At 58.4% G+C, this 54,342-nt stretch carries 62 protein-coding genes (2 of these 62 cut by a window edge); 30 read left to right on the plus strand and 32 right to left on the minus strand.

Going from position 1 to position 54,342, the window contains the following annotated elements; translation table 11 throughout:
* A protein-coding gene (gene drt4, locus ACM6IM_RS15685) for an antiviral reverse transcriptase Drt4 (protein WP_414865634.1) crosses the window boundary here: on the plus strand, positions 1-1,163 show its 3' portion. 478 nt of this gene lie to the left of the window's left edge; 1,163 of the gene's 1,641 nt are visible here — the last part of the coding sequence; its start codon lies beyond the left edge, outside the window; the stop codon is at positions 1,161-1,163.
* Positions 1,164-1,333: 170 nt separating this feature from the next.
* Here the strand turns inward: drt4 and ACM6IM_RS15690 are convergent, their stop codons facing one another.
* The 5 genes from ACM6IM_RS15690 to ACM6IM_RS15710 all read right to left on the minus strand — a co-directional run bounded on the left by ACM6IM_RS15690 (position 1,334) and on the right by ACM6IM_RS15710 (position 6,359).
* Complete coding sequence (locus ACM6IM_RS15690; protein WP_414865635.1) at positions 1,334-3,253, minus strand: AAA family ATPase; 1,920 nt, start codon at positions 3,251-3,253, stop codon at positions 1,334-1,336.
* Positions 3,240-3,740, minus strand: a complete 501-nt coding sequence (locus ACM6IM_RS15695) for an ABC-three component system middle component 5 (RefSeq protein WP_414865636.1) — start codon at positions 3,738-3,740, stop codon at positions 3,240-3,242. The genes ACM6IM_RS15690 and ACM6IM_RS15695 overlap by 14 nt, the downstream gene beginning before the upstream one ends.
* Positions 3,715-4,299: an ABC-three component system protein gene (locus ACM6IM_RS15700; RefSeq protein ID WP_414865637.1), complete on the minus strand. Its 585-nt coding sequence runs from the start codon at positions 4,297-4,299 to the stop codon at positions 3,715-3,717. Before ACM6IM_RS15700 ends, ACM6IM_RS15695 begins: the two co-directional genes overlap by 26 nt.
* Before the next feature lie 378 nt (positions 4,300-4,677).
* Positions 4,678-5,478, minus strand: a complete 801-nt coding sequence (locus tag ACM6IM_RS15705; RefSeq protein ID WP_414865638.1) for a GNAT family N-acetyltransferase — start codon at positions 5,476-5,478, stop codon at positions 4,678-4,680.
* 167 nt (positions 5,479-5,645) lie between these two features.
* On the minus strand, positions 5,646-6,359 hold the full coding sequence (locus tag ACM6IM_RS15710) for a class I SAM-dependent methyltransferase (RefSeq protein ID WP_414865639.1): 714 nt from the start codon (positions 6,357-6,359) through the stop codon (positions 5,646-5,648).
* A gap of 201 nt (positions 6,360-6,560) precedes the next feature.
* Between ACM6IM_RS15710 and ACM6IM_RS15715 the strand changes: the two genes are divergently transcribed.
* Positions 6,561-7,181 carry a tyrosine-type recombinase/integrase gene (locus ACM6IM_RS15715; protein WP_414865640.1) on the plus strand — a complete coding sequence of 207 codons (621 nt, stop codon included), beginning with the start codon at positions 6,561-6,563 and terminating at the stop codon, positions 7,179-7,181.
* Between the two features lie 55 nt (positions 7,182-7,236).
* Here ACM6IM_RS15715 and ACM6IM_RS15720 read toward each other — a convergent pair whose 3' ends face one another.
* From ACM6IM_RS15720 to ACM6IM_RS15740, 5 genes are all read right to left on the minus strand, one after another.
* The gene (locus ACM6IM_RS15720) at positions 7,237-7,704 is read right to left on the minus strand and encodes a hypothetical protein (RefSeq protein WP_414865641.1); all 468 of its coding nucleotides are present in this window, start codon (positions 7,702-7,704) and stop codon (positions 7,237-7,239) included.
* Between the two features lie 168 nt (positions 7,705-7,872).
* Positions 7,873-8,559 (minus strand): hypothetical protein, encoded by a 687-nt coding sequence (locus ACM6IM_RS15725; protein WP_414865642.1) that lies wholly within the window; start codon positions 8,557-8,559, stop codon positions 7,873-7,875.
* A 152-nt stretch (positions 8,560-8,711) separates the two neighbouring features.
* Positions 8,712-9,080, minus strand: a complete 369-nt coding sequence (locus ACM6IM_RS15730; protein WP_414865643.1) for an SMI1/KNR4 family protein — start codon at positions 9,078-9,080, stop codon at positions 8,712-8,714.
* A gap of 155 nt (positions 9,081-9,235) precedes the next feature.
* Complete coding sequence (locus tag ACM6IM_RS15735; RefSeq protein WP_414865644.1) at positions 9,236-9,553, minus strand: hypothetical protein; 318 nt, start codon at positions 9,551-9,553, stop codon at positions 9,236-9,238.
* A gap of 461 nt (positions 9,554-10,014) precedes the next feature.
* On the minus strand, positions 10,015-10,464 hold the full coding sequence (locus ACM6IM_RS15740; RefSeq protein ID WP_242154687.1) for a hypothetical protein: 450 nt from the start codon (positions 10,462-10,464) through the stop codon (positions 10,015-10,017).
* 259 nt (positions 10,465-10,723) lie between these two features.
* On the opposite strand from ACM6IM_RS15740, the gene ACM6IM_RS15745 reads away from it, so the two are divergent.
* The 3 genes from ACM6IM_RS15745 (at position 10,724) to ACM6IM_RS15755 (ending at position 12,234) form a co-directional block, all read left to right on the plus strand.
* Positions 10,724-10,939 (plus strand): hypothetical protein, encoded by a 216-nt coding sequence (locus tag ACM6IM_RS15745; RefSeq protein ID WP_414865645.1) that lies wholly within the window; start codon positions 10,724-10,726, stop codon positions 10,937-10,939.
* Between the two features lie 181 nt (positions 10,940-11,120).
* The gene (locus ACM6IM_RS15750; protein ID WP_414865646.1) at positions 11,121-11,588 is read left to right on the plus strand and encodes a hypothetical protein; all 468 of its coding nucleotides are present in this window, start codon (positions 11,121-11,123) and stop codon (positions 11,586-11,588) included.
* Positions 11,589-11,784: 196 nt separating this feature from the next.
* Complete coding sequence (locus ACM6IM_RS15755; RefSeq protein WP_201190543.1) at positions 11,785-12,234, plus strand: carboxymuconolactone decarboxylase family protein; 450 nt, start codon at positions 11,785-11,787, stop codon at positions 12,232-12,234.
* 252 nt (positions 12,235-12,486) lie between these two features.
* On the opposite strand, the gene ACM6IM_RS15760 is transcribed toward ACM6IM_RS15755, so the two are convergent.
* On the minus strand, positions 12,487-13,116 hold the full coding sequence (locus ACM6IM_RS15760; protein ID WP_201190544.1) for a TetR/AcrR family transcriptional regulator: 630 nt from the start codon (positions 13,114-13,116) through the stop codon (positions 12,487-12,489).
* Positions 13,117-13,221: 105 nt separating this feature from the next.
* Here ACM6IM_RS15760 and ACM6IM_RS15765 point away from each other — a divergent pair, with 105 nt between their 5' ends.
* From ACM6IM_RS15765 to ACM6IM_RS15790, 6 genes are all read left to right on the plus strand, one after another.
* The gene (locus tag ACM6IM_RS15765; RefSeq protein ID WP_414865647.1) at positions 13,222-14,115 is read left to right on the plus strand and encodes an NAD(P)/FAD-dependent oxidoreductase; all 894 of its coding nucleotides are present in this window, start codon (positions 13,222-13,224) and stop codon (positions 14,113-14,115) included.
* 56 nt (positions 14,116-14,171) lie between these two features.
* Complete coding sequence (locus ACM6IM_RS15770) at positions 14,172-14,549, plus strand: antibiotic biosynthesis monooxygenase family protein (protein ID WP_414865648.1); 378 nt, start codon at positions 14,172-14,174, stop codon at positions 14,547-14,549.
* 167 nt (positions 14,550-14,716) lie between these two features.
* Positions 14,717-15,562: an alpha/beta fold hydrolase gene (locus tag ACM6IM_RS15775; RefSeq protein WP_201190547.1), complete on the plus strand. Its 846-nt coding sequence runs from the start codon at positions 14,717-14,719 to the stop codon at positions 15,560-15,562.
* A gap of 64 nt (positions 15,563-15,626) precedes the next feature.
* Positions 15,627-16,499, plus strand: a complete 873-nt coding sequence (locus ACM6IM_RS15780) for a class I SAM-dependent methyltransferase (RefSeq protein ID WP_414865649.1) — start codon at positions 15,627-15,629, stop codon at positions 16,497-16,499.
* A gap of 192 nt (positions 16,500-16,691) precedes the next feature.
* Positions 16,692-17,105 carry a PaaI family thioesterase gene (locus ACM6IM_RS15785; RefSeq protein WP_201190550.1) on the plus strand — a complete coding sequence of 138 codons (414 nt, stop codon included), beginning with the start codon at positions 16,692-16,694 and terminating at the stop codon, positions 17,103-17,105.
* A gap of 436 nt (positions 17,106-17,541) precedes the next feature.
* Positions 17,542-18,081 carry a YbhB/YbcL family Raf kinase inhibitor-like protein gene (locus ACM6IM_RS15790; protein ID WP_201190552.1) on the plus strand — a complete coding sequence of 180 codons (540 nt, stop codon included), beginning with the start codon at positions 17,542-17,544 and terminating at the stop codon, positions 18,079-18,081.
* Positions 18,082-18,242: 161 nt separating this feature from the next.
* Here the strand turns inward: ACM6IM_RS15790 and ACM6IM_RS15795 are convergent, their stop codons facing one another.
* Together ACM6IM_RS15795 and ACM6IM_RS15800 are read right to left on the minus strand one after the other, a co-directional pair.
* On the minus strand, positions 18,243-19,001 hold the full coding sequence (locus tag ACM6IM_RS15795) for an SDR family NAD(P)-dependent oxidoreductase (protein WP_414865650.1): 759 nt from the start codon (positions 18,999-19,001) through the stop codon (positions 18,243-18,245).
* 141 nt (positions 19,002-19,142) lie between these two features.
* Positions 19,143-19,754 (minus strand): M15 family metallopeptidase, encoded by a 612-nt coding sequence (locus tag ACM6IM_RS15800; protein ID WP_201190556.1) that lies wholly within the window; start codon positions 19,752-19,754, stop codon positions 19,143-19,145.
* A gap of 304 nt (positions 19,755-20,058) precedes the next feature.
* Between ACM6IM_RS15800 and ACM6IM_RS15805 the strand changes: the two genes are divergently transcribed.
* Positions 20,059-20,994, plus strand: a complete 936-nt coding sequence (locus ACM6IM_RS15805) for a LysR family transcriptional regulator (protein WP_201191114.1) — start codon at positions 20,059-20,061, stop codon at positions 20,992-20,994.
* A 20-nt stretch (positions 20,995-21,014) separates the two neighbouring features.
* On the opposite strand, the gene ACM6IM_RS15810 is transcribed toward ACM6IM_RS15805, so the two are convergent.
* A complete protein-coding gene (locus ACM6IM_RS15810; RefSeq protein WP_414865651.1) occupies positions 21,015-21,476 on the minus strand; it encodes a RidA family protein in 462 nt (153 codons plus the stop codon).
* Between the two features lie 226 nt (positions 21,477-21,702).
* Between ACM6IM_RS15810 and ACM6IM_RS15815 the strand changes: the two genes are divergently transcribed.
* On the plus strand, positions 21,703-22,092 hold the full coding sequence (locus ACM6IM_RS15815; RefSeq protein ID WP_414865652.1) for an AraC family transcriptional regulator: 390 nt from the start codon (positions 21,703-21,705) through the stop codon (positions 22,090-22,092).
* Between the two features lie 98 nt (positions 22,093-22,190).
* Here ACM6IM_RS15815 and ACM6IM_RS15820 read toward each other — a convergent pair whose 3' ends face one another.
* Both ACM6IM_RS15820 and ACM6IM_RS15825 read right to left on the minus strand, forming a co-directional pair.
* Complete coding sequence (locus tag ACM6IM_RS15820) at positions 22,191-23,543, minus strand: MFS transporter (protein ID WP_201190560.1); 1,353 nt, start codon at positions 23,541-23,543, stop codon at positions 22,191-22,193.
* A 184-nt stretch (positions 23,544-23,727) separates the two neighbouring features.
* Positions 23,728-24,765, minus strand: coding sequence for a LacI family DNA-binding transcriptional regulator (locus ACM6IM_RS15825; RefSeq protein WP_414865653.1), 1,038 nt, complete (start codon positions 24,763-24,765; stop codon positions 23,728-23,730).
* A 246-nt stretch (positions 24,766-25,011) separates the two neighbouring features.
* Between ACM6IM_RS15825 and ACM6IM_RS15830 the strand changes: the two genes are divergently transcribed.
* From ACM6IM_RS15830 to ACM6IM_RS15840, 3 genes are read left to right on the plus strand one after another with little or no spacing between them, the layout of a single operon-like run.
* A complete protein-coding gene (locus ACM6IM_RS15830; RefSeq protein ID WP_192304030.1) occupies positions 25,012-26,796 on the plus strand; it encodes an IlvD/Edd family dehydratase in 1,785 nt (594 codons plus the stop codon).
* Between the two features lie 27 nt (positions 26,797-26,823).
* Entirely contained in the window at positions 26,824-28,041 is a 1,218-nt protein-coding gene (locus ACM6IM_RS15835) for a fumarylacetoacetate hydrolase family protein (protein WP_414865654.1), read from the plus strand.
* Positions 28,042-28,058: 17 nt separating this feature from the next.
* On the plus strand, positions 28,059-29,645 hold the full coding sequence (locus ACM6IM_RS15840) for an aldehyde dehydrogenase (NADP(+)) (RefSeq protein WP_414865655.1): 1,587 nt from the start codon (positions 28,059-28,061) through the stop codon (positions 29,643-29,645).
* 59 nt (positions 29,646-29,704) lie between these two features.
* Here the strand turns inward: ACM6IM_RS15840 and ACM6IM_RS15845 are convergent, their stop codons facing one another.
* The 3 genes from ACM6IM_RS15845 to ACM6IM_RS15855 form a co-directional block, all read right to left on the minus strand.
* Entirely contained in the window at positions 29,705-30,019 is a 315-nt protein-coding gene (locus ACM6IM_RS15845) for an antibiotic biosynthesis monooxygenase family protein (RefSeq protein ID WP_201190564.1), read from the minus strand.
* A 42-nt stretch (positions 30,020-30,061) separates the two neighbouring features.
* Positions 30,062-31,036, minus strand: a complete 975-nt coding sequence (locus ACM6IM_RS15850) for a zinc-dependent alcohol dehydrogenase family protein (RefSeq protein ID WP_201190565.1) — start codon at positions 31,034-31,036, stop codon at positions 30,062-30,064.
* Positions 31,037-31,100: 64 nt separating this feature from the next.
* The gene (locus ACM6IM_RS15855) at positions 31,101-31,403 is read right to left on the minus strand and encodes an ArsR/SmtB family transcription factor (protein ID WP_192304040.1); all 303 of its coding nucleotides are present in this window, start codon (positions 31,401-31,403) and stop codon (positions 31,101-31,103) included.
* Positions 31,404-31,540: 137 nt separating this feature from the next.
* Between ACM6IM_RS15855 and msrA the strand changes: the two genes are divergently transcribed.
* From msrA to ACM6IM_RS15875, 4 genes are all read left to right on the plus strand, one after another.
* Complete coding sequence (msrA, locus tag ACM6IM_RS15860) at positions 31,541-32,047, plus strand: peptide-methionine (S)-S-oxide reductase MsrA (protein ID WP_192304042.1); 507 nt, start codon at positions 31,541-31,543, stop codon at positions 32,045-32,047.
* 240 nt (positions 32,048-32,287) lie between these two features.
* On the plus strand, positions 32,288-32,854 hold the full coding sequence (locus ACM6IM_RS15865; protein ID WP_414865656.1) for a TetR/AcrR family transcriptional regulator: 567 nt from the start codon (positions 32,288-32,290) through the stop codon (positions 32,852-32,854).
* A gap of 53 nt (positions 32,855-32,907) precedes the next feature.
* The gene (locus ACM6IM_RS15870; RefSeq protein WP_414865657.1) at positions 32,908-33,891 is read left to right on the plus strand and encodes a quinone oxidoreductase family protein; all 984 of its coding nucleotides are present in this window, start codon (positions 32,908-32,910) and stop codon (positions 33,889-33,891) included.
* Between the two features lie 151 nt (positions 33,892-34,042).
* The gene (locus tag ACM6IM_RS15875) at positions 34,043-34,291 is read left to right on the plus strand and encodes a hypothetical protein (RefSeq protein WP_414865658.1); all 249 of its coding nucleotides are present in this window, start codon (positions 34,043-34,045) and stop codon (positions 34,289-34,291) included.
* 71 nt (positions 34,292-34,362) lie between these two features.
* Here the strand turns inward: ACM6IM_RS15875 and ACM6IM_RS15880 are convergent, their stop codons facing one another.
* Positions 34,363-35,583, minus strand: a complete 1,221-nt coding sequence (locus ACM6IM_RS15880) for an MFS transporter (RefSeq protein ID WP_414865659.1) — start codon at positions 35,581-35,583, stop codon at positions 34,363-34,365.
* A 103-nt stretch (positions 35,584-35,686) separates the two neighbouring features.
* Positions 35,687-36,274, minus strand: a complete 588-nt coding sequence (locus ACM6IM_RS15885) for a TetR family transcriptional regulator (RefSeq protein ID WP_414865916.1) — start codon at positions 36,272-36,274, stop codon at positions 35,687-35,689.
* Positions 36,275-36,451: 177 nt separating this feature from the next.
* Between ACM6IM_RS15885 and ACM6IM_RS15890 the strand changes: the two genes are divergently transcribed.
* The 3 genes from ACM6IM_RS15890 to ACM6IM_RS15900 all read left to right on the plus strand — a co-directional run bounded on the left by ACM6IM_RS15890 (position 36,452) and on the right by ACM6IM_RS15900 (position 39,101).
* Positions 36,452-37,240, plus strand: a complete 789-nt coding sequence (locus tag ACM6IM_RS15890; protein WP_414865660.1) for an SDR family NAD(P)-dependent oxidoreductase — start codon at positions 36,452-36,454, stop codon at positions 37,238-37,240.
* A 156-nt stretch (positions 37,241-37,396) separates the two neighbouring features.
* Complete coding sequence (locus ACM6IM_RS15895) at positions 37,397-38,395, plus strand: NADP-dependent oxidoreductase (RefSeq protein ID WP_414865661.1); 999 nt, start codon at positions 37,397-37,399, stop codon at positions 38,393-38,395.
* A gap of 280 nt (positions 38,396-38,675) precedes the next feature.
* A complete protein-coding gene (locus tag ACM6IM_RS15900) occupies positions 38,676-39,101 on the plus strand; it encodes a glycine zipper 2TM domain-containing protein (RefSeq protein WP_414865917.1) in 426 nt (141 codons plus the stop codon).
* Here the strand turns inward: ACM6IM_RS15900 and ACM6IM_RS15905 are convergent.
* Positions 39,098-39,376, minus strand: coding sequence for a hypothetical protein (locus ACM6IM_RS15905; protein ID WP_414865662.1), 279 nt, complete (start codon positions 39,374-39,376; stop codon positions 39,098-39,100). The two genes, ACM6IM_RS15900 and ACM6IM_RS15905, sit on opposite strands and share 4 nt — an antisense overlap.
* A 294-nt stretch (positions 39,377-39,670) precedes the next feature.
* On the opposite strand from ACM6IM_RS15905, the gene ACM6IM_RS15910 reads away from it, so the two are divergent.
* The 5 genes from ACM6IM_RS15910 to ACM6IM_RS15930 all read left to right on the plus strand — a co-directional run bounded on the left by ACM6IM_RS15910 (position 39,671) and on the right by ACM6IM_RS15930 (position 43,605).
* Positions 39,671-39,907: a hypothetical protein gene (locus ACM6IM_RS15910; protein ID WP_242525441.1), complete on the plus strand. Its 237-nt coding sequence runs from the start codon at positions 39,671-39,673 to the stop codon at positions 39,905-39,907.
* Positions 39,908-39,996: 89 nt separating this feature from the next.
* Positions 39,997-41,532, plus strand: coding sequence for a multicopper oxidase family protein (locus tag ACM6IM_RS15915; protein WP_414865663.1), 1,536 nt, complete (start codon positions 39,997-39,999; stop codon positions 41,530-41,532).
* Positions 41,533-41,544: 12 nt separating this feature from the next.
* Entirely contained in the window at positions 41,545-42,681 is a 1,137-nt protein-coding gene (locus tag ACM6IM_RS15920) for a hypothetical protein (protein ID WP_414865664.1), read from the plus strand.
* A gap of 3 nt (positions 42,682-42,684) precedes the next feature.
* Positions 42,685-43,242: an SCO family protein gene (locus tag ACM6IM_RS15925; protein ID WP_414865665.1), complete on the plus strand. Its 558-nt coding sequence runs from the start codon at positions 42,685-42,687 to the stop codon at positions 43,240-43,242.
* A gap of 27 nt (positions 43,243-43,269) precedes the next feature.
* Positions 43,270-43,605, plus strand: coding sequence for a hypothetical protein (locus ACM6IM_RS15930; RefSeq protein WP_201190589.1), 336 nt, complete (start codon positions 43,270-43,272; stop codon positions 43,603-43,605).
* Between the two features lie 85 nt (positions 43,606-43,690).
* Here the strand turns inward: ACM6IM_RS15930 and ACM6IM_RS15935 are convergent, their stop codons facing one another.
* Entirely contained in the window at positions 43,691-44,647 is a 957-nt protein-coding gene (locus ACM6IM_RS15935; protein ID WP_414865666.1) for a threonine dehydratase, read from the minus strand.
* Positions 44,648-44,743: 96 nt separating this feature from the next.
* On the opposite strand from ACM6IM_RS15935, the gene ACM6IM_RS15940 reads away from it, so the two are divergent.
* Positions 44,744-45,559 carry a helix-turn-helix domain-containing protein gene (locus ACM6IM_RS15940; protein WP_414865667.1) on the plus strand — a complete coding sequence of 272 codons (816 nt, stop codon included), beginning with the start codon at positions 44,744-44,746 and terminating at the stop codon, positions 45,557-45,559.
* On the opposite strand, the gene map is transcribed toward ACM6IM_RS15940, so the two are convergent.
* From map to ACM6IM_RS15985, 9 genes are all read right to left on the minus strand, one after another.
* On the minus strand, positions 45,552-46,340 hold the full coding sequence (gene map, locus ACM6IM_RS15945) for a type I methionyl aminopeptidase (protein WP_414865668.1): 789 nt from the start codon (positions 46,338-46,340) through the stop codon (positions 45,552-45,554). The genes ACM6IM_RS15940 and map overlap by 8 nt on opposite strands.
* Positions 46,337-46,603 (minus strand): ParD-like family protein, encoded by a 267-nt coding sequence (locus ACM6IM_RS15950; protein WP_414865669.1) that lies wholly within the window; start codon positions 46,601-46,603, stop codon positions 46,337-46,339. Before ACM6IM_RS15950 ends, map begins: the two co-directional genes overlap by 4 nt.
* Positions 46,604-46,682: 79 nt before the next feature.
* On the minus strand, positions 46,683-47,921 hold the full coding sequence (locus ACM6IM_RS15955; protein ID WP_414865670.1) for a Zn-dependent hydrolase: 1,239 nt from the start codon (positions 47,919-47,921) through the stop codon (positions 46,683-46,685).
* Positions 47,918-48,421, minus strand: coding sequence for an L-2-amino-thiazoline-4-carboxylic acid hydrolase (locus ACM6IM_RS15960; RefSeq protein ID WP_414865671.1), 504 nt, complete (start codon positions 48,419-48,421; stop codon positions 47,918-47,920). The genes ACM6IM_RS15955 and ACM6IM_RS15960 overlap by 4 nt, the downstream gene beginning before the upstream one ends.
* A gap of 63 nt (positions 48,422-48,484) precedes the next feature.
* Complete coding sequence (locus ACM6IM_RS15965; RefSeq protein WP_414865672.1) at positions 48,485-49,636, minus strand: branched-chain amino acid ABC transporter substrate-binding protein; 1,152 nt, start codon at positions 49,634-49,636, stop codon at positions 48,485-48,487.
* A gap of 83 nt (positions 49,637-49,719) precedes the next feature.
* On the minus strand, positions 49,720-50,436 hold the full coding sequence (locus ACM6IM_RS15970; protein WP_192304074.1) for an ABC transporter ATP-binding protein: 717 nt from the start codon (positions 50,434-50,436) through the stop codon (positions 49,720-49,722).
* Complete coding sequence (locus ACM6IM_RS15975; RefSeq protein WP_192304076.1) at positions 50,429-51,202, minus strand: ABC transporter ATP-binding protein; 774 nt, start codon at positions 51,200-51,202, stop codon at positions 50,429-50,431. The genes ACM6IM_RS15970 and ACM6IM_RS15975 overlap by 8 nt, the downstream gene beginning before the upstream one ends.
* On the minus strand, positions 51,199-52,302 hold the full coding sequence (locus tag ACM6IM_RS15980; RefSeq protein ID WP_192304078.1) for a branched-chain amino acid ABC transporter permease: 1,104 nt from the start codon (positions 52,300-52,302) through the stop codon (positions 51,199-51,201). Before ACM6IM_RS15980 ends, ACM6IM_RS15975 begins: the two co-directional genes overlap by 4 nt.
* Positions 52,299-53,246 (minus strand): branched-chain amino acid ABC transporter permease, encoded by a 948-nt coding sequence (locus tag ACM6IM_RS15985; RefSeq protein WP_414865673.1) that lies wholly within the window; start codon positions 53,244-53,246, stop codon positions 52,299-52,301. Before ACM6IM_RS15985 ends, ACM6IM_RS15980 begins: the two co-directional genes overlap by 4 nt.
* A gap of 205 nt (positions 53,247-53,451) precedes the next feature.
* On the opposite strand from ACM6IM_RS15985, the gene ACM6IM_RS15990 reads away from it, so the two are divergent.
* Positions 53,452-54,342, plus strand: partial view of a LysR substrate-binding domain-containing protein gene (locus tag ACM6IM_RS15990; RefSeq protein WP_192304082.1) — the 5' portion only. It continues 9 nt past the right edge of the window; 891 of the gene's 900 nt are visible here — the first part of the coding sequence; it begins with the start codon at positions 53,452-53,454; its stop codon lies off the right edge, out of view.

Raw genomic sequence — 54,342 nt, forward strand, 5'->3', positions numbered from 1 at the left:
TTGCAAGCTGCTTCAACTCTGTCTATACGCATGCTATTGAGTGGGCTGGAATGGGTGAAGAAGAAGCTAAGAGACAGCTTGGGGTAAAAGATAACAGCAACAAGCACTGGTCTACAGACTTGGATAAGTGGCAGAGGAATACACGGCGCCTTGAAACTCAGGGCATTACGATCGGGCCGGCCACATCGACGGTCATCGTAGAACTCATACTAGGTGTAGTAGACGAGAGGTTACGTGTAGCAGGATATGATTTTGTCCGGTATGTTGATGACTACGTTTGTTATTGCGCAGACTCATCGGAAGCTGAACACTTTCTGCAAAAACTTGCCAGCGAATTGAAAAAATTCAAATTCTCATTAAATTTATCTAAAACCAAAGTCGAACAACTGCCCGCTGCAATTCAAACGGACTGGGTGGCAAAGCTTCATGCCGCGCTCCCTCAAAAAGTTGGCGAAAAAATGAAGTACGATTCAGATGACACGATTCACTTTTTAGAATACGCAATCTCACTAAACAATCAAACGCCGGATGGAAGCGTATTAAAATACGCCATGCAGCAACTAATCCATCTGCTTAATGATGACTGGATTAGAGTTATCACTGACTATGTAACAAACTTGAGCTGGCATTATCCGCTACTACTTCCATACTTGGGGATAATTTTCGAAAAATATGAAATCCAACACTCTGATTACGAAGAAAGGCTAAACCAAATCATAATCGAAAATTCCAAAAATGGACGTTCGGATGGAATGAGTTGGCCTCTATATTTTATCGGCAAGCATGGACTGACCCTCAGCAACTTAGCAGAAGCGGCGGTTATCAACTCTAAAGACTGCTTGTCAATGTGTATATTGATGGAAATTACCGGTTGGACAGAGAACCTACAACAAGTATCCGAAAGCCTAAGCGAACTTGATGTTTATCAAAAAGATCGGCAGTGGGTTTTTCTTTATCAAGCTTTTATCAAGGGATATATACCCAACCCTTACAAGTCGCCCGTATTCGAAATCATGAAAAATTTGGAGGTTGACTTCATGCCAACGGAGGGAAATGAAAGCAAAGCTGAATCGTATTGTACTCATCTGGAATTCGCAGATTTGTTTGAGCCAGAACATGGCCCATATACATTCGAAGAGTTCTTACAACGGAGTAAGCCCTGAAATCATCCGTTTATGTGAAGGCGCGAAAGATTAAAATTGGCAGCTTCAGGCACTGGATGATCGCCAGCTTTTGGTCGAAACCCGAAGAGGGTATCGTTTCCGACCAAAAGCTTTCACTCTAAAATTGCACACGGCAAAACTTCTGACCGAGGTGCCATCTGACTAATAGCTCACTTGAAATTCTGCTTGATTTCTAGAGAACGGTTCTGAGGATTAAAGAAGCGAGACACAACCATGCCACTAGACTCGAAATCAGGGTGAATTTCAGATGTGGCGAATATCACCTGGTAATCTTTTGTGTATTTACTACATTCTCTAACTATTAAACTCTGCAAATTATGACTCCTGTTTTGTTCCATCCCGCCGTCGTCGATACCGTCTAACATCATGAAGCGAGGGACCCGCATAAATTCCAATTCAATGCTCGTTGTTAGTAGAGCCAGATGAAAAATATGCCGTAGAACCACAGTGGAACTCTCTGAAAAATTTCCTGAGTCGTTTACATAAACTGAGTTTTCTTCGAAGTCGTAACGAACTTTGTTGGCATTTATAAACTCTGGCTGTAGCGGAAGATCTTCTTTCAACAATCTGATCATGTGTTTTTCAATCGTTTTGGAAACCTCAATCTTCCTACTCGCCTGAGCGGCCTCCAGGGATTCAACGTCATTTTCCAGCTTGGCGAGTTCACTTGCTAAAATATCTCGCTGCTGTTGAAGTTCTTGTATCACTGCGAAAAGCTTCTGCTTTTCATAGGCCTGCTGAATTTCTTGATCTAGCACTCCTAAATCGCGGCCTCCCTTTTCCAAAACTGCTTCGATATCGGAAGACCAAGTCATGGCGGAGAGCTTATACTCTTTCTCCAGCTTTCTAATTTCTTGGGTTGCGAGCGGGATATCTTTTCTCAGCTGAGCTGCTTCCTCTTCTCTTAATTCTAAGAGCAATTTTGACTCTTTGATCTGAATGCTGAGCTCGTTTCTCATTCTCAACAGTTGTGAATCCCCAGTATCGTCAATCTTTGACTTGCAAAGCTGACATGAATGATCATTCATATCAGGCTTAATCTCAGAAAGACATCCAGGACAAAATTGAAATGAAATCGCCCCCAAGTACTGTCTTGTCACTTTCGACTCATCGAGACTTTCTAACCTAGACTCTAGCTCCCTTATAAACACCCTCGAATCAGCCACTTCCAAATCTAATGCAACAAGTGCGTCTTTCAATGTTGTTTCATAACGTTTAGCACTATTTAGTCGAGTCCGTAGACCATCACTCAACTTAGATATGTCTTTTGACTCTTTCGTAGTCAAAGATCTATCAGTTTTTACCTTGTTGATATATTCAATTAAAGCTTCTCTTTTCGATTCCAGTTCTGAAATCCCATTTTGAGACGCTTCTATGTCCGGAGTCTGCCCTGACTGACCAAGAACCTTAAATATCCCACGCAGCTCTGCAACTTTTTTATCAAGAGACTTATTTATCTCTCTAATTCTCAGCTGCGCAGTATAAAGCTGGTCGTTATATACCCCACATAAATATCCGCCGACTGTGTCCCGCGTTAGCGCACTATCAAAATTATCCATGCGAAATATAGGACTATGCACCGAAGGCTGATCAGCATATAGAACACGCAACAACTGGTGCATTGTTAGATTTGCAGCTCCATGCCCCTGAGCTTGCGGTAGGTCCAAAGCTGCAAAAATTGCTTGAGAAAAACTAATTTTAAGCTCTGATCGCTTGAAAGGGTAGCGTTCCCAAAGATCTGGTCCAGCTTTAACAGCATCTTCCACAGTACCCCAGAAAATGGAGATTGGTCGCTGAGGCTCGATACTAACTTCACGTAAAAGGGTGACCGGTTCTCCATTCAAATGGAGCTCGACCATAACTGAAGAGCATTCAAGCGCGTGAGGTTTCCAGCGGATATTTTCTGCACCCATTGAATAAGCCAGCATATCCATAATGGTAGTCTTACCTGAGGTATTGCGCCCTCGGATAATATTTATTCCAGAATGGAAAGCGCAATCGAAAGCGCGATGTCCGCCCTGAAGGACGATCAATCGGGTAATTTTAATCGTGGGCTTAAGGAAGGTCATATCGGTGCTCTAATAGCTCAGAACGATGCTTCAGACCATTGATTCCACGTAGAGGAATGGCTGAAAGCTCATTTGTTAAAAAATCTATTAACTCTGCGTGTTCTAAAATATAATTTTCAATATTATCTTTCAGAGTACTGGGCATATCACGCTCGTCGGCGCGTTGTAGAATTCCTTGCTCATAGGATTTTACATCTACAATTCCAAGCGCAGCGATACTTCTCAGCGCTGCATGTTGTATTTGAGCCATGTCACGGAAGGCTGCTTTGGGATTGAGCGGATTACGATAGGCGTTAGTGAGAGCCTTGGCTAAACGTCGGCCATTGGACCCACTTGGAAGCCGGATCTCGCCTATGGCAGAAGGAAAAACTTGGTAAAAATCTAACAATCTCGCCTTATCTATTTCCAATTCAGGAATGGACTCAATGAGTGCGAGCATTCTAAATACGCAGTGATATGCATCAAACGCCGGGTGATAGATCAGCATCCTTATCCCACCTTATATGGCAATTCCCTGCCAGAAAGAATAGCAGCCCGAGTAAATCTTTCACCGTAAACTCCATGAAATTTTCACCAAGCATGGACTTTATTGCCTGAAGCGCCCGATTAATACTCATATCAACGGCTTGACGGTCGCCCCCTCCTTCAATAACGGGAGTGACAGTTAGAACGTAAATCGTATGAAGCTCATCAAGAAGTATTGTGTATACCCGCTGCGCAGTTTTTGAAGATTGAAACTTTAAGATAAGCTTAAATGCTGTTTCTTTTTCTTTCAACGCGAATCGCAGCATGTCTAATCGATTGCTTTCCCGAAGTTTTTCTTCAAGACCACGCACATCCCCGTCAGTCGGAGTGGCCATGTAGTGTTGAAGCTTGCGTGAAAAAGTATTATCAGAAGGATCTCCTATACCGTCAACTTTCATCCTTTCATAAAGAATCGCCAATTCTTCAATAGATTCATGATTTATTATTTTAATTTCGGTATTGTTAATATCCCGCCCGGCCATACTGCCGCCGACCTGATTTGATGACTGATTAGAAAACACTTTCAGTCACGCTTTGTTGTTTTTATGAATATCACCACCAGCCATGTCTCCCCCAACGCTATTGTTCCGTTGAGTAGTGGTTGTTTTTCTTGAATTGTTCGTTGACCGATTGGAAATTACTACCTTCAACGTCCATCCAGCGCTTAGCCCAGCAATGAATGTCAAGGCATGTGTAAGATATTCCATTATCGATCCCTCGCTTTAATTTTGAAGTGCATTTTTTGAAAAAAACGGCTGCAAGCGTAGCCTATGGCTATCATCGAGTCTACCGCAGGAAATGGCCGGACTGTGCCTTAGGCGAAGGTCTGGTTTTGGCCGATAGCTGCCGCTCTTGACCGTCCGCTTTCGGCCAAAAGCAAACGGTCATGCCCAGCCGTCTCAGCTATCTGCCAGGCGATATAGTGCTTGGGCATGAGATGCCGTTAAACCAGCACGTTGCAGATTTCGGCGACTTTGGGAGCTGGGCAGCGCTGTCGCAGCGACCCAGTGGCAGCCATGCTTCTTTGCTTGCTCTATTCGGTGAGAAATCAGTGCGCCGTGATAGCCACAGCCCCGGGCATCCTTTCGGGTTGCTGCCGTTCCAAGGTAAGCAATGCCGTTGCTGGCCAAGTACATCGCAGCCCCTGCTACCACCGCCCCCTCCGCTTTCAAGACGTAGATTTTCATTCGTCCGTCAGGCCTCTGCCCTGCAAAGGAAGCCTGATTCAGCAGCCGATGCTCCGGCTTGGTATGAAAGCCGCCCGCATGCACTTCTGCGAATAGAGCCAGAGTCTTCGACGTGACCTCTTCAATTTCGAATGAGTGACGACTCAAAACCACCTTTTCAATGGCACAAGCGAATTGCAAGTGAGTCCACCCCCTCAAACGCTCAAGCCGTGCTTCACCCACAAGAGCGTATTGCTCAAGTGCCGAAGGTTTTCCGATAAGAGGGGTTACGGGCGAATGCTCCGCTGACTCATTGAGCAGTTTCAACACCGCCAGAGGATCACCGGCGATATCACCGTAGATGCGGTTGAACATTGGGCTAGGCGATGCGCTCACTTGAAAGCATGGAAAGTCTGCATTGAAAAAAACACGTGCACCGTAAGGATTTCCGCTGACCTCGGCCAGGCTCTCAACTCGCGAACGTAAATATTCGCTTTCTGCGGCCTCAATCTTAAGAGCCAGTTCAACATCCATATTCGCGGTTCCTTTGAAATGTATCAGGAGCGGTAAAGCGCATCGAACAATACGCTCGAGTCCTGGTACGTACCAGTGGCCGGCTTAGCTTCGGTTTCTGCGTTAGGTCGTTTTCTGCCTCTCGCGACCGGCATCAATCGGCCATTAGCTACCTGTCGCGTCCAGCGTCAAACCTTGAACGTCAACCAGGCTCCCCAGAACAAGCTGCTGAAGAAGCGCGTAGCGTCCCCGAATCCGGCCTCGTTCAACAGTTTTTGAACCGCCGCCTCAGAATGTGGCGGATCAGCGCCCTGGAGGATTTTCCCCAGTTTGACCGTCACTTCATCCGGGCTGGCTCCTTGCTGCCGCCACCGCTGGCCCCAAGCAGCCAGCAATAGCGGTTGGCTGGCATAGGCGTACTGATTTCCCGCGACAATCAGCGGCGCGCCCGGCTTCAGATGAGCCTGAACGGATCGCAAGAGTTGGCGCTTGGCATCATCACCTTCGAGATGATGCAGGACGCCGATCAAGGTGGCCGCGTCGTAGGACTGGTCTGCGTCCATATCTTCAACATGTCCAAGATGCATTTCCGTTCTTTCAAGCAAATTGTTCGTCTTCAACTGGTGCTTCGCAGCTGCCAGCATTGGCTCGGATGGATCAACGGCAGTAAAGCGCCAATCGGGCTCCAACGTCGCCATTGCTATTATTTCCTGCGCCGTGCCACCAGCGCCAACGACCAGTATCTTCGCCGAGGCTGTAGTGCTGAGGCTTGCCGCCAGCATGCAGGCAGCAAGGTCGTGACAGGCGTCATAGCCTGCCAATGCAATACGGCTCTGTCGTCCGTACTCATTGGCCCGTGTGGTATCAAATTTTTCAGCGGGATCGAGAGGTAATGATTTCAAGGTGGTGCTCCATGTCCTTGAATCAAATTAGGTCATGTATGGCGATAATAAAAATTCATTAATTTTATGCAATGCATTCCTACAAGGAATATTACTAGTGCTCCTAACTTTAATAGTCAACCGTTAGCTTTGGGTCGGTTAGCGACCTCCACGCATTGCGACTGATCCACCCTTGTCCCTCCTCAACCTGGAGGACAAGCCATGAACACTATCGCTTTACATCGCCATCAGCCTTGGAACAAGGGAAAGCTTATAGGGCAGAAAGCCCCGCTTCGAGTCAGAGATATCTGGGCCATTCGGGTCAGGCTTCAGCTCGCGGAGAAGACACGGGATCTGGCTCCCTTCAACTTGGCCATCGACAGCAAACTGCGTGCCTGTGACTTAACCAAACTACGAGTACGTGACATTGCGCATGGGGAGCATGTTTCGTCACGGGCCATCGTGATTCAGCAGAAAACTCAACACCCAGTGCTGTTTGAAATTACTGAGCAAACACGAACAGTTCTGGAGTCTTGGATGCGTCAGGCGCATCTTCGCAGTGAGGATTATCTGTTCCCGACGCGATTGCATGACTCAGATCATCTCTCCACCAGGCAATACGCTCGAATAGTCAAAGCATGGGTAACAGCCATTGGACCTGACCCGACGATGTACGGTACCCACACGCTACGGCGAACCAAGGCTTCGTTGATCTATCGCAGAACCAAGAACTTAAGGGCAGTTCAACTCTTGCTTGGTCATACGATACTCGAAAGCACCGTCAGGTACTTAGGCATTGAGGCAGACGATGCTCTAGAAATGGCAGAGCAGAAAGACGTGTAATCCTCCACTGCGAAGGTCTGGGCCAGACCGTCGCTTTCCGCCCCATAGCTGCCGCTCATGCAGTCGTGCCCCAATAGAAATGGATGTACTCATTTTCATATTCCGCGAACAGCGAAACGATGAACTCCGTCTTCATTGAGTACATCAATAGCGCTCCAACGAAACCGGTCGACTCATGCAGCGGTTGTTTGAGCGGAGCGATCAAATCGATCGCCTGCTCCGCTACCATCTGATTGAAAACAGCTTCCGAGATCTCCTCAAACTTAGCGTCGGAAACGTATCCCGCGAAATAACTTTCTCCTCTAGGCCACCAATCGATCCATTCCGCGAAAAGCCAGAAATTTAATCCGTTCTCGCCTTGCCGCTTGCGGACTCTGGTTATCCTGATGCGCTCCTCGGATGAGTGGGTTCGAAAGGCGCTTTGTGGGTAAACGGTGTAGTAGATACCGGGGCAATGATTGTGCGCTGTCCAAAAAGTCAGTTGCTCACTGGAGAGTTGATCAAAGTCGCTTCTGTCGAACATGGAAGAACCTAATGTTGGCGTCGTACCAGGTAAGAGCGCCCGATAGTAGCAAAATGCAGGAAGATCTTTTTCGGGGACCGTCCGCTGTTGGCCGATTGCAGTCAGTCACGACTGACCGAAATCGAGCGCAAAAGCGCTCATCGAAAATCCCGACTTTGTTTTTTAAATTTAGAAGCTATCCAGACTGACGTTAATACCAGCACGTTGGGCCAGCTCAATGATTTCTTCCACCCGTCCCGAGTCAACGATAAAACCGTCGTAATTTTCACCTCCTGAGTCTAGGTGAAGGTACCGCTTACCGAACCGAGTCAGCCATCTATCAAAGTCGTTAAGCACTTCAGACATCGATGAGGTGCCGTTATGCACGTAGGCGTAAGGCTCCTTCAGGCCTATGGCCTTTGTCAGATAGGGAGCCAGATACTCAAACCCGTCGTACCCTTTCCAATCGACACTTAGCAGAACGAGGTATTCAAGTTTCTGTCCCCTTGCATCATCAAGCAATCCATCTGAAAGAGCAGTGCAGGCGCCTTCCCCCAAAGCGTATTTACGCATGATGCGCCTGATAAGCCTGGTGCTTTCATTTTCTGGAGCGAATGCCAACAGTGCTTGAGCAAGAGCCTTAAGGGCCTGTCCTTGCTTTGGATCTTGTGAGCCAGGCCGAAGCTCTTTCATGATCGCTGTAGTGCTGAGGTTGGTCTCATCGGGTGGAGGCATGGTAAAGCGTCCACCAAACAACCGATCAAAAATGCCCATATCATTCCCTTTTGTTAATCCCTTGCGGGAAATCCATCTGCTGTTTTTACTAGCGGCAGTTGCTGTTTTCCGGCCTGTATCGCGGTAAAGCTTACTGCTCACAGATGAGGCCTGTCGATCGACTGGCCGATTTCTGCTTGTCGCGAAGGGCTGAAAACGACCCATAGCTGCCGGTCAGCATCGGCGGAAATTGGCCGAATTTGGACATCTAGACGAGGCTATTGTGTCCGCTTTCGGTTTTCTTCATGGTTGTATTAATTGCGCTCTACACAGACCTGCTGAAACCACGCGGAAAAATTTGGCCACCTTTCATTCGTCGCGCCATTGTGAGACCAGTAACTTACCTCACCGGTTTGTGAGACCCAGAAGTAGTCGCCATTGTCTTCAATGAAAGGGAGCCAGTCCTTTGGTACACCGCTACGGTTCCATGCTGACTCGGCAATTTGAAATATGTCGAGATAGCTGCTCCCAGGAAGAATAACAGCGGGTTCAAAATAGGCATTCGCCACGTCACTTCCTCCCTTTAAAAATTCGGCATAGGCGGGAGGAAAATGGAAGTTAAGCTTACGTTCTGCATCTGCGATATCTCCGTCGTCAGGGATGCGGAACGGATCGCTAGTCATAAACGAGGCACCTTACGCTTGGATTAATGAACAAACTGTGTGGTTCCGTCAGCGGAACCTGAGGCTATCGAGTGGCAGCAGAGCTTTCCAGTGACTGCATTTGGCCGGATTCAACCGGTTGACGAAGATTGGCTAAATCGGTCAGCGGAGCATTTTCAAGCATTCACAATGATGCAAAAAAGCAGCTTGATATCGGTAGTCTCGTTCTGGAGTTCGTGTTCCTTTTGCGACAGGCTCATGGAGGCTTTGGCCCAGCTATACGCTTCTGATGAAGGAAGCACTGAAGTGTCAGTGGTACCTTGGTGCATGTCGGAATGTCCCAACCTGCCGTCTGGGTAGCGTAACCACCCCTCCCATCCGATCAGGATAGCGCCGGTTACCTCCAGGAGTTGCAAAGCTGTAATCGCGTGGGGATAGGGAAGAACCAGTTCGCTTTGAGATACGGATAGCCGTTGCAAGTCAGCCAGTGTCATCGGGATATCCTTGTGTCATGCGTACGGTGTTGCGTGTTGAGTAGTTTATGAGGAAAGGCCTACTCGACTGAACGCATATATAGACTATCAATGCATCACAGTATCGTCAGCTTCTGGCCGTTTTCTGCCTGTCGCAATCGGCTGCAATCGGCCGATTCTGTTGAAAAAGTCGGCCATGTGTTGCGCATCAGAAAAGTACGCGTCCGAGATTGAAATCTTTACTTTTGGCAGAGGCTTCCGGACTCGGATTTCACGTAGCAGCGTGCAAAAAAGGTGTTTTCGCCAGTCAATGATCAGGCCGTTTGGGCAGACCGGCTTTTTCAACAGAATCGGCCATTAGCGGACCTAGAAGCTCCTGCAGTTAGACTGCTTTGGGCACGGTTAAAATGAAACAGGGACGGATCGTTCAATAGCGCTAGCTAAATCATCCAATTCGCTCGCGGATAGGCTCTAAACGTCCGCTAATGAATTTGAAGCGGCGGAGTTAAGCACTGCGTGCGCTTGTCATCATCAAGATAATAGAGTCCGTCGATTTGCCCCGTCATCTGTGCCATTCCAAGCAAAGGCTCGGATTCAAACGTGATCGGAAAAACCAAGCGTGCGGCTTCACCCTGAATCCAGTCCTCCCATACAGCTTTGATAACTCCTCCCCAAAAGGTCATGGAGGACCCATCGGGTAAAAACAGGTTAGGTTGGATATGACCGATGTCGTCGGTAAGACTCCAGTACACATACCCAGCGTAACTGGCTCCATCAGCGCCGCGAAAAACTGTTCTCACCAGCACAGTCGTATCGCTCTCTTCCAGGCAGGGACGAACAATTTCCCAGTCATCATCGTCCATCGGGAAATACCAGACACCGTGCTCTCGGAAGTCTTCCTCAGTTAATTCATAAATTAGCTTGCCTTGCATGCTGACCCTCCATCTACGCCGCCGAGCTCATCCATTGCCCGCCCTGAGGCAACGTTACTTAGCCTTTAAGGCGTTGTCGATCATTCTAAGGAGCGATTTGCACACGGTCTGGGGAATGCTCGACGTCCGCTTTTGGCCCAGAGTGTGTAAAAACTCCAAAGCTAGTTCGGATGATTAAAAATCGCCTCCAAAACGCGCATTGCCGCATCTGTCCGGCGTCAGTAGGATTCGGTCATCGATGACAAAAATGGATCTTTAAATGGAAAGCAAGCCGAGACTGGAAATTGAGCGCGTTGCGTATCAAGAGTTTTTAACTCTTTGGGAACGCGGGGCGTTCGATAATCAGCGCTTAGGCCAAGCGTTCTATAACCATTTTCGGCTTCATCGTCTGAGCGACCAAGCACGCCTGTTCGGTCTCTATGAAACTGATGGAGACAAGGCCATGACCGCGATCTCCCGCCTGTTCCAAATCTGATAACTCCGACCCCGCGTTTCGCGAGAGCAGGGTCAGCCTTGGGTTCAAAAGCCCTGTCGAACTGACGCTCGCGGTGCTGATGAACCCGTTCAGGGTGATCGAAGTCCGTGATTAGGACGGCTCATGTCTGTGCCCCTGTTGCCGATACCGTTTTACCATCAGCGAAGGTGTTCGTATTCAAATGTCAAACATTTCTTCCGTTAGCTCAGTTGGCTTCCAGGCCGTGATAGCAAGCCCAGTGAAATCGACAAGTTTTGAGCCGACCAGTCAGGCCAGCATGAATAGCGGGGAAGACAATCCGTCGACCAGGGTAGAAATATCCGCGGAAGGGAAAAAGAAAGCCGACGAGGATAAATATGCAGATATCGAAAAGACGAGCCTGCCGGATGATGTGAAAGAAGCGCTAAAAAATATTCGAAAGCTACAAGAGCGCATTGCAGCCAAACGCCAAGAAATCCAGAAGATAATGGAGGACGATTCTCTCTCGGACGAGATCAAGAAGTCCCGCCGCGGAGCTGCGTTGGCAGAGCTTCAGGTCATGGAGTCAGCGATGTCTGATGCGATGAATGCTCTCAACACCAGGATGAGCTCTCACAATCTCAACGCTGAAGACCGAGACTTGGCAAAAGGGCTTGTCGGCATGAAGTAGTTTGGCCAAAAACGACACGCAAGCCTTGACAGGCTGGGACCGGTAGCCGTTCGCCCATCTTGAAGTGGACCAACACGAAAGGAACAAATTGGATCAATACCTTGATCCATGGCACCTATAAATTTGGCGATTGTTCGGGATAAGCCGCCTTTATCAATCCGAGGCCATCCCATTTTACATACCCAAAGGAGCCTCTATGTCTCGCGCTAATTGGTTCGAAGTCTCACCGGGCGCGGCGAAAGCCATGACCGGCCTGCACCACTACGTCACCAGTGGTACGAATCTTCCTCCCTCGTTGATCCACCTGGTATTTCTGCGGGTTTCGCAAATCAACGGTTGCGCTCATTGCATCGACCTTCACTCCCGAGACCTCATCAAAGAATACATGTCGGTAGACAAAGTCCTCTTGATACCAGTCTGGCACGAAGCGACCTACCTCTTTTCTGATCAGGAACGTGCAGCATTGGCTTGGGCAGAAGAAGTCACCCGAGTCGGTGAAACCCATGTATCGGACGAAGCTTATGCTGCTGCCTCAGCGGTGTTTGAACCTAGGGATCTGGTGGACCTTACCGCGACAATTGCCGCCATGAACGCCTTCAACCGTATGGGTGTCACTTTCAGGTTGAAGCCAGCTGCTAAAGCCTGACACTTGAGGTCGTGCCCCCTATTGTTAAAGGTAGCACGGCAACAACACTCAGTGGGCCATTACGATGAGTGATCCAAAAGCTCTGAATGTACCCATTTCCAGTTGATTCGAACGACCGCTTTTGGCCGAAAGCGGCCTGCTGTGAAGGGCAGAAATCGGCTATAAGCGGACCTTGGCAAGGACTGCTAACGGCCGAAGCCTGCCATTTGAGATGTCCAGCTAACGATCAACATCAGGCGTTCAAATCAACCGCTAAACACCGTGCGCTGCGATGAACATTGCGACGGCCGACCGGCAATAGGATTCGACTTCATTGTCGTCCTTTGCCTTCGCCTCATCGAAGCGGGCGATCATCAGAAGATCAGACCCTTTGATAAGCGCGGCAAACAAGCGGGCAGACTCCAAAGGGTCGGGCACGTTTAGCATCGCCTCCGCGTGCAACTGACGCAACAGGGCCTCGATCTGGGCAGTGACATAGGCGGGACCGGCTTCGTAATGGAGCTTGCTCAACGACTTTTGCTTCGTCTTGTCGACCATGATCATGGCTTCAACACTGCGCACTTCCGGACTCAACAACGTGCGCAGCAGGAATGTCCCCACCGCCATGAGCTGATCTGCAGCCGAACCGTCGACGCCTTCAACAATGGCCTGTGGTGCAAACTGATGACAATGGGCCGCGATGGCCGCGCTGAACAGCGCCTCCTTGTTCTCGAAGTGTCGGTAGATGCTTAGCTTGGATATTTTTGCCCGCTGGGCGACCTTGTCCATTGTTGTCGCTTGAAATCCCAACTCCACAAAAAGTTCGCCGGCGGCGTTGACGATCGTTTGGCTGAGCGCCTCGTTGGCTGGCCGGCCGCGCCGGGTCTGGGTGATCTCGGTCATAAAATTCCAGTACTTGACGGTATCGTAATTTAGGTATTATGGTACTCGAAAGTATCCAAACAGTAAAACCCGAGTCCCTTCAGCCACAACGCGGAGCCTATCACCATGAATGACGTCATCATTATCGGCGGCAGTTTTGCGGGCCTTGCCGCAGCTCTCCAGCTTGGTCGTGCACGCCGAAGTGTCACCGTTCTCGATACCGGCCTTCCGCGTAATCGCTTCGCCGACCACTCGCATGGTTTGCTTGGCCACGATCACAAGCCACCGCTGGAGATTCTGGCCGAAGCGCGGCAACAGTTGGCGCGCTACCCTACGATCAGCCTTGTCACTGCCCGGGCCGAGAGTATCTCCGGCAGCATTGACGATTTCACCATCCTCACTGGTGATGGCGAAAGCCTCAGAGCACGCCGCCTGATCTTGAGTTATGGCGTCGCCGACCAGATGCCTGAACTTCCCGGCTTTGCCGAAGGCTGGGGAACCTCCATCGTGCCCTGCCCCTATTGCGACGGCTTTGAAGTTGCGGGCCGGCATTGGGGCCTCATCTGGTCCGGCCCGCCCTCGCACAACTACGTCAGGCTATACCACGACTGGACCGACACACTGACAGTCTTCGCCAATGGTCAAGACATTCTGCCCGACATCCGGGCCGATCTGGCACGCCGCGGCATCCCGGTCGTCGATGGCCGGATAACCGAAATCGACCATGACGAGAGCCACGACACCACCGTCAGGCTCGACGCCGGCCCCCCTGTTGCGGTCGACATCCTGTTTGCGCATCCGCGCAACAAGCCGTCCGCACGTCTGCATGAATCATTGGGCCTCGCCACAGTCGATACGCCCCTGGGCATCGTCCTCAAGGTCGACGAGCGCCGCGAAACCAGTGTGCCCGGCGTCTACGCTGCCGGCGATCTCGCCAACCCTCTCATGGCTACTGTCAGCACGGCTTCATGGCAAGGTGCGATGGCGGGCATCTTCGCCCAGCAGTCCATGCTCGTGTGAGAGCAAGCAGCATCGATCACGGCAATTTCAATTTCACAAGAGACGCGAGCGCCACCATGGAAGTCCTGAAGAAATTCAAGCCGCTAGACGATAAGTTCCCGCTTGAGCGCCAACTCGGCATCTCGGCCGCGCCAATCGTACTTATCAACATATTCACGGTCGGTTCCGCCGACGAAGCGGGTTTCCTGGATGCCTTCAAGGCGGCAGGCGAAATCCTGAAGAAGCAGCCAGGCTTCATCTCCACCCAACTGCACCGAGCGATCGGTGATAGCCCGACCTTCCTGAACTATGTGGTGTGGGAGTCCACCGAGACGCTCCGCGATGCCTTCGCCCGTCCCGAATTCGTCGCGAAGGTTTCGGCCTATCCGTCATCCGTCGTAGCCACCCCGCACCTGTTCCAGAAGGTCGCCGTCCCCGGCTTTTGCACGGCCTGACTCCGGAAATATGGCAAGGCGTGATGGCCGGTCCTTCGCCTAGCAGTCGATGTCGGCTTGAGAGCACAGCTTGGACATGAGCATGGAGGCGTACATGTCCAAGACCAGAAACACCGAAGCCAGCATCAGCATTTCTCGCCCGACCATTTTGAAAAAGGCTGACACACATGGAGTTCCAACACGTCACTTTCGACCTGCCACACGGAACCTTTCATGCGCTGAAGGGAGGGGATCCCGATGGTCAACCGACGATCGTCTTGCACGGTTTCCCAGATCATCCGCCGACCGCGAAGCTCTTCCTTGCCGAGCTCGGCCGCCGTGGCCGTCACGTCGTCGCACCCTGGCTTCGCGGTTACGCGCCGTCCCCGACTGCGGGGCCGTTCGACTTCGCGGCTCTCACCAGCGACGTGCTCGCGCTGATCGACCGTTGGTCTCCGGGGCGCCCCGTGGAGTTGATTGGCCACGATTGGGGCGCCCTGATCACCTATGATGCCTGCGTCACCGCACCGGAGCGGATCGAACGCGCAGTCGCGCTCGCAATCCCTCATCCACTCACGTTCATGAGCCGGCTGACGCACCTCCCTCAGCTACGCCGGAGCTGGTACATGGGGCTCTTTCAACTGCCTGGAAGCGGCTGGATCGCCACCGCCCGCGATCTTGCCTTCATCGACAGCCTCTGGCGTCAATGGTCGCCCGGTTTCTCGCTCGATCCCGCTCTCAAGGCAGAGCTACATGAGCATCTGCGCAAGAGCATGCCTGCGCCCCTAAAGTATTACCGGGCGATGCTGCGCCCCGGCATGATTGGTGCGACGCGACGCATGTCTCAGCCGATCACGATGCCCCTGTTGCAGCTTCACGGTGCCAACGACGGCTGCATCCTCCCAGCGCATGTCGAAGACCGACATCGGTTCGCCGCCCAGCACGCGATGGAAGTCGTCCCCGGCGTCGGTCACTTCCTGCACATCGAGGCCCCTGAGGCGATCGCGGAACGGATCGCGATATGGGCCAAGTAGCCCCTTCCTCCTTGCCTCGATCAAAGGCTAGCTGGTTAAAAAAGAATCAAAACGAGGATATGTCATGACAGAGCAAAAAGCCTATCAGGTCGCCGACTGGAATGGCGAAAGCGGAGAGTACTGGGCCGCCAAACAAGCCCGACTCGACGCCATGTTTGCGGTATTTGGTCAGGCCGCGATAGAAGCCGCGGCGCCCGCCACGGGCGAACGCGTGCTTGACGTCGGTTGCGGCGCGGGCGCGTCGAGTCTGGCTCTGGCCGCTCGCGTCGGCGCGGGCGGACATGTGCTGGGCGTGGACATATCCGAACCGCTGATTGGACGAGCGCGCGAGCTTGCGCCGCAGGATACGCCGGTCCTGTTCCAGGTGGCCGACGCCAGTAGCGCCGAGCTGCCCCAGGGCGCGTTTGACATCCTTTTCTCGCGTTTCGGGGTGATGTTCTTCGACGATCCGACAGGGGCGTTCGCCCATATGCGACGCGCGCTCCGGCCGGGCGGGCGGGTCGCTTTCATCTGCTGGCGCGGCGTGGCCGAGAACGATTGGGTGCGCCTGCCGATGGGCGCGATCAAGGGCATCGTCCCGCTGGCCGCACCGCCTAATCCCGAAGCACCCGGACCATTCTCGTTCAGTGACCGGGGACGCGTGACACGTATCCTGACGGCCGCTGGATTTACCAATATCACTTTTGCGCCGTTCGATGTTTCCATCCCGTTCGGTGAAGGCGAGACTCGGGATGCGGCGATCGATGACGCGGTGAGGATGGCGTTCGAGGGCGGTCCGCTGTCGCTAGTGCTGGCGCAACAAACCGATGACATCCGCGCCCACGCCTCGGCTGCGGTTCGCGCCGCCTTCGCCGGCCTCCCCGGCGAGCGGTCGGTGATGATCGACGGCGCGGCGTGGATCGTCATGGCATGTAATCCGGCAGCCAGCGCCTGTTAGCAGGGATGCCGCCCCCCACGCTCAGTAGAGCAGTGCAACTTAGGTGAGTTAGATTAACGTCCCTTTTGGTTTGGTGATCCATCCTTGGCAAAAGCGATACCGTCCGCTTCTGGCCAAAACCGGAACGCGTAGCCGATTCAAACCTGCGTCCAGGGCCATTGATTGAATTCGTTGCCGACACGAGGAGGGACCATGAACACCACAGCCATTCCCGAAGGTTTCACTCCGTTTACCCGCAGCAGTCCGTTGCTGGATTTGCTTGGCCCGATCTACGCGAGGGGCCAGGGGCTGGAGTTGGAACTGGGATTATTGACTGACTCACGCCATGCCAACGGCCGCGGCACGTTGCATGGCGGTGTGTTGGCAACATTAGCCGATGTGGGGATGGGTTACGCCATGGCATTTTCCAGCGACCCTCCGCAGCCGTTGATTACGGCGAGCATGACCCTGGATTATCTGGGCGCCGTACACATGAATGAGTGGCTGCAAGTGCGGCTCGAGTACTCGAAAAAAGGACGGCAACTGGCATTCGCGGCCGTCAGTTTGCATGTCGGTGAGCGAAACGTTGCGCGCGCCAGTGCGGTGTTTGCTGTGCCAATGAGTTGAACGGCGTAATAGTCCAACGATTTCAACACCCTGACCCAACGGTCCTAGGACGTTATAAATCATCCTACAAAAACCTCGGAATCCATCACCTACCCTCCCCCGCCCATGAACGTTAAAGTCCACCGCATCGCCCCAAAAGGCGATTCGGGTTTGGCGACCCGGGATACGAGTGCGAGGAGCCTGCTCTTTTGCAGGCGTCATCGCCTCCGCAAAACCGCTTCACCATGGCGGTTGTGCGCGGGAGTCCTTCGGGTCTGCCGGGTCCCTCGTACCGGTTCGCCAACCTGCGCACAACTGCCACCCATTCGCTTGGCGACGATCCGCCTTCACGCTTTCAATCATACCAAGGCATTAAAAGACTGCGTCGACGTATGAGTGTCAGCCTCTGACCCGCGATTTAAAGTGAGCTGCAGACAGTCACCAACATGAGGTTGCTATGAAAATCAAACAGCTCTTGTGCATGATTTCACTCGGCGCATCTTTCATCGCGAACGCAGCGGAATTTTCCCTTGCCAGCACTGATATTGCTCAGGATCAACCGCTGACCCGGCGTGAGGTCTTCAAGGGTTTTGGTTGCGATGGAGACAATGTGTCCCCCCAGCTCTCCTGGCGCGACGCACCGGAGGGAACCAAAAGCTACGCCATCACTGTATTCGATCCTGACGCCCCCACCGGCAGCGGCTGGTGGCACTGGACAGTGGTCAATTTGCCCGTTTCGGTCACGAGCGTTCCGCGAGGCGTGGGTTCAAACCTGCCCGCTGGAGCGGTGCAGGGGCGTACCGATTATGGTCAACCTGGGTTCGGCGGCGTTTGCCCACCCGCGGGTGACAATCCCCATCATTACCAATTCACTGTGTGGGCTTTGAAGGTCGAGACCTTGCCACTGGACGCACAGGCCAGCGGGGCGCTGGTGGGGTTTTTACTCAATGCCAACGTTTTGGCCAAGGCGACGATCACGCCCACCTATCAGCAATGACGCTGCACAAGGCGGCTCACTGATTTTTTCAACGAATTCAGCCGATAGCTGCCCGTTACGAAGGGCCGCACAACCCAAACCGCCCGGTCAGCATCGGCAAAAACTCCTCGTCGGGTGACACGTCGAGGAAAACGCGAAGGGTGTGCACTGACAACGGCGGGTCAAATCTGAGACAGACCGCCGTCAACCATCAGTTCCACACCGTTGACATATCTCGCATCAGCCGAAGCCAGGAACAGCGCCGAGCTGGCGATTTCCTCGGGTTGGGCCATGTAACCCAGCGGCGTGATGCGCTCCACGTGTTCGCGCAACGCGGCGATCTCGATCTCGCTCATCTTCAATCCATTGTCCATGAGCGGGGTGCGGGTGAAGCCGGGGCTCAACACGTTCGCGCGGATTTTGCGGTCTTTGAGCTCATTGGCCCAGGTGCGTGCAAAGGAGCGCACCGCAGCCTTGGAGGCGTTGTAGAGACTCAGCCCTTCCATGCCGTTGCTGGAGCAGATCGACGCGGTCAGGACGATGGCCGCGCCGTCTTTCATCAAGGGCAGGAGCGTCTGAACGGTGAAGAAAACACCCTTCACGTTGACGTCGAACAGGCTGTAGTAAGCGGCTTCGGTGGTTTCGCCCAGTGGATTTTTCTCGCAGATGCCCGCGTTGGCAAAAACCGCGTCCAACTGATCGTCTCGGACTTCAATCGTTGCTTTGAGCTTATCAAGGTCGGCCTGCTGCGAGACGTCGGAAAGGACCGCAACGGCCTTGTCGCCGAGCTCGGCGACCGCAGCCTCCAATGTGCCCGCTGAGCGACCCGTGATGTAAACGCGTTTTGCACCCTCGGCGATCAAGCCTTGCGCCATCGCAAAACCGATGCCGGTGGATGCGCCGGTCACGACGGCGACCTGGTTGTGGAATTTGCCTGACATGTTGACTCCTCGGTTACGGATGCGTGGCACATCCAAAGCAACATTCTGGGCGTTATTCCAGGGGGACAGCACTGCCATAAATGAACGTTGGTTTTACATTCCTGTACATGCGCACGAGCGAAATACGCGACTGCCCGCGCTTCAGGCATACAAGGGTTCACCTTCGGCAACGCGCCTTCTGAGCTCAGCCATGAAGGTTTCGTCGCACTCGGTGGCCCAGCTGGGTCTGAGCTGAAAATGCGGCAGGTCGACGATGGTTTCCCAACTGCCTCCCCACTCCAGCCCGAGTTCCTCACCCAGCAGCCCCACCGTTTTGTAGTGGGGTGATTCCGGCAGGTACTTGCCACCTTCAAACACCCCGACATCGAAGGCAATGGCGAAATTGTGGTTGGAAAAGCCGCCCTTGGCATTGGTCACTCTTTTGCCCGGTGCAGTACGCCCTTGCGCATAGAGTTGGTCCTGCTCTTGATACGTCCTGAAACCATTGATGATCTTTATTTGTATGCCCCTGAGGGCGGCCTTGTGAACCAGCGCTCGAGCGAGCGGCTGGACTTCGGGCAGCAGGGTCGCAATGTTTTTTTCGCTGCGCGAGTCGACCGGCTGAATGTCGGGTGGCGCTGCACCGTCGTTGGCACCCTGACCCGGGGCCATGAGCGCGACGTGAATGGCCTCCCAGGTTTTCGGCCCTGCCCGGCCATCCACATGGAGACCCAAGCGGCGTTGAACCGCGCTTATCAAATTTTCAATGGTCATGGTTGCATTCCTTTGTTGAGGCGAGGCGATTCATATCCCCCGAGAACAGGGCTCGGGGCAATCGGCGACCTTGCCGCTGGCCGCGACGCAACGACTTTAAAGAATGCCCACATCGACAAAAACCCGAGAATCGCTACCAGGTTTTGCGCCGAAATCTTGCGCAATGAATGGCCGCCCCCAAGCGTTCATTCACGCATCGCCTTGGCTCACCGATAACCTTTTCGTATGATTGACAACCCCCGATATTGTGGACTGTCCAGTCGTGAGCCCTTCACCGAAAAGTGCTACCCCACCTCCCGCGCCGATGGGTGGCAGCAAGGGCAGCCTGAGCGACGCTGTCGCCCGGCTCTCGTGGGACGATCTGCGCATCATCAAGACGCTCAGCGAATGCGGCAACCGCTCCGACACCGCGAAGAAACTCGGGATCAATGTTTCGACCGTATCGCGCCGGGTGGCTCAGGTTGAGAAGACGCTGGGGGTGGCTCTGTTCGATCATCGTCGCTCTGGCTACATGCTCACCGCTGAAGGCGCGGAACTGCGGGCCCTGGCCGAGCGCGTGGAGCTCGATATCGTCAGCGTTGCCCGCCGTGTATCGCGCACCGATCAGGGGCCGCTGGGCAAACTGCGCATCACCACCAGTGACTCGCTACTGTTGTACTTCCTCACCCCGATCATCGCGGACTTCAAGGCGCAGAACGAAGGAATCACCATCGAGGTGCTGGTGGGCAATCAGACATTGAGCCTCGCCCGCGACGAATCAGACATCGCCATCAGGGCAACCAGAAACCCCTCGGAAAGCCTGGTGGGGCGCAAGCTCGCGAACATCGCCTGGGCAGCCTACGGCAATGCAAAGATCGCCCCCGCTGCGCAGCCCTTTGCCGAAGGTCAGGCGTGGGTGTCCTACTCCACCGCCTTGGGTGGTCTGAAGGCAACGACCTACGTCGACAACCGTGTAGAACCCCATTGTATTTCCTACCGCACCGATTCCGTCGCGGCCGCGAGCGTTGCGATCGCCGCAGGCCTGGGGTTCGGGTTTCTACCTTGCATGTTGGGCGATATCACGCCCGGGCTGGTGCGCGTCGGCCCGGTTGTGCCCGAGCTTCAGGACGAGCTGTGGTTGCTCACCCATCAGGACATTCGCAAATCGAGCCGGGTCAAGGCGTTCATGAGGTTTTGCACCGCCGCAGTCGCCGAGCGCAAGCCCTTGGTCGAAGGTCAGTTGAGTCTCCCGGTCACCTGAAGCGCAACCGGGAGCCATGCTTAATCGGCTTTAGCGCCAATGACCGCCTTGCAGACGATTTCAATCAGCTGCGAGCGCTGTGCCAGCCTGGACACGCCGATGATGTTGCTGGCGCATTGTGGTCGTTCGCTGGCGAAGGCAGCCTTGCGCACGGGGCCTACCACGGCAAATGCCGCGTCCATGTCCAGCACGTAAAGGGTCTCTTCAACGACGTCCTGCAGTGTTGCGCCGTAAAGTGCCAGCAACTTCGAAATGTTGTCGTAAGACACGCGCATCTGTTCCCCCATCCCGGAGAAATCGCTCGGCTTGCCGTTGTCATCCAGCGGCGCGGGAGCGACCAGGTTGCCCTGTTCATCGTGGTTGAACTGGCCGGAAATGTAGATCTCGTTCCCCACCCTCCTCGCCTGCGGATAACCATAGCTTTCCTCCCATGGCACGCCCCAGTAAGCGGTCTTTTCATTGAACGGTTGTGAAGCTGACATAGCACTCTCCTGACGCTTGTCAGACTGCCGGTTGGCGACAGTCCGAGTGGTTGGTGAGGCAGAGACTACCAGCGCAAACCCGTTGCAGCGCTCGCATTATTGCGCCATTCAAAGTGCATTAATGCGCCACTGAGTGAGGCGCAGATCCGTTAGTTTGTTGCTCGGTCGACACCCCGACGGTGGTGGTCAACCTCGCCAATTCTTCATGTCGAACAAGGGAATCACGATGAAGAGTGACACCTGTGCTACCCCCATCAATGTTCTTTCTACGGCCACCGGCCCGCTGAAACCCTGGCAGGAAAGAAAAGCCAAGCGATTGATGCTGGATCACCTGGACACGGGGATTTCGGTCACACAGCTTGCGGATGCATGCGCACTGTCGCGCAGTCATTTCACCCGCAAGTTCAGGCAAAGCACGCAGATGCCGCCCACGCAATGGTTGCGTCAACAGCGGATCAGAAGGAGCAAGCAGCTGCTGCAATCCTCGACGATGCTGCTGACCCAGATTGCGCTGGAATGCGGGTTCTGTGATCACTCGCACTTCTGCCGGATCTTCTCGCAGGCCGAGGGGATGACGCCGCTGACGTGGCAACGCAGGATGCTGGCGGAGGCCTGAGCCTGGTGGGGCGCCCGAAAAACAGCGGTATGAAAAACGGGCGCCGAGGCGCCCGTTTTTCATGTGATGGATGAGGTGCTTCCCTCACCCGCTGTCCTTCAAGCCTGCCCGTCCTTGGCCAGCATCGCTTTCGGAATCAGCAGGATCAGCGCGCAGCTCACCAGCAGGCAGGCCCCCAGCACATAGGTGCCGTTGTTGATGTCGCCGGTCAGTGTTTCGGCCGTGGCGGTGATCATGGAACCGGTGAACCCCGAGAGGTTGCCGATGGCGTTGATCATGCCAATGCCCGCCGCGGCGGCCACGCCCGACAGCACGGTGCCCGGCAATGTCCAGAAGATCGGCATCAGGCTCAGCAGGCCGGAGGCGGACACGCTGAGGAAGAAGATCGACACCGGCAGGTTGTGGGCGAAGATCGCGCTGCAGATCAGGCCGATCCCGCCGATGAACGCTGGAATGGCCGCGTGGTAGCGGCGCTCGCCGGTTTTGTTGGAGTGCCAGGCGTTGAGGGTCATGGCGACGATGGCCGTGGCGTACGGAATCGCCGTCAGCAAACCGATGTGCAGGGTGTTGGAGATACCCGTGGCCTTGATGATCGTCGGCATCCAGAACGCCAACCCGTAGAACCCGGTGTTAAAGGTCAGCAGGATCAGCACCAGCAACCACACGCGACCGTTGAAAATCACATCCCGAAGGCTGGAAGCCTTGGAGGTGTTATCGCGGTCGAGGTTGTTCTTGAGCATGTTCTTTTCAGCGGCCGTCAGCCACTTGGCGTTGTCGATCTTGTCGACCAGCAAGGTCACCACGATGACGGCCATGATCAGCGACGGGATGCCTTCGATGATCAGCATCCACTGCCAGCCGGCCATGCCGTGCACACCCTGCATCGCCCCCATCAACCACCCGGACAGAATCCCGCCCAGGGTCAGGCTGATCGGCATGGCCATCAGGAAGCCCGCCATGACCCGGCTCTGACGGTGCGTCGGGAACCAGTAGTTGAGGTAGAGAATCACCCCCGGGAAGAAACCGGCTTCGCAGATCCCCAGCAGGAAGCGCAGCACGTAGAACATGGTTTCCGATTCGATGTGGAAGAACTTGGCCAGCGGCACGGTAAACGCGACGGCCATGGAGACGATGCTCCAGCTGATCATGATGCGGGCAATCCAGAGCCGCGCGCCAAAGCGATGCAGGAACAGGTTGCTGGGGACTTCGAAGAGGAAATAACCCCAGAAGAAAATGCTTGCACCCAAGGCGTAGACGGTGTTGCTGAATTGCAGGTCGTTGAGCATATCGAGCTTGGCAAAGCCGATGTTGACCCGATCCAGGTACGCCGCCATGTAGCAGAACAGCAGGATCGGCAGGATGCGCAGGATGACCTTGCGGTAGGTACGATCCTCGGAGGTAAGCTCCGCCGAGCCCTCTCCTGCGAGAGGACGCTGAGATACTGATTCCATGTGTTGACCTCAAGGCATGTCGTCATGCCGATTGTTTTTGTTTTGGCTTGCGACCTTGAGTTCCCTGGAGTGACCTGAGCCCATCGGCAGGGATAAAAGGAATCTGCAAGTTAGCCTGTTACCGGTAACATTTTAATTTAGCCATTAGTTCCGGGGCAAAGCAAGCCGCCCCGGTTAAAAAAATTCAGGTGCTTTCGCGCGCCAGGATTTTGAATTCGACGACGTCGGACGCCCGCGGACGTGGCAGCCCAAGGCGCTGTGCGTCGGCACTGGCCACCAGCAATTCACCGGCGCGCCGGCCTATGCGATAGGGATCGACCGAGACGGTGGTGATGGTCGGCGTGCAATAGCGCGAGACTTCGAAATCACCGAAACCGGCGATCGCGATGTCATCGGGGACGCGTCGCCCCTGTCGATGGCACTCCATGATGGCGCCGAACGCCGACAAGTCACTGACGCACATGACCGCCTCGGTGTCCGGCCACTTTTCCAGCAGCCGTTTCACCGACTCGCCACCATGGCTCATGGTGATGGGCGACTCGCCATACTCCATCACCCGAGGCTCCCCTGCCCCCAATGCCGCGACCGCCTGGAGGTAGCCTTGCTGACGTTGCTGGCCACGGTGGTCGAGTACCGAGGCACCGCCGATGTAGCCAATGCGCCGGTAGCCTTGCCGATGCAGGTGTTCGTAGAGCGCGGCGGCGGCAGCGACGTTGCTGAACCCCACCGATTGCTCGATAGGGTCCTCTGGAATGTCCCAGGTCTCGACCACGGGCACTTGTGCCTGGCGCAGCAGTTTGCGGGTTTCGTCCAGGTGCGCGCTGCCGGTCAGCATCACACCCACCGGCCGATGGCGCAACAGCGTGCGGACCAGCAAGGCTTCCTGCTCCAGGTGGTAATCGGTGTCTCCCAACAGCAGGCACAGGCCGTGTTCGCTGACGGCATCATTGAGACCGCGCACGGTGTCGGCAAAGTTCGAGCTCGCCAACGACGGCACCAGCGCCACGATGAATTCCGAGCGCCCGGTGGCCAGGGTGCCCGCCGAGGCATCAGGCAGATAGCCGAGGGTTTCAATCGCCTCGTGGACAAGCTTTTGCGTGCGCTCCGACACGTCGCGACCGGCCAGGACCCGGGACACCGTCATCTTCGAGACACCGGCCAGCTTGGCGACGTCGGCCATGCGCGGCGGCGTGGTGGTTTTGCCTGATTCCTCGTAACTCATGAACGTCCTGTTTTGCTGAAAATGACCGGCGGACCCTGGAAATCAACGCCACCAACACGGATGGTCGCTGATTATACATGGGCGCCGACGGGCCTACCTCTGCTCGTTGCAAGGGAGCCCCACGCGCCTTCAAGCACGATATTGGCGCTTTACAAAAAGAAAATGTTACCGGTAACATCAAATCATTCGAACACCCGCTGCGGTGATTCACTTTCCGTCGATACGCTTCTAACAAGAGATAAAACCATGCCTGACAACACGCTTCGGCCCCTGCGCAGCCAACAATGGTTTGACGATCCCGATCATGCCGACATGACTGCGCTCTACGTCGAACGCTTCATGAACTACGGCATGACGCGCGAGGAGTTGCAGTCGGGCCGGCCCATCATCGGCATCGCCCAAACCGGCAGCGATCTGGCACCGTGCAACCGCCATCACCTCGAACTCTCGCAGCGCACCAAGGCGGGCATTCGCGATGCCGGGGGCATTCCGATGGAGTTCCCCGTGCACCCGATGGCCGAACAGACCCGCCGCCCTACTGCCGCACTGGACCGCAACCTGGCTTACCTGGGCCTGGTGGAGATTCTTCATGGCTTCCCGCTCGATGGCGTGGTGCTGACCACGGGCTGCGACAAGACCACGCCCGCCTGCCTCATGGCGGCGGCGACGGTGGATATACCGGCGATTGTGCTGTCGGGCGGGCCGATGCTCGACGGTCACCACAAAGGCCAGTTGATCGGCTCCGGCACGGTGCTGTGGCATGCGCGCAACCTGCTGTCCAGCGGTGAGATCGACTACGAAGGTTTCATGGAAATGACCACGGCGGCCTCGCCTTCGATCGGTCACTGCAACACCATGGGCACCGCGTTGTCGATGAACGCGCTGGCCGAAGCGCTGGGCATGTCGCTGCCCGGCTGCGCGAGCATTCCGGCGGCCTATCGTGAACGCGGGCAGATGGCCTATGCCACGGGCAAGCGCATCGTCGACATGGTCCGCCAGGACATTCGCCCGTCGCAGATCATGACCCGCGAAGCCTTCGAGAATGCCATCGCCGTGGCCTCGGCGCTGGGAGCTTCGACCAATTGCCCGCCGCACCTCATCGCGATCGCACGGCACACCGGCATCGACCTCAGCCTGCAAGACTGGCAACGCATCGGCGAAGACGTGCCCCTGCTGGTCAACTGCATGCCCGCCGGCAAATACCTCGGTGAAGGCTTCCACCGCGCCGGCGGCGTGCCGGCGGTGATGCACGAGCTGAAGAACGCCGGACGGCTGCATGAAGCCTGCGCCACTGTCTCGGGCAAGACCATTGGCGAGATCGTCAGCAACGCTGCCGCCAGCGACCCGGATGTCATCCACGCGTATGAAGACCCGTTGATTCAACGCGCCGGGTTCATCGTGTTGAGCGGCAACTTCTTCGACAGCGCGATCATGAAGATGTCGGTGGTCGGCGAAGCCTTCCGTAAGACCTATTTGTCCGAACCCGGCGCGGAAAACAGTTTCGAAGCCAGGGCCATCGTGTTCGAGGGGCCCGAGGATTATCACGCGCGCATCAACGACCCTGCGCTGGACATCGACGAGCGCTGCATTCTGGTCATCCGGGGCTGCGGCACCGTGGGTTATCCGGGCAGCGCCGAGGTGGTCAACATGGCCCCGCCTGCCGAGCTGATCAAACGCGGTATCGACTCCCTGCCCTGCCTGGGTGACGGGCGCCAGAGCGGCACTTCGGCCAGCCCGTCGATCCTCAACATGTCCCCTGAGGCCGCGGTGGGCGGAGGCATCGGCCTGCTGGAAACCAATGATCGTCTACGCATCGATCTGAACGCGCGCCGGGTTGATCTGCTGGTGGATGAAAGCGAAATGGCCCGCCGCCAGGCCGCGTTCAAACCGACCGTTCCCGCGTCGCAAACACCGTGGCAGGAAATCTACCGGCAGCAGGTTGGCCAGCTCTCGACCGGTGGCTGCCTGGAGCCCGCGACCCTGCACCTGCGGGTCATCGCGCGCAGCGGCAATCCACGTCACTCCCACTGATCCGCCACTTTGCAAAGGTTTTTGTCCATGCCCCAACCTTCCGCTGTATCGACCCTGTCGGCGTTGAACGTGCCGGCTCAAGACCTCGCTCAAGGCACCTGGATCAGTCGCGCCTGGATTCCCGGTGCCCATGCAGGGCCCGCCGTCGTCCTGCTCAAGGACGGGCAAGTCCATGACATCAGTGCCCGGGTAGCGACTGTTTCGGCACTGCTCGAACTGGATGATCCGGTGGCTTACCTGCGCAGCTTGCCGTTGCAGGCGCCGTTGATCGCTTTTGACGACCTGCTGATCAACAGCGATGCGGCCGTTCGCGACGACACACGGCCGTGGCTGTTGGCGCCGATCGACCTGCAAGCGGTGAAAGCCGCCGGGGTGACCTTCGCCACCAGCATGCTGGAGCGCGTGGTCGAAGAGCAGGCCAAGGGCGACCCGGCCAAGGCCGACAGCATTCGCGCCACCCTGACCGAGAGTATCGGCGCTGACCTCGGCGACATCGTGCCGGGCTCCTCCCAGGCTGCAGCGCTCAAGGAAGTGCTGATCAGCCAGGGCATGTGGTCGCAGTACCTCGAAGTGGGCATCGGCCCGGATGCCGAGATATTCACCAAGGCCCAGCCGTTGTCCGCGATGGGCTACGGAGCGGACATCGGTATTCACCCGAAGTCCAGCTGGAACAACCCCGAGCCGGAAGTGGTGCTGGCGGTGAACAGCCGTGGCCAGGTCCAGGGGGCGACGCTGGGCAATGACGTCAACCTGCGCGATTTCGAAGGGCGCAGCGCGTTGTTGCTGTCCAAGGCCAAGGACAACAACGCGTCGACCGCACTCGGACCCTTTATCCGGCTGTTCGATGAAACCTTCGGCATCGAGGACGTGCGCTCGGCGGAGGTCGCACTGCGTGTGGTGGGCAAGGAAGGGTTCATCATGGACGGCAGCAGCTCCATGAACCAGATCAGCCGCGACCCGCTGGACCTGGTGGCGCAAACACTCAACGAGAACCATCAATACCCGGATGGCTTCGTGCTGTTCCTCGGCACCCTGTTTGCCCCCAAGCAGGACCGCGATCTGCCCGGCGGAGGCTTTACCCATAAAGAAGGTGACCTGGTCGCCATCAGCAGCGCCAAGTTCGGCACGTTGGTCAACCGGGTGACCACCAGTGACCGCGCGCCGGCGTGGCAGATGGGTTATCGCGCCCTGCTCGACAACCTGCACGGCCGTGGCCTGGTGGCTGCCGCGATCAAGCCCCGCTAGTCAAGACGAGAATGCCCATGAACGCCTACACCGGACACAACTTCATCAATGGCGCGCGCAGCGCCAAGGGACAGTCGCGCCTGCAAAGTTTCGACGCCACCACGGGTCAGGAACTGCCGGGTTTCTTTAGTGAAGCCACGCAAGAGGAAGTGGACGCTGCCGCCCAGGCGGCGGCAACGGCCTACCAGGCCTACCGCACCCTGCCGGCCAGTCGACGCGCGGCCTTTCTCGATGCGATCGCCGATGAGCTCGACGCCCTGGGTGACGAATTCATTGCGACGGTCTGCCGCGAAACGGCTTTGCCGGCCGGGCGCATTCAAGGGGAGCGCGCCCGTACCAGTGGTCAGATGCGCCTGTTTGCCAAGGTGCTGCGACGGGGTGATTTCTACGGTGCACGCATCGACCGTGCCCTGCCCGATCGCCAACCCCTGCCCCGCCCCGATCTGCGCCAGTACCACATCGGGATCGGCCCGGTCGCCGTATTCGGCGCCAGCAATTTCCCCCTGGCCTTCTCCACCGCCGGCGGCGATACCGCCGCCGCGCTGGCGGCGGGTTGCCCCGTGGTCTTCAAGGCCCACCCCGGCCACATGGCCACGGCCGAGTGGGTCGCCCTGGCAATCATTCGCGCCGCCGAACAGACGGACATGCCGGCCGGTGTCTTCAACATGATTTACGGCGGTACGGTCGGCGCCTGGCTGGTGCAGCATCCGGCGATCAAGGCGGTGGGCTTCACCGGGTCGCTCAAGGGAGGCCGGGCATTGTGTGACATGGCGGCGGCGCGACCCGAACCCATTCCAGTGTTCGCCGAGATGTCGAGTGTCAATCCGTTGCTGGTGCTGCCCCAGGCCCTGAAAAACCGGGGTGCGAAGGTGGCGGCCGAGCTCTGCGCCTCGGTGGTTCAAGGGGCCGGACAGTTCTGTACCAAACCGGGCATGGTGATCGGCATACGCTCACCCGAGTTCGACGCGTTCCTCGATGAGCTCGCCCGGCAGATCAACGCGCAGCCGACCCACACGATGCTCAACGCCGGCGGCCTGTGCAATTACGCTGACGGCCTGGCGCACCTGCAGGATCACCCGCAGATCCATCATCGGGCGGGACATCCTCAAGTCGGTGGTCAGGCTCATCCGCAGTTGTTCGAAGCGCACGCCGAACTGCTGATCAACCGTGACGAGCTGCTGCAGCACGAAGTGTTTGGCCCGGTGGTGGTCGTGGTGGCGGTCAATGACCGGCAACACCTGCAGCAAGCGCTGCAAGGACTGCAGGGACAACTGACGGCGACCTTGATTGCCGAACCGGCGGACCTGGACGCCTTTGCCGAGTTGATTCCCTTGCTGGAACTGAAGGCCGGTCGCCTGTTGCTCAATGGCTACCCGACCGGTGTCGAGGTCTGCGATGCGATGGTGCATGGCGGCCCCTACCCGGCCACCTCGGATGCCCGAGGCTCGTCGGTGGGAACGCTGTCGATCAACCGTTTCCTGCGGCCGATCTGCTTCCAGAACTACCCTGACCGCTTGCTCCCGGACGCCTTGAAAAACGCCAATCCGCTGGGGATTCTGCGCCTGGTAGACGGCGTCAGTACCCACGAAAGCCTGAGTGAATGAGGCGACGGGGCCAGACGAAGAGATGAATGAAAACGGGCGCCAGGGCGCCCGTTCTGATTTCAGCCGTGATGCTCACCAGCCGGAAAATCGCCGCCTTCGATATGGTAGACCTTCGGCTCTTCCGAAAAGTATTCCTCCAGGCCCATCATGAACTGCCGGTGGTCTTCACTCTCTTCGAAGCCCGGCGTGTGATCTTCCAGTGAAGCCCAGCGCACGATCAGGTTGAATAGCTGGGGGCTTTCAATCCCTTGCGCGAGCAGGTGGCCGCCGTACCCCTTTGCGCGGGTGAGCAACGGTGCGACCTCCGCGAAGGCACGTCTGAATTGTTCAATGCGTTCCTTGTGCACGGGGAGCTGAGCAATCTCATAAATCATGGCGTTTCCTCTGATAAGACTTGAACGGTTGAAAACCCGCACTTACGAGATGAGCGACGGCTCGACTGCAATCGCGATTTTTCCTTGAAGGCCGTTGTTGGGGCTCTCCAGCCGGGCGTGGGCGAGTGCAAGGTCGGCAAGCGAATAGACCGCGCCCACGTGGGGCCGCAGCTGGCCGCGCTCCACCAACGCGCTCAGCTCATCCAGCTTGCCGCGGTTCTGCCGGGTGAACACGAAGTGATAACTCGCGTTCTTGCCCCAGGCCTGAACAAGGTTCTGCGGCTTTGCAATGTCCACAATCGAAACCACGCGGCCCAGTTGAGCAAGCACGTCGGGGCTGCGCGACAACGTGTCGCCGCCGATGGTGTCGAACACCACATCCACGCCGTGGCCGCCGGTTTCCCGCAGGATGGCGTCAACGTAATCCTCCTTTTCGTAGTCGATGAGCACATCGGCACCCAGGCTGCGTGCAAACTCGGCGTTCGCTTCGCGCACGGTCGTGAACACCCGCGCCCCGATGGCTTTTGCCAACTGGATCGCGACATGACCGACGCCTCCCGCGCCGCCGTGGATGAGGATGCTTTCCCCCACTTTGAGCGCGGCACGCACGGTCAGGGCTTCCCACACCGTCCCGCCCACCAGGGTCAGACTTGCCGCCTCCAGGTGGCTCAGTGACGGCGGCTTCTTTCCGATAATGCTTTCGTCTGCCACGTGGTACTCGGCATAACTGCCTGGCCCGTCGAAGATTTGCGGCGTGTACCAGACCTCATCCCCCGGGACGAAGCTCTTCACACCCGGCCCGACGGCTTCGACCACGCCCGATACGTCGTGTCCGGTAATGGCCGGCAGTGGCACCAGCTCGGCGTAATCGCCGCGTCGTACCTGATAATCCAAGGGGTTGATGGAGGTCGCGTGGACCCGCACCAGCACTTGCCCGGCACCCGGCACGGGTTTGGGCACGTCGCAGAGTTCGAACGAATCCGGGCCGCCAAATGATTTGAGCATCATCGCTTTCATTGAAAAATCCTCGTATCGACAAAAAGGGATATCGAGATATTTCGATATCTTGGGGCAAAAAAATTTACAGATCTTTCCCTATGATCTCGGCCAGTGCACTGATGGTTGCTTCATTGCGCTTGTAGTAGGTCCATTGCCCGATGCGCCTGACTTCGACCAGGCCCACTCGTTGCAGCGTTGCAAGATAACCGGACACCGTGGACTGCGAGAGCCCGATACCTTCCTGAATACTGCTGACGCAGACGCCCACCGTGAGAACGTCACCTTCATCCTGCGGAGGGAAGTTCTTAACGGGGTCCTTCAGGCCTTTCAGGATTTGAAGGCGTGTAGGGTTCGAGAGGGCTTTGAATACTTCGAGTAGTTCCATGCGCCGAGGATATCGAGATTTTTCGATATGTCAATACAAGCACCGTTATTGAATTCTGTTTGCAGGAAAACTTGGAATTGACCCGCGCGCCCTCATAACAATGTTCACACCCACCGTCCCCAGAGGAACGACAGACCATGACCGCACACACCGAAACTGCCATTCTCGCTGGCGGCTGCTTCTGGGGCATGCAGGATCTGCTGCGGCGTTATCCCGGCGTGCTGCACACGCGAGTCGGCTACACCGGCGGCGATGTGCCGAATGCCACGTATCGCAACCATGGCAACCACGCCGAAGCCATCGAGATCGTCTTCGACCCTGCCGTGATCAGCTACCGGCAGATCCTCGAGTTCTTTTTCCAGATCCACGACCCGAGCACGCCCAACCGCCAGGGCAACGACCTCGGCCCGAGTTATCGTTCGGCGATCTACTACCTCAGCGAAGCGCAACGTGATATCGCCGAGGACACCGCTGCCGACGTCGATGCGTCCAAGCTGTGGCCGGGTCGCGTTGTCACCGAGATCGAACCGGCCGGACCGTTCTGGGAAGCGGAGCCGGAGCACCAGGATTACCTGGAGCGCATCCCGAATGGCTACACCTGCCACTTCATCCGCCCGAACTGGAAACTGCCCAAGCGCGCCTGAGTCCCGGGCGCCCCGCTTCACGCGGGTGCGGCGTTGAGGTAAGTGCTTGTGCCCGAAAGCAGCCTCTTGGCAGGCTGCTTTTCCCCCTTCTCGGCCTTTGCTGCCGGCGGGACTGAGAAACCGCCAGCCGTGGTCTTTGCGCTGAACGATATGCGTGGCAGCTTCAAGCCTGTGTGAAGCCTGAAAAGAAAACTTGATCTGGTTATTGACCGATCATTCCAATATTTTTATGATCCGCAAATGGCCAGACCTAAAGAATTCGACATTGATGTAGCCCTCGACGCAGCGGTCGAAGTATTTCGCGAGCATGGTTTCGCCGGTACCTCGGCACAAATGCTGACCACCGCCATGCGCATCGGCAAACAAAGCCTCTACGACACATTTGGTGGAAAGTGGCCGTTGTACTGCTCGGCCCTGGAAAAATATGGCGCCGCTGAAACGGCTGAGCATGTCGCCAGGCTTGAAGGCAGCCCCAGCGCTCTCGAAGGCTTGGAGCAGATGCTCGAACGTGTGGTGGAACAAGCCCGGCGACCGTGTCTGGGCGTCAGTTCCATCAACGAGTTCGGCGATCAGCAGGAAGAACTGATCAAGATCCGCAAACCTGCTGGCCGGGCGTTGCGTACGGCATTGTTGAATTGCATCGGCGAAGCGAAAGAGGCCGGCGATCTGGCGGCCGATCTCGATCCGGATCATGCCGTCGCGTTTGTATTGGCCAACGTGGCCGCGATTCGCCTTGCGGCGCGGGGCGGCGCGGAACCGGCCGAATTGCGCGCCTTGGCTCGCCTCGCTATCAAGGCTCTGAAATGAGCCCCTTTTTTTGCCTAATTCTGGAATGATCGTTCAATAACGAGGTTCAAAACATGAAAGCCATTGTCATGACCCAACCGGGTGGCTGCGAAGTCATCAAATACGTTGACCTTCCAACACCCGTACCAGGTGAGGGCCAGGCACTCGTTGCGGTGGCCGCAGCAGGCGTCAACTTCATGGACATCGGTGCCAGGCAGGGCATTCTCTGGCACGACATGCCCTGCCCCAGGCTCCTTGGGGTGGAAGGCGCCGGCCGGGTACTCGCAGTGGGTGAAGGGGTCGAGGGCCTCTCGCCCGGACAACGCGTCGCCTGGGTGTACGCCCCCGGCAGCTATGCCGAGCAGATCGTCATCAGCGCATCCGCTCTGGTGCCGGTGCCCGACGACATCGATGACCGCACCGCCGCTGCCGTAATGATGCAAGGGCTGACGGCCAGCCACTTCGCGACCGACTTCTACCCTGTTCAACCCGGTGACATTGCGTTGGTTCACGCTGCGGCGGGCGGCCTGGGGCTACTGCTGACGCAAATGATCAAACTCAGGGGAGGACAGGTCATTGGGCGCGTCTCTTCCGCTGACAAGATCGCGGTTGCCAGGCAAGCAGGAGCGGACCATGTGATCGTGGATTCGCAAGGGAACTTCGCTGAAGAGGTGCTGCGCCTTACCGACGGCGAAGGCGTCCATGTGGTCTATGACGGCTCCGGCCCGAAGACCTTTCAGGGTTCGCTCGATTCGTTGCGGATATCAGGCACGTTCTGCTGGTACGGCCCGGTACTGGGCGCGCCGGCACCGTTGGACATCATGAGCCTGCCCAAGAGTATCAAGATCGGTTACGCGGCCTTCATGCACCATGTTCGGAATCCGCAACTGCTGCGCTCCCGAGCAGCCAGACTCTTCGAGCTGATTTCGACCGGCCAACTCAATGTCCGGATCGGCGCAGAGTATCCCTTGGCGCAAGCGGCAAACGCTCACGCCGATATGGAAAGCAGAAACACGACAGGCAAATTGCTGTTGATTCCGTCGCGGCTGGACGACTGAGTACGGGCTATCGAGGCATTTCCATTGGTAAACCACCCAGACGCCATCTCGGCCCCTCAAAATATTTGAACCGCTTCGGAACGCGCTCGCCTAAAGATCAGCGTGTGGATAATCCCACAGGCACTGTGCCAATACCGGCACACTCCGAGAGGTGGTCAACGTGGCTAAAGACGAGAAGAAAAGCAAAGGCGAGTCTTCAAAAGCCAGCAAGGAATTGAAAGACAAAAAATCATCACCGACCAAGAAAGCAGCCGCGGCATCGGCTCTTTCCAAATCTTCCGAAAAGAAAGACAAGAAAAAAGATGCCGAACCCAAGAAGTCTGCAAAAAAAGCTGATAGCAAGCCAGAAAAGGCCCAGAAATCAGAGAAAGCAGACAAGCCGGCGAAAAAGAAAAAGTGACCTCTGCTGTCTGCCAGGGCTTTACGCCCTGGCAGCATCATGCGGTCGATGCAACAGATTGGCTGACTCGTTCAGCGGGCGTTTCGAAGTCTGGTGTTTTTCCAAGGCCGCCATTTGGCTGCCTTGCCGAACCAGCACACGGCCACCACCCCCAGCAATGTGGTCAGCACGGCCAGGAGCAGAATCACCCGTTGCGCCCCCAGTGGTGCGGCCAACAGTGCCACCAGCAAGCCGGCCAGGGGTTGCGACAGGTTGTTGAGCAAGGTGATCACGCCAACGGTCTTGCCAAAATCCCGGGGCGCAATCACCCGCTGGCGGATGCTGCGCATGTAGACGTTGAACATCTTGTCGAAGCCGACGATCAGCAGGAAACCCGCCACATAGGTGCCCAAGCTTGAGCCCAGCGCACAGATGAACGCGCCGGCGGCGATCATCGGATAGGCGACGCCACCCAGTACCCGCAGCTGCAGCACCACCCGGGCGAGGAAGAACAAAATCATGATGGTGATCACCGCACCGGCGGCCTGCAGCCCGGCGTAGACGTCCTTGGAGGCGCTGAACTGACCGATCACCATCGCCGCCGAGGTGGCCAAGGTGACCCCGACGATCAGGTTGACGCCCACGGCCAGGGTGATGATCTTTTTCAGTTCCGGTTGTTCACGAATATGCCCGAAGGCAATACGCAGGGGCTGCAACCAGATGTCCCGATGCTGCTCGAACACCTCCAGGGTGATACGACTGAAGCGATGCCACACCCGCATGGCCAGGTCCGCGAGCAGAAACAGCCCCGCGACCCACAGCACCACCCAATGCCAGGCCCAGACCTCCAGCAGGAGTGCCGCCGCCAGTGGCCCGAGGACCAACCCGGTCTGGTCGGCGATCTGCGAGTACGACAAGGTCCTGGTGTAGCTGTAGTGCTGGAAGATGTGCGGCATCAGCACTTCCCGGGCCATGATGCCCTGGGTGGTCAGCACCCCGCACAGCGCCGAGAGCACCACCAGCCAGGCGATACCGCCGAAGAGAACATACAGCGCCACCGCCAGCCCACAGAGAAGTGCCCGGCAAACCTGGCTGATGTGCAAAATCCGAATGGGCGAGAACTTGTCGCACAAGGCCCCGCACACCGGAAATGCGAGAAAGCGCGGCAACGATTCGACGAAAAATGCCAGCCCGGCCCAGGAGGCACTGCTGGTGGTCTGAAACACCACCAGCGGCACAATGAACAGCAGGATCTGATCGGCCAGCCTGGACAGAAACAGCGAAATGAAAAAAGCCAGGTAATCCTTGCGCATGGTGACTTCCTGTCGATAAGCGGGTGGCGTCGAATGCAATCGGGTCAATTCAGGGATGACCCACTCTGGCCATCAGGCGTTGCGAGGCATCCCTGCGGCCCTTCTACGATTCAACCGGGGGCCGGGCAGGCAATGATGCCGTCATTCGAGCATGGCAGACCTCAAGTATTTCATCGGCCAGCGCAGAATCATCCGGACACGCCCGCGACAACATGATTGCACCGACAGCCTGGGCCAGCATTTCCATCATCTTCTTTCTGCCCTCTCCCGGCGGCGCATCGGGTCCCGAAGGGTACTTGTCCCCCAGCGTTTGCAACGTGCGCTCTATGCCTTCGGCGAACGTTGCCTTCAGGTGATCGGACTGGCGCGCCGCGTCGCCGCACAAGGCCGCCATCGTGCAGCCGCTGCCACGGCCGTCGCGGTGATCCCTCGACACGTAGGCGTCGATGAACGCCCGGACATCAATCGCTTCAGCACCGGCCAGCGACCGGGAAAGGCTGCCGGCACACGCCTCTACCATCAGGTCAGCCTTCGAGCCGAAGTGTTTGTAGAAACCTCCATGGGTGAATCCCGCAGCCGCCATAAGATCCGCCACGCCTATGCCGTCAAAACCCTGCTCGCGAAACACCGCTGAGGCCGTTTCGACGATGTGTTCCCGATTGGCCTGGGCCTGAGCTTTGCTGACTCTCACGCGCATCACCTCGTGTGTGCTCAAAATCCTGGGTCAATGATACATAGATGTCGATCATAATCATATTCGTTGACAGTTTAGATTTCGATCATCATCCTAATGACAAGCGGCACGACTCCCCAACACCGCTTTTTCGCGCTCAACCCCTATCACTGTTCCCGAGCAAGAGATAACCCCATGAACAACCGTCCTACCGTTCTCATCACTGGCGCCTCCACCGGCATCGGCGCGGTATATGCCGAGCGTTTCGCCCAACGCGGGCACGATCTGGTCCTGGTGGCGCGCGACCATGTTCGCCTGCAGACACTGGCCACGAGGTTGCGTAGCGAACACAGCGTCGCTATCGATGTGCTTCAAGCGGACTTGACCCTACTCAGCGATCTGGTGAAGGTCGAAGCGCGCCTGCGTGACGACGCCAGCATCGGCATCCTGGTCAATAACGCGGGCGCCGCGCAGTCGGGCACTTTCATCGAACAAAGCACTGACAGCGTCGCGCACCTGGTCGCCCTCAACACGACGGCGCTGGTACGCCTGGCCAGTGCTGTCGCTCCACGCCTGGCCAAAGCGGGCAACGGCGCCATTATCAACATCGGCTCGGTCGTCGGCCTGGCGCCAGAGTTCGGCATGTCGGTCTACGGCGCGACCAAGGCGTTCGTGCTGTTCCTTTCCCAAGGCCTCAGCCTGGAGCTTTCACCCCAGGGCGTTTATGTGCAGGCCGTGCTGCCCGCAGCCACCCGCACGGAAATCTGGGACCGTGCCGGTATCGACATCAATACCCTGAACGAGATCATGGAAGTGGGGGATCTGGTCGATGCCGCCCTGGTGGGTTTCGACCGTCGCGAGCCGGTGACCATACCGCCCCTGCAGGAAGCCGAACGCTGGGACGTCCTGCAAACCGCGCGTCAGGGCCTGCTGTCGCAGCTCAAGCAGTCCGTTGTTGCGCCACGCTACCAGACCAAGGCGTGACGCTTTCACTCTGCACGCAGTAACGATGCCGACGCGGAGATTGCCGCCAAGGCGCAGGCGTTTCTCGACGCTTGTCAGCCTTGGCGCCTCGACAGCACTACGCTGTCGGGGCCCTGCCCCGTTTTTTTCATTCCCACTGACTCGAGCACCCGAACCATGAAGGCATTTTTTATCGAGCACTACGGCAAGCAGAACGGGACGATTGGCGAAGTGCCTGACCCGGCGGTCGGCGTTCATGACGTCCTGGTCCAGGTGCACGCCGCCAGCGTGAATCCGTTGGATTCGAAGATCAGAACGGGTGAGTTCAAACTGATCCTGCCCTACTCGTTTCCCTTGGTTCTGGGCAATGACCTGGCGGGCGTCGTGGTGCGCACGGGCTCGGCGGTGAAACGATTCAAGCCCGGCGACGAAGTCTATGCGCGCCCTCCCGAGGACCGTATCGGGACCTTTGCCGAACTGATCGCCGTGAACGAAAACGCGCTCGCGCTCAAACCCACCCGTCTGGACATGGCCGAAGCCGCCTGCATCCCTTTGGCCGCCCTGACGGCCTGGCAAGTGCTGGTTGAGACCGCTCGGGTGAAAAAAGGCCAGAAGGTGTTGATTCACGCCGGCTCCGGCGGCGTCGGGACGCTGGCTGTCCAGCTTGCCAAACACCTCGGCGCCTATGTGGCGACCACCACCAGCACGGCGAATGTCCAGTGGATGAAAACACTCGGCGCGGATGTGGTCATCGATTACACACAGCAGCATTTCGAGCATGAGCTGCATGATTATGACGTGGTGTTGAACAGCCTCGGCAACGATGTCCTGGAGAAGTCGATCAAGGTGCTCAAGCCTGGCGGCCAGCTCATTTCCATTTCCGGCCCGCCGACCGCGCAATTCGCCCAGGAACAGGGCTTGCCCTGGTGGCTGCAAGCCGTCATGCGCCTGCTCAGCCGCCGGATTCGAAGCAAGGCACGCAAGCGCGGTGTCCGCTACACCTTTTTGTTTATGCGCGCCAATGGCGCACAGTTGCAGGAAATCACCACGCTCATCGACGCAGGCGCCATCAAACCGGTCATCGACCGTACCTTCCCGTTTGAATCGACAGCCGATGCGTTGAGGTATGTCGAGCAGGGCAGATCAAAAGGCAAAGTGTCCATCACAATCAAGTAAGCGCCCTGTGAACATGTCAGTCGATAATGTGAAGGCGGCCGATCGACAGACGCCGGCACCTGAACCGCAAGAGCGCCCGCGTTGCCTGAGCGTTTTTCGCGAGCAGGCTCACTCCCACAAAGTTGCTCTATATAGCAAGCCAACTAACAACATGAGTTGGTCGTCGCCAAGTTGCCTCATGACTGCATAATTTTCGTCTAACGTGAATGGGTGCCTTGCCTGCCCCCACTTCCACTATTGGAGTTCAATTATGAAAACCGTCGCTTGCTGGCTCCCGATAATGTTTACAAGTCTGTTGCTTGGCGCTTGTGTACCCTTCGATGCCGGCAGCGGTGGAGCCGGCGAGATGGAGATTCGATCCGGGAAGATTGAACAAATTACCCAGACCCAGATGCAGACCAATCACGATAGCGGTATTGGCGCGATACTGGGCGGTGTGGGTGGTTTAGGCATTGGAAGTTTGATCGGGCGTGGCACCGGCCGGGATGTTGCGATGGTGGCCGGTGCACTGGCGGGTGCGGTGGGCGGTAACTACGCGGAGAAAAAACAATACGATCAACCCAAGGATGCACAACAGATCATCGTCCGCACCAACAGTGGTGTATTGGTCTCGGTGACCCAGCCCATCAATCCCTCGCTGACCAAAGGCATGGACGTGTATGTCGAGGGATCGGGCAGCGAAGCCAAAGTGGTGCCGCAGGGTTAACGCTCATGCTCGTTCGCCGTATCGGCCGCCAGGCGCAGCTCGTCATTGGCCTGACTCAACAACTCCTTGGCGCGGGCGGCGTGACCTCCCAGGCGCGAGTCGTTGTCGCGCTGGGCCTCCCCCACCAGTCGCCAGGCCTGGACGATGTGCTCCTGGGCGTCGCGCAGGTTGCCGTGGCGATCACCGATGTCCACCTGAGGCTGATCGGCCTGGCTGGCACAACCGAAAATCAACGAGGTACAGACGACGCTACCCAACATCCACTTCCTGATCATGATCGACACCCTCTTCTCATTAATGAAACAGCTGGTCATCTGTATAACGCCTTCACAAGACCGCTAATTAACGCAATATCAAGTTCAATATTAAAATTCTTTCTAGCACTTGAAATTATTCCTGAACGAAATAAAGCGCGGCATAAAAACCCCAGGCAAACCTTTCAACTTTCATAGACCGACTTATTTAACTATTCCTTTCTGCCGCCTGTCTGAAATCCGACTCATTTGCAAAAACGCTGACTATTTTTATTTTTCAATCATCAAGGCGCGGGCAATGAAAGGAGTTATCCAATGCGAGCCCTGAAAGTACTGTGCATTGCATCATTTTTAACCGCCGGCATGTGGGTGCCTGCGGGGATCGTCCATGCCGAAGGCGATGTTGCAAAAGACGTCAGGGAAGGTGTCCGGGACGTCGATAAAGATGTCGACCGCGATGCAAAGGATGTCGATGAAGAGGCCAGGAAACTGGATAAAGAGCGGCATAAAGAAGATCGCCACCTGGATAAGGAAGAGAAGAAACACCTTTGATGGGCCGCTGTTGATGTATCTGGAATCTGCCGTGCGGATGTATTGAATGACCGATGTCATACCCAGCCCTGCCACCGAAGGTCGCGATCATGCCCAGAGCCTCAAGCGCCCGACTCCTTGCACGCTGCGCGAGCGTCGTTGCGCTTGCCTTGTGCGGTTGCGCAACTCAGCCAGCCACTGAGACCGCCTCCCAACCGCTGCGCCAGAACCCCGAATTCACCTACGATGCCAGCGGCGTGACCCACGCCACGCTCAGCGCTGCCGAGCAGCAGGTGAACGTGGGCAATGAACGCTACGTGTCACTGGTGTTCAACGGCGATTACGATTCGCCCCTGATTCGCACGCGTCCGGGCGGCACCATGGCGATCCGCCTGGACAACCGCATGGACGAGATCACCAACCTGCATTTCCACGGCATGCAGGTGTCGCCCCTGGATCAGGGCGACAATATCTTTCGCATGACCCAGCCCCATCAGGTGGGCGAGTACAACGTCAAGTTGCCCCCTGAACACAGCCCCGGCGCCTACTGGTATCACAGCCATTTCCACGGTGGCTCGCAGCGTCAGGTGTCGGCCGGGATTGCCGGACCCATCCTGGTCGACGGCATGCTCGATCCGTTTCCCGAACTCAAGGGCATCAAGGAACAGGTGCTGGTGCTGCGCAACTTCCAGAAAACCCTGACCGGCAAGGTCGCCAGCGAGATCATCACCAGCGCGCCGTCGATTCGCACGATCAATGGCCAGCAAGTGCCGATCATCGACATCAAGCCCGGCGAAACCCAGCTCTGGCATTTCATCAATATTGCCGCCAACCAGTACTTCCGGATTCGCATCAAGGACGGCCACTCGATGCAGGTGTTGTCCCGCGATGGCAACACCGTCACCCGCCGGGTCGACACCGACCAGGTGCTGATCGGTCCGTCGGCGCGATTCAGTGTGCTGGTGGTCGGGCCGCCCGCCGGCACGTATGAAATTGAAGCGGGTGCAGGCAATACCGGGCCGGCGGGTGATCAGTACCCGGCGGCGAAACTGGCGGTGCTGCGTTCCAGCGGCGCACAGGTGGCCACCAAGCAGATCACCAGTGCTTACCCGACCGCCGAGGACTTCAGCAAGATCGCGGTGAACAAGACCCGGCAGTTCGCCTTTCAGGACTCGGCCACCGACTCCAGTGCGTTCCTGATCAACGGCACGCGCTTCGAACTGGATCGGGTCAACACCACGGTAAAACTGGGCGATGTCGAAGAGTGGCGCCTGTTCAACCCGTCCCAGGAACTGCACCAGTTCCACATCCACCAGGTGGATTTCCAGGTGACCGAGATCAACGGCAAGCGCGTGGAATTCAGCGGCTATCGCGACAACGTGTTCATCCCGGCCACGGGTTCGATCACGGTGCGCATTCCGTTTCGCGACCCGGTGATCCTCGGCAAGTTCGTCTACCACTGCCACATCCTCGAACACGAGGACGGCGGCATGATGCAGGCCATCCAGGTGGTCAAGCCGCAAGACTATGAGCAGGCGGTCAAGCTCGAACCCTTGGGCGGGCTTTACGGGGAAAACAACCAGTTGTGCTCCTACCTGCGTAACACCGGACAGGACCCGAAAGCGTCCAGCCCACTGATCAAGTAAAAGGGGCACGCCATGTACAACTATCGCTTGGCTGTGTTGTTGATGGGTTCGGTGTACGCCCTGGAGTCGCCGCTGGCCGATGACGGGCAGTACCCCAACGTCGGCATGGATTACGACGCAACCTTTCAGTATGACCACGTGCATTCCGATTCGCCCCAGGGTGGCAATCGCAACAGCACCGATGCCTACCCCGACATCAACGCCACGTTCTACTACCGCTTCAGCCACGACCAGCAGATTCAGTTCTCCACCGAGATCAACCCCATCGACGGGCCCGAGCCTGGACAGAAGCGCTTCTTCGAAGACGTCGGGCTGGTGATCAACGACCTCAACTATTACCAGAACAACGCCAACTCGGCGTTCAGTGTCGGCAAGTATCACGTGCCGTTCGGGCGCGCCCAGGACCAGGCGCCCGGCCTCTACACGGAAGACTTCGTCAGCACCTACGACCTGGACGGCATGCTCGGCGGCACAGTGGCGTACCGTTTCTTCGACCAGCAATGGGGGATGATCGAACCCAATCTCAGCCTCTACACCGCCGACAATTCGTTCCTAGGCCGCCCCTACCTGCGCCATGGCGAGAAGCTGCGACGCAGCGACGGCGGACCGTCCAACACCGGCAAGCTCGACTCCTACGCGGTGACGGTGAACTGGCTGGCGATTCCGGCGGTGCCCTACCTGGAACTGCAGGCCGGCTTCATGTCCAACAAGCAGGCCGAGGACGAGACGCAAGCCAATCCCCCGGGCGAGGACGATGAGACCATCAAGATCGCCTCGGCACGCTACATCTGGGCCTATGAACCGAGCACCGACCTCGAACCCACCCTGGCAGGTCGCTACTTCGATATCGTGCCCTTCATCGAATTTGCCGACGTCGATAACGAAGACGGCATCAAGGGCAATGACACACGCTACCTGACCACCTCGCTGACCTTCGATTTTGGCGACTGGAGCCTGGGCGCGACCCGCACCGACAAGCATCGCCAGTCCACCGCTGGCGCCGATCACCAGGACTACCTCAACGAGTTAAGCCTGACCTACAACATCACCGGCCAGCTCAAACTTGGCCTGTCTGCCGGCACCCAGAAAGAGGACGGGCAGATGTCCGAACTGGTGGGCTTGGCACTGACCTATTCCGGAGGGTATTGATCGATGAAGTGGTTGATGGCGCTACTGCTGGCGGGCCTGGCAGCCCACACGTCAGCAGCGACCCGCACCGATGTCGGCGGGCCCTTTCAACTGACCGACCAGAATGGCCGGCGCGTCACCGAACGCAGTTTCGGCGAGCCGGCGTTGCTGTACTTCGGCTTCATGACCTGCCCGGCCATTTGCCCGACCGATCTTGCGAAAATGGCGCGCATCAGTCGTCAACTCAAACAACAGGGCATCAACGTGCGACCGGTTTTCGTGACGATCGACCCGGAACGCGACACGCCGAAGAAACTCAAGGTGTACGTGAACTACTTCGCCAGCGACTTCGTCGGCCTGACCGGTTCAGCGCAGGAGATCGTGCGCATCACCGACGCCTATCACGTGTACTACAAGAAAGTGCCGTCCGGCGATCGACCGGACCAGTACATGATGGACCACTCGACCCTTCTGTTCCTGATCGACAGCCAGGGGCGCTATCTCAAGCATTTCGGGCGCGGCATGGACGAAAAGGAGATCGAGAAACAGGTCGTCGCGGCGTTGGCCGACGCACCGGCCTGAAACCCCACCGCCGCACTGGAACATGACATGAGCGACAACAAAACGCCCGTCACGTTGAATGAGGACATCTGCGTTCATGTGTTCACCGCCTCGGCCGCGATGGTCGGTGTGTGCATTACGGTGATCGGGATTTTCCAAGTGGTCGGCACTCTGAAAAGTGCCGATTCCATCGGTGATGACCTGCTGGCGATCAACGCCATCCTGTATTTGATCACCACCCTTCTGTCCTACTGGTCGCTACGCACCCGGCAGTTCCAGCGCAATCACTTCATGGAAAAGCTGATCGACGGCCTTTTCCTGGTCGCCCTGACCTGCACCACGGGGATCGCGGGGTTTATCACCTGGGCGATTACGTTTACCTAAGGCGTTCGCACGGCGATCCTCTGCGGGAGCGAGCTCGCGATGAACGCAAGAACACCCTCGCGGGCAGGCCCCCCCATCGATTGCGTCAGGCGATCACTCTCGCGTACACCGTCCGGTCCACATTCCCGCCGGAGAGGATCACCCCGACCTTTTTCCCCGCCATCGCTTCACGCTCCTGCATCAGCGCCGCCAGCGCCGCCGCGCCGGCGCCTTCGGCGAGGTTGTGGGTGTCGGTGTAATACACACGCATGGCCTCGGCAATCTGGTCATCGTCGACAGACACAATGCGCGACGCGGCGGCGCCGTAGATATCGAAAGCCTCGGGAATCGGTTTGCGCACGGCGAGGCCGTCGGCGAAGGTATTGGCCGAGGCGGTTTCACACAGGGTGCCGGACTCGAACGACAACTTGGCCGCCGCCGCTTCGGTGGACACCACGCCCACCACTCGGGTGTCCAGGCCCAATGCATCGCGGGCGGCGAGCACCGCGCAGATCCCCGAGCCGCAGCCAATCGGCACGTAGACGGTGTCCAGGTCCGGCACCGCGGTGAACAGCTCCAGCGCATAGGTAGCCACGCCCTTGACCAGCTCGCGGTGGAACGGCGGCACCAGGTACAGACCCTGCGCCTGCGCCAGGCGTGCGGCCTCTTCACGGGCTTCGTCGAAATCACGGCCGAACTCGACGACCTCACCGCCGAAACCGCGCATGGCGTTGTTCTTTTCCACCGAATTGCCCTGGGGCACGACGATCAAGGCGCGCAAACCCGCCGCGCTGGCGGCCAGCGCCAGGCTCTGGCCATGGTTGCCACGGGTCGCGGACACAATGCCCTGCACCTGCGGATGCGCACGTTGGAGCCAGTGCATGAAGGTAATGCCGCCGCGCACCTTGAAGGCGCCGGTCGGGGTGTGGTTTTCATGCTTGACCCACACCGTGCAGCCCAGACGCTCGGCCAGCAACGGCCAGGCGTACTGGGCAGTGGCAGGCATGACCTGGTAGACGTGGCGAGCCGCCTGTTCGATATCGTCGCGTGTCAGTGTGGACATGAGCAGCCTCCGAAGGATTTCGCTCAGTCTAGGCGGGGGCGCCATTCGCCGGCTTTCAAAAAACTGACCTGACTTTTGTCCCCGCTCTTCACTACTATGCGGTACATGAATCTGCCAAAACGCCCATCGCCCGTCACCGAACCGGTCCGCCGTATCGAGGCAGGCCCGTGGGCGATTGAGTTGTTGCCAGGCTCGGCCTATGCGGCGCGGTACGTCGCGAGCCAGTCGGCAATTGGCTTTGCCTTCGACAGCCAGCGAGGCGTGCATGCCATCGGCAGCGATCGCGTGCAGCCCTTCGTGGCCACGCCTAACAGCCTGGCGTTCGTGCCGGCCGGTTGTGACGTGCTGTCCGAGTCCCCCCGTGGCGGCGAATACCTGCGGGTCGTGCACGCCGAGGGCCTGGCCTGCATTGGCGACCATGCCTTCAACAATCGCATTGACCCGCAGGCCATCACCCTCGCGCTGCGCATGCGCAGTGCGTTGTTGCGCGCCTCGGTGGATGACGATTGGGAAGATTGGGCACTCGCACTGGCGGACCGGGCTCAAGGACAGGAAACGTCGGTAGCACCGCTACGCGGCTCCATCACCGCCAGCCGGCTGCGCCTGCTCGACGAATTCATTGACGCCGGCCTGGGCGGCCCGCTGAGCGTGCAGGCGATGGCGCAGTTGCTGGAGCTGTCGGAAGGCTTTTTCATCCGCGCCTTCAAGCGCGCAATGGGCAAAAGCCCGCACAGCTACCTGATCGACCGGCGCCTGGCCACCGCCCGTGCCCGCCTGCTCGACTCAAGCGCCAGCCTGGCCGACATCGCCCTCGCCTGCGGCTTCAACTCCCAGGCGCACATGGCCACAGTGTTCAGGCAGCGCCTGGGCGTCAGTCCGGTGCAATTGCGCCAGGCGTCGAGAATCAGATAGCCGCAAACCCCTCGACGCGGTCAGGCCAGGGCGACAGCACCTGAAAACCTTCATCGGTCACCGCGACCATGTGTTCCCACTGGGCCGACAGCGAATTGTCCCGGGTGACCACGGTCCAGCCGTCGGCCAGGCTGCGCACATGGCGCTTGCCGGCGTTGAGCATCGGTTCGATGGTGAAGATCATCCCGGCTTTCAACTTCAGGCCCTGGCCCGGATAGCCGTAATGCAGGATCTGCGGCTCATCGTGATAGACCTTGCCGATCCCGTGGCCGCAATACTCGCGCACCACACTGAAGCCGGCGTTTTCGGCATGCGCCTGAATGGCATGACCGATGTCGCCGAGCGTGGCACCGGGGCGCACCACACGAATGCCGGCGCATAGCGCGTCATAGGTGGTCTTGACCAGACGGCGTGCCTCTGGCTCAGGTTCGCCAACGAAATACATGCGGCTGGTGTCGCCATACCAACCGTCCTTTTTCACCGCGATGTCGATGTTGACGATGTCGCCATCCTTCAGCTCGGTGGCCGATGGCAGGCCATGGCAGACCACCTGGTTGACGGAGGTGAGGATGGTTTTCGGGTAGCCGAGATAACCGACATTGCCGGGAATGGCCTTCTGCACGTTGACGATGTAGTCGTGGCACAGGCGATCGAGTTCGTCGGTGGTGACCCCGGCTTTCACATGGGGTGCAATCATCGCCAGCACTTCGGCCGCGAGCATGCCCGCCGTGCGTGACCTGGCGATTTCAGCCGGTGTGTTGATGCGCACATTCGCCCTCATTGGCGGGGTCCCCCGGCGGTCTTGACCTCAGGGCCGGGGGCACTGTCGGCCAGACCGCACAGCTGCTTCAGCTCCAGGCCGCCCTCCAGCTCTGCACGCACCAGCAAGCGACAAATGTCGGCGTGGTCGAGGTTGGGGTGCAGTTCGGCGAGCATGCCGATGCGCATCCAGTGCTCGGCCTGGGCGTTGATCGAGCGACTCAGCGCGTTGCTGGCAACGCGCAGGTGCTCATGCAGTGCTTCGGAGATTTTAACGATACCCATCGGCTTCACTATATGAAATGTATATGTTTCATATCTTATGTGAACCCAGCGGAAATTCAAACCCTGGCGACGCAACACCTCATTCGGCCGTCGCCTTGGCCAGGATCGCCTGCAGCAGCACGTCCGCCCCGGCCGTCGACCAATGCGGGTGAATGTGCTCGGCTTCGTTATGGCTCAGACCGTCGACGCAGGGCACGAAGATCATCGCCGTCGGGGCCACGCGGTTGAGGTAACAGGCATCATGCCCGGCCCCGGAAATCATCGGTCGATGGCTATAGCCCAAGGCGGCGCTGGCCACCCGCACCGCTTCGACGCAATCCGCATCGAAGGCAATAGGGGCGTACTGGAAAATCTGTTTGACGCTGTGTTGCAAACCGATTTGCCCGGCGATGCGCTGCACCGCCTCGCGCAGTTGTTCATCCTGGCGGGCCAGTACGGCTTCATCCGGGTGACGGAATTCGACACTGAAGAACACCCGGCCCGGCACGACGTTGCGCGAGTTCGGGAAGATGTTGGCCATGCCGACCGTGGCCCGGCCTTCCGCGCCCTGCTCAAGTCCCAACTGATTGACCGCTTCCACCACGCGGGCGAAACCGAGCAAGGCGTCGAGGCGATGGTCCATCGGCGTGGTGCCCGCGTGAGCGCTGCGACCGATCAGTTCGACCTCGTACCAGCGCTGACCCTGGGCACCGGTAACGACGCCGATGGTCAGGTCCTGAGCCTCCAGAATCGGCCCCTGCTCGATGTGCAGTTCAAACGCGGCGTGGATCGCCTGGCCACCCACCGGGTGCGCACCGGCATAACCGATCTGCTCCAGCGCCTGGCCGATGGTCACGCCCTTGGCATCGGTGCGCGACAGGCCATATTCGAGGTCAAACACCCCGGCATACACCCCCGAAGCGATCATCGCCGGGGCAAAGCGCGAGCCTTCCTCGTTGGTCCAGTTGATCACTTCGATCGGTCGCTCGGTCTCGATCCCCAGATCGTTCAGGGTGCGCAGCACTTCCAGCCCGGCCAGTACGCCATAGATGCCGTCGAACTTGCCGCCCGACGGCTGGGAATCGCCGTGGGACCCGGTCACCACCGGCGCCAACGCGTTGTTGCGCCCGGCCCTGCGGGCGAAAATATTGCCCATGGCATCGACCCGAATCGTGCAGCCGGCCGCTTCGGCCCAGGCCACGAACAGGTCGCGTCCGCGCCGGTCCTCGTCGCTCAATGCCAGTCGCGACACACCACCGTTGGCGGTGGCGCCGATCTGCGCCATGTCCATCAGCGAATCCCACAGGCGTTCGCCATTGACCCTCGCCAGCGTACTCATGAGCGTGGCTCCCCGTTCTTGGCCGCTGACTTGGCGCGGTAGCGGAAATCGCAATGCGGGGCGCCGCCCATGATGGTTTGAGTGCGGGTCAATTCAATGTCCGGGTTGTAGCCGACGATGAACAACTCGTCGCGGTTGCACGAGAGCAAATGGCCGATTTCGCCCAGGCCCATCTCGTGGTACATCTCGGCGTAGCGGCAGCGCTTGACGTCATAGTCATAGCGCTCGGCATCGCTGGCGATGATCTCGACCTTCAGCGCGTCGTCCTGCTCCCACAGCACTTGCAGTTCGACGAAGCTTTTCAGGTCGGCGCCCTGTTCCTCCAGCGCGGCAAAGTGCTTGCCGGCCTTGATCGCCGCATTGCCGACCGCTTCGCCGATCACCGCCGCCGCATGTTGCTGGCCGTGCTCGCGCACCAGGATGTCGTAGATCGGCTTGATGATTTCCGCTTCGATCCGCCGACGGGCGAGGATGCCCAGTTCACCTTCGAGTTTGCTCATTGTGTGCCTCCATCAGCTCCACGGGGGCGGGCGAACCGACGTCCGCCCGCCGATTGACTCTTGTTATTTCGCGCCACCGGCGACACTCACCGGCACCCATTGATTGGCCTTGACCTGATACACGGTGAAGGTCGGGTTGCGCAGGTTGCCCTGGGCATCGAAGGCGATGGTCCCGGTCACACCCGGATAGCTGATCGCGCGCAGCACCGGCAGGTATTTCTGCGGGTCGGTCGAATCGGCTTTTTCGAGGGCCGCGACCAGCACGCCGACACCGTCGTAGGCGAACGGTGCATGCAGTTCGATGGGTGCTTTGAAGCGTTGCTGGTAGGCCTGGTCGAACGCCTGGCCGCCGGGCATTTGCGCGACGGCGAGCCCCGGTTCCAGAGCGATCACACCCTCGCCTTCGTTCTGTGCCAGTTGCAGGAACGTCTGGCTGACAAAGCCGCCCGCGCCCATCAACGGCGCCTTGATCCCCAGCTGCTTGATGCGACGGGCCAGCGGCGCGGCCTGGGCGTCAACGCCACCGAAGAAAATCAGGTCCGGATTCTGGCTGCGGATGTTGGTCAGCACCGCGCTGAAGTCGATGGTCTTGTCGTCGACGTATTCTCGGGACACCACCTTGGCTCCGCCCGCCTCGATCGACTTGACGAACTGGTCGGCCAGCCCCTGACCGAACGCGGTACGGTCATCGATCACCGCGATGCGTTTGGCCTTGAGGGTGTTCAGGGCGTAGTCGCCGGCCACCTGGCCGCCGTCATCGTCGTGGCCCATGATCCGGAAACTGGTGTCGAAACCCTGCTGGGTGTAGGCATGGCCCGTAGCGACCGGCGCCACCTGGGCGATGCCGGCGTCGTGGTAAACCCGCGCCGCCGGAATGCTGGTGCCGGTGTTCCAGTGACCGACCACGCCGACCACACCGGCGTCCACCAGACGCTGGGCCACCGACACGGCGGTGCGCGGATCGGACTGGTCATCCTCGGAAACGAGCTTGAACGTCACCGCCTCACCGTTGATTTTCGGGTGCTGGGCGTTGGCCCGGTCGATGGCCAGTTGCGCGCCGTTTTCCAGGTCCTTGCCGATTCGCGCCGAGGGTCCGGTCAGCGGTCCGGCCAGGCCGATCAGCACTTGCTGGTCGGCCTGGGCCACGGCACTGGCGAGGCTGCCAAGTGCCAGGCCGAGCAGTGCAACGCGTTTGAAGGGGGCAGAAGTTTTCATCGGTATTTCCTGTTTCTCTCAGGCTTCGTGGCCTGTAGGGCTGGTCGAAACACGCCGGACGTCCGGTGGCGTCAGTGGTTGAATCATTCGCCCAGGTAGGCTTCGCGTACCTTGGGGTCGTCGAGCAGGACCGGCGAGTCGCCGCTGAGGCTGATGCGCCCGGTGTCCATCACGTAGCCGCGATCCGTCACTTGCAGCGCCAGGCGAGCGTTCTGCTCCACCAGCAACAGCGTCATGCCCTGGCGGCAGACGTCATCGATCACCTGGAACAGCTTCTCGACCATGATCGGCGCCAGGCCCATCGACGGTTCGTCGAGCACCAGCAGGCGTGGGCGGGACAACAGGGCCCGGGCCAGGGCGAGCATTTGTTGCTCGCCACCGGAGAGCAGCCCGGCGGATTGCTGCAAGCGTTCCTCCAGGCGTGGAAAGTGCTCGAACAGCTGGCGGATTTCGAGGTTGACCTGTTGCCGGTCGCGGCGCAGAAACGCCCCGGCGTGAAGATTTTCCAGCACGCTCATGCGGGCAAAGATGCCGCGCCCTTCCGGGACCAGGGCGATGCCCGCACGCAACCGTTCGTGAGCCGGCAACCCGAGCATCGAGCGGCCGTCGAAACGGATCTGCCCCGCCGCCACCGGCAACAACCCCGTCAGCGCCTTGAGGCTGGAGCTCTTGCCGGCGCCATTGGCACCGATCAGCGTGACCCGCTCGCCTTCGGCGACGTGCAGGTCCACGGACTTGACCGCCTCGATGGCGCCGTAGCGCACCTTGAGGCCTTCGATACGCAACAGGGGTTCAGACATTGGCGCTGGCTCCCAGGTAGGCTTGAATGACCGCCGGGTGCCGGCGCATGTCGGCGGGCGCGCCCTGGGCGATCACCTGGCCGTAATCCAGCACGCTGATGCGGTCGCACACCCCCATCACCAGTTTCACGTCGTGCTCGATCAGCAACAGGCTGTGGCCATCGGCGCGGATCTTTTCCAGCAACCCGCGCAATTGCACTTTCTCGCTGGCGTTCATGCCGGCTGCGGGTTCGTCGAGGGCCAGCAGCAAGGGTTCGGTGGCCAGGGCGCGGGCGATTTCCAGGCGGCGCTGGTGGCCGTAGGACAAGCTGTCGGCGCGGTAGTCGGCGACGCCGTCGAGGCCCACGTAACGCAACCACCGATGGGCCTGCTCGCGGGTCTGCGCTTCTTCTTCGCGGGCCCGGCGATGGCGGCTCAGCGCGGCCCACAAACCATTGCGGGTGCGCACGTGGCGGCCGACCATGACGTTCTCCAGCACGCTCATGCCATTGAACAGGCGGATGTTCTGGAAGGTCCGGGCGATGCCGGCCTGGGCCACTTCGTGTACCGAGGTCGGCCGGTAGGCCTGGCCATTGAGGTGAAAGCGCCCGGCGTCGGCGCTGTAGAGTCCGGTCATCACGTTGAAGAAGGTGGTCTTGCCGGCGCCATTCGGGCCGATCAAGCCGTAGATTTCCCCAGGCTGGATGCTCAGGCTGACGTCGTTCAGCGCAGCGACCCCGCCAAAACGCTTGCTGACCTGCTCGATCTGCAACAGCGGCGTGCTCATCGGGCACCTCCATGACGCGCCGGCCACAACCCGGCGGGTCGGTAGAGCATCACCAGAATCAGGGCCAGGCCATAAAACAACTGGCGGATGATTTCCGGGTCCAGCAGCACCTGGCCGAACAGCGCTTGTTGCAAAGGGCCCATGGTCGCCCGCAAAGCCTCGGGCAGTGCCGCCAGCAACACACAACCGAGGATCACTCCGGGTACGTGGCCCATGCCGCCCAGCACCACCATGGCCAGCACCGCGATGGATTCATTGAGGGTGAAGGACTCCGGCGAGACAAAGCCCTGGAACGAGGCGAACAACGCGCCACTGAGGCCGCCGAACGCTGCACCGATGGCAAAGGCCAGCAACTTCAGACGCCGGGTGTTGACGCCCATGGCCTGCGCCGCATCCTCGTCTTCGCGAATTGCCATCCAGGCCCGGCCGATGCGCGAATCCTGCAGACGCAGGCAGGCGAACAGGATCAACAGCACCAGCGCGGCGAACAGGTAGTAATACAGATACACCGACGGCAGGCGCAGGCCGAAAATCTCCTGGGTGCGCGCCAGGTTCAGCCCCAGCAGGTTGACCGGGTCCACCGAGGAAATGCCTTTGGGGCCATTGGTGAGGTTCACCGGGCGGTCGAGGTTGCGCAGCAGGATGCGGATGATTTCACCGAAGCCGAGGGTGACGATGGCCAGGTAATCGCCGCGCAAGCGCAGGGTCGGGGCCCCCAGCACCACGCCGCAGCCGGCTGCCAGCAAGGCCGCCAACGGCAGGATCAACCAGATCGAGGTGTGCAGGCCCTCGGGTAACAGCGCCGCCAGGGCCGGGAACTGCAACAACAGATGCGGTGAGGACAGCAGCGCCGCCAGGTAGGCGCCGACCGCATAGAAGGCGATGAACCCCATGTCCAACAGACCGGCATAACCGACCACGATGTTCAGGCCCAGGGCGAGCATGATGTACAGCAGGGCGAAATCCAGGGTGCGCACCCACGTGTTGCCGCCAGCGTGGCCAACCACCCAGGGCGCCAGCAGCAACGCCAGGGTGAACAGCAGCAGGCCGAGATGGGCACGTTTACTGGAAGGGGTCGAGACTGCAATGGAATGAGTCATGCGCGAGTCGCCAGTCGTTCGCCAAGGATCCCCGAAGGCCGGAACACCAGCACCGCGATCAACACGATGAAGGCGAACACGTCCTGGTAATTGCTGCCGAACACGCCACCGGTGGCCGCCCCCAGATAGCCGGTGCCCAAGGCCTCGATCAGCCCCAGCAACAGGCCCCCGAGCATCGCGCCCTTGAGGTTGCCAATGCCCCCCAGCACCGCAGCGGTGAACGCCTTGATCCCCGGCAGGAAGCCCATGTAGAAATGCGCGCTGCCGTAGTTGCTGGCCATGAGGATGCCGGCGAGCGCAGCCAGGGCCCCGCCGATGGCGAAGGTCAGGACAATGATGCGATTGGGGTTGATGCCCATCAGGCTGGCGACTTGCGGGTTCTCGGCGACTGCACGCATCGCCCGGCCGAACCGCGTGCGCTCCACCAGCAGCACCAGGCCCAGCATCACCGCCACGGCCACGGCGATGGTGGTCAGCGCGGTCAGATGGGTGATGGCGGCATGGCCGGAATCGCTGGCGAGCAGTTCAATCGGTTCCAGCGGCAGCAGTTGCGGGAACATCTGCGGGTTGCGCGTCCACAGCAGCATCGCGAAGGTCTGCAACAGCAGCGAAACGCCGATGCCGCTGATCAGCGGGGCCAGGCGTGGCGCATTGCGCAAGCGGCGATAGGCCACGCGCTCGATCAGCATCGCCAACAGCGCGCAGAACGCCATGGCGATCAGCGCGGCCAGGCCCAGCACCAGCACGCTCGGCAGTTGCGGCCAGATCGCCTGCACCACGCGGATCACCGACAGTCCCACCAGCGCGCCGATCATCAGCACATCACCGTGGGCAAAGTTGATGATCCGCAGAATGCCGTAGACCATGGTGTAGCCCAGCGCGACCAAGGCGTAGAGACTGCCCGACACCAAGCCGTTGAGCAGTTGCTGGATCAAGACATCCATCGAAAAACCGTTACCCCGTACACAAGGCCGGTTGCAAAACGCACCGGCGAACCCTCAGGAACGCGGCACACTAAGTTTTTATTCTATTTTTATCAAATATCAGAAAGTCATATGGTTATTCGAATCTCAAATGACGCCATAAACGCCATTCATTCGGCACTTATCCCGCTTTATTTGCTTGAAAGCTTGGTATTTAATTCAACACATGAATAATTTAGAACAGTTAGCCAACGACCCTCCCCTGCGTGCCGTGCGCACCTTCGAAGCCTTCGCCCGCCACGGCGGGGTGAACGCTGCCGCGCGGGAACTGGATGTCTCGCCTTCGGCGGTCAGCCATCAATTGCATTTGCTGGAAAGTTTCCTCCAGCAACCGCTGACCTTGCGCCAGGGGCGCAACCTGATCCTCACCGATGAAGGTCGTGAGTATTACCGCGCGATCCGCTCGGCTTTTGCCGTGCTGCGCAGCGCCACCGAACACGTGCGCGAAAAAAGCGCCACGCGCCAGGTCACCATCAGCCTGATCCCGCTGTTCGGCATCAACCTGTTCATTCCACACCTGGCCGAATTCCTCGGCGCCAATCCGGAGCTGGACATCAACATCACCTACGCCAACCACCGCAGCTACCCCAGCGACGCCGCCGACCTGTCGATCCGCTTCGGCACCGGGCACTGGCCGGGCTATCACAGCGAGCCGCTGATTTCCGGTGCGGTCAGCGCGTATTGCAGCCGAGGTTTTCTGCAGCAGCACGGGCCCATCGAATCGCCCGAGGCCTTGAGCCGATTGCCCCTGGTGCACGATGAAGAACGTGGCACCTGGAGCCAGTGGTTCCAGGCCGCCGGGGTGCAGCACGCCAACGCCTTGAACGGCCTGCTGCTGGAGGATGGCCAACTGGCGTTGACCGCCACGCTCACGGGCCTGGGTTGCGCCTTGTTGCGCGAGCCTCTGGTGGCGCCGCACGTGGCCAGCGGCGAACTGGTGAAGTTGTTCGAACTGGGGGTGGACGATGGCCGTCAGTACTACCTGTGCCGACGCTCCGGCAGCGAACTGTCCAGCGACGGTGCACGGCTCCACGAGTGGATTCGCCAGCGACTGATA

Origin of the sequence: Pseudomonas sp. IT-P12, assembly GCF_949767465.1 — a bacterium.
Lineage (GTDB): Bacteria > Pseudomonadota > Gammaproteobacteria > Pseudomonadales > Pseudomonadaceae > Aquipseudomonas.

Coding starts and splice junctions, on each gene's coding strand:
- ACM6IM_RS15815 (WP_414865652.1), top strand. CDS start 21,703: ATGAAGAGTGACACCTGTGCTACCCCCATCAATGTTCTTTCTACGGCC.
- ACM6IM_RS15960 (WP_414865671.1), bottom strand. CDS start 48,421: ATGAGCAAACTCGAAGGTGAACTGGGCATCCTCGCCCGTCGGCGGATC.
- ACM6IM_RS15890 (WP_414865660.1), top strand. CDS start 36,452: ATGAACAACCGTCCTACCGTTCTCATCACTGGCGCCTCCACCGGCATC.
- ACM6IM_RS15855 (WP_192304040.1), bottom strand. CDS start 31,403: ATGGAACTACTCGAAGTATTCAAAGCCCTCTCGAACCCTACACGCCTT.
- ACM6IM_RS15810 (WP_414865651.1), bottom strand. CDS start 21,476: ATGTCAGCTTCACAACCGTTCAATGAAAAGACCGCTTACTGGGGCGTG.
- ACM6IM_RS15750 (WP_414865646.1), top strand. CDS start 11,121: ATGTCAAACATTTCTTCCGTTAGCTCAGTTGGCTTCCAGGCCGTGATA.
- ACM6IM_RS15765 (WP_414865647.1), top strand. CDS start 13,222: ATGAATGACGTCATCATTATCGGCGGCAGTTTTGCGGGCCTTGCCGCA.
- ACM6IM_RS15920 (WP_414865664.1), top strand. CDS start 41,545: ATGTACAACTATCGCTTGGCTGTGTTGTTGATGGGTTCGGTGTACGCC.
- ACM6IM_RS15870 (WP_414865657.1), top strand. CDS start 32,908: ATGAAAGCCATTGTCATGACCCAACCGGGTGGCTGCGAAGTCATCAAA.
- ACM6IM_RS15715 (WP_414865640.1), top strand. CDS start 6,561: ATGAACACTATCGCTTTACATCGCCATCAGCCTTGGAACAAGGGAAAG.
- ACM6IM_RS15805 (WP_201191114.1), top strand. CDS start 20,059: ATGGGTGGCAGCAAGGGCAGCCTGAGCGACGCTGTCGCCCGGCTCTCG.
- ACM6IM_RS15910 (WP_242525441.1), top strand. CDS start 39,671: ATGCGAGCCCTGAAAGTACTGTGCATTGCATCATTTTTAACCGCCGGC.
- ACM6IM_RS15845 (WP_201190564.1), bottom strand. CDS start 30,019: ATGATTTATGAGATTGCTCAGCTCCCCGTGCACAAGGAACGCATTGAA.
- msrA (WP_192304042.1), top strand. CDS start 31,541: ATGACCGCACACACCGAAACTGCCATTCTCGCTGGCGGCTGCTTCTGG.
- ACM6IM_RS15840 (WP_414865655.1), top strand. CDS start 28,059: ATGAACGCCTACACCGGACACAACTTCATCAATGGCGCGCGCAGCGCC.
- ACM6IM_RS15835 (WP_414865654.1), top strand. CDS start 26,824: ATGCCCCAACCTTCCGCTGTATCGACCCTGTCGGCGTTGAACGTGCCG.
- ACM6IM_RS15780 (WP_414865649.1), top strand. CDS start 15,627: ATGACAGAGCAAAAAGCCTATCAGGTCGCCGACTGGAATGGCGAAAGC.
- ACM6IM_RS15830 (WP_192304030.1), top strand. CDS start 25,012: ATGCCTGACAACACGCTTCGGCCCCTGCGCAGCCAACAATGGTTTGAC.
- ACM6IM_RS15740 (WP_242154687.1), bottom strand. CDS start 10,464: ATGCAAGGCAAGCTAATTTATGAATTAACTGAGGAAGACTTCCGAGAG.
- ACM6IM_RS15965 (WP_414865672.1), bottom strand. CDS start 49,636: ATGAAAACTTCTGCCCCCTTCAAACGCGTTGCACTGCTCGGCCTGGCA.
- ACM6IM_RS15690 (WP_414865635.1), bottom strand. CDS start 3,253: ATGACCTTCCTTAAGCCCACGATTAAAATTACCCGATTGATCGTCCTT.
- ACM6IM_RS15880 (WP_414865659.1), bottom strand. CDS start 35,583: ATGCGCAAGGATTACCTGGCTTTTTTCATTTCGCTGTTTCTGTCCAGG.
- ACM6IM_RS15760 (WP_201190544.1), bottom strand. CDS start 13,116: ATGACCGAGATCACCCAGACCCGGCGCGGCCGGCCAGCCAACGAGGCG.
- ACM6IM_RS15915 (WP_414865663.1), top strand. CDS start 39,997: ATGCCCAGAGCCTCAAGCGCCCGACTCCTTGCACGCTGCGCGAGCGTC.
- ACM6IM_RS15970 (WP_192304074.1), bottom strand. CDS start 50,436: ATGTCTGAACCCCTGTTGCGTATCGAAGGCCTCAAGGTGCGCTACGGC.
- ACM6IM_RS15720 (WP_414865641.1), bottom strand. CDS start 7,704: ATGTTCGACAGAAGCGACTTTGATCAACTCTCCAGTGAGCAACTGACT.
- ACM6IM_RS15985 (WP_414865673.1), bottom strand. CDS start 53,246: ATGGATGTCTTGATCCAGCAACTGCTCAACGGCTTGGTGTCGGGCAGT.
- ACM6IM_RS15730 (WP_414865643.1), bottom strand. CDS start 9,080: ATGACTAGCGATCCGTTCCGCATCCCTGACGACGGAGATATCGCAGAT.
- map (WP_414865668.1), bottom strand. CDS start 46,340: ATGAGGGCGAATGTGCGCATCAACACACCGGCTGAAATCGCCAGGTCA.
- ACM6IM_RS15770 (WP_414865648.1), top strand. CDS start 14,172: ATGGAAGTCCTGAAGAAATTCAAGCCGCTAGACGATAAGTTCCCGCTT.
- ACM6IM_RS15790 (WP_201190552.1), top strand. CDS start 17,542: ATGAAAATCAAACAGCTCTTGTGCATGATTTCACTCGGCGCATCTTTC.
- ACM6IM_RS15975 (WP_192304076.1), bottom strand. CDS start 51,202: ATGAGCACGCCGCTGTTGCAGATCGAGCAGGTCAGCAAGCGTTTTGGC.
- ACM6IM_RS15895 (WP_414865661.1), top strand. CDS start 37,397: ATGAAGGCATTTTTTATCGAGCACTACGGCAAGCAGAACGGGACGATT.
- ACM6IM_RS15755 (WP_201190543.1), top strand. CDS start 11,785: ATGTCTCGCGCTAATTGGTTCGAAGTCTCACCGGGCGCGGCGAAAGCC.
- ACM6IM_RS15785 (WP_201190550.1), top strand. CDS start 16,692: ATGAACACCACAGCCATTCCCGAAGGTTTCACTCCGTTTACCCGCAGC.
- ACM6IM_RS15735 (WP_414865644.1), bottom strand. CDS start 9,553: ATGACACTGGCTGACTTGCAACGGCTATCCGTATCTCAAAGCGAACTG.
- ACM6IM_RS15775 (WP_201190547.1), top strand. CDS start 14,717: ATGGAGTTCCAACACGTCACTTTCGACCTGCCACACGGAACCTTTCAT.
- ACM6IM_RS15850 (WP_201190565.1), bottom strand. CDS start 31,036: ATGAAAGCGATGATGCTCAAATCATTTGGCGGCCCGGATTCGTTCGAA.
- ACM6IM_RS15935 (WP_414865666.1), bottom strand. CDS start 44,647: ATGTCCACACTGACACGCGACGATATCGAACAGGCGGCTCGCCACGTC.
- ACM6IM_RS15825 (WP_414865653.1), bottom strand. CDS start 24,765: ATGAGTTACGAGGAATCAGGCAAAACCACCACGCCGCCGCGCATGGCC.
- ACM6IM_RS15980 (WP_192304078.1), bottom strand. CDS start 52,302: ATGACTCATTCCATTGCAGTCTCGACCCCTTCCAGTAAACGTGCCCAT.
- ACM6IM_RS15695 (WP_414865636.1), bottom strand. CDS start 3,740: ATGCTGATCTATCACCCGGCGTTTGATGCATATCACTGCGTATTTAGA.
- ACM6IM_RS15930 (WP_201190589.1), top strand. CDS start 43,270: ATGAGCGACAACAAAACGCCCGTCACGTTGAATGAGGACATCTGCGTT.
- ACM6IM_RS15800 (WP_201190556.1), bottom strand. CDS start 19,754: ATGACCATTGAAAATTTGATAAGCGCGGTTCAACGCCGCTTGGGTCTC.
- ACM6IM_RS15820 (WP_201190560.1), bottom strand. CDS start 23,543: ATGGAATCAGTATCTCAGCGTCCTCTCGCAGGAGAGGGCTCGGCGGAG.
- ACM6IM_RS15925 (WP_414865665.1), top strand. CDS start 42,685: ATGAAGTGGTTGATGGCGCTACTGCTGGCGGGCCTGGCAGCCCACACG.
- ACM6IM_RS15705 (WP_414865638.1), bottom strand. CDS start 5,478: ATGGATGTTGAACTGGCTCTTAAGATTGAGGCCGCAGAAAGCGAATAT.
- ACM6IM_RS15905 (WP_414865662.1), bottom strand. CDS start 39,376: ATGATCAGGAAGTGGATGTTGGGTAGCGTCGTCTGTACCTCGTTGATT.
- ACM6IM_RS15900 (WP_414865917.1), top strand. CDS start 38,676: ATGTTTACAAGTCTGTTGCTTGGCGCTTGTGTACCCTTCGATGCCGGC.
- ACM6IM_RS15955 (WP_414865670.1), bottom strand. CDS start 47,921: ATGAGTACGCTGGCGAGGGTCAATGGCGAACGCCTGTGGGATTCGCTG.
- ACM6IM_RS15795 (WP_414865650.1), bottom strand. CDS start 19,001: ATGTCAGGCAAATTCCACAACCAGGTCGCCGTCGTGACCGGCGCATCC.
- ACM6IM_RS15950 (WP_414865669.1), bottom strand. CDS start 46,603: ATGGGTATCGTTAAAATCTCCGAAGCACTGCATGAGCACCTGCGCGTT.
- ACM6IM_RS15745 (WP_414865645.1), top strand. CDS start 10,724: ATGGAAAGCAAGCCGAGACTGGAAATTGAGCGCGTTGCGTATCAAGAG.
- ACM6IM_RS15865 (WP_414865656.1), top strand. CDS start 32,288: ATGGCCAGACCTAAAGAATTCGACATTGATGTAGCCCTCGACGCAGCG.
- ACM6IM_RS15940 (WP_414865667.1), top strand. CDS start 44,744: ATGCGGTACATGAATCTGCCAAAACGCCCATCGCCCGTCACCGAACCG.